We start from the raw sequence: 55,211 nt of genomic DNA on the forward strand, positions 1-55,211 counted from the left end.
TCGCTGCGGCGCGCGGAGAACTGCACCTGCTGCTCGCCATCGTGGCGGGCACAGCCGGCAGCGTGGTGGGCACGCTGCCGCTCTACTTTCTGGGCCGCCTGGTGGGCGAAGTGCGCCTCGCCGCGTGGGCGGACCGTTACGGACGGTGGCTGACGCTGAGCAGCCGCGACATTCAGCAGGCGGACGACTGGTTCGACCGGCACGGACACAAGGCCGTGCTGTTCGGGCGCCTGCTGCCCGGCATTCGCAGCCTGCTGAGCATCCCTGCAGGGCTCAGCGAAATGCCGCTCGGGAAGTTCCTGCTGTACACCGCGCTCGGCAGTGGCCTGTGGACGACCGTGAATGCTGGCGGCGGGTACCTGCTCGGCGAGAACTTCGAGCGTGTGCAGCACCTGATCGGGCCGATCGGCTCCGTCGTCGTCGTGGCGCTGGTCGTGTGGGCCGGCGTGTGGTTCGCGCGGCGCCTGCAGGAACGCCGGGCGCCGCTGTCACAAAAGCCACCGAGCCGACCGCGTCAACGTTCCCGCAAGGCCCGCTGAAGTTTCCGTACAGGTTCCGCCGGGCGCGCTTCATGGAGGGGGCGCGCCCGCGCCCTAGGCTGAAACGCATGACCACCACCCGCACCCTCGTGCTCGCCGCTCTGATGGCGACCGGCATGGCCGCCGCCCAGAGCAACGTCCTGAACGCCACCGACCAGGCCTTCGTCATGAAGGCTGGCATGAGCAACACCTTCGAGATCGAGGCGGCGAAACTCGCGCGTCAGCTCGGCCAGACGCAGGCCGTGAAGATGTACGCCGAGCACATGATCGCCGACCACACCAAACTCGGTGCGAAAGTCGCTGCCGTGACCACCAAGGCGCAGCCGCCCATGACGCCCCCCATGACCGTGAACGGCAAGCAGCAGGCGATGCTGAACGTGCTGCGCACCGCCGGCAGCATGTTCGACATGAAGTACAAGGAGTTCATGATCGCCAGCCACGCCGAGACGCTCGCGCTGTTCGAGAAGTACAGCTCGACGCCCGGCACGAACATGATGCTCCGCCAGATCGTGAAGGGCGCCATCCCGACCGTGAAGATGCACCTCGACATGGCCAAGAAGCTCCCCGGCATGTAAGCCGCGCGCGCGGGCGCAGCAGACTTCAGCGCGGAACACCCCACGGGTGTTCCGCGTCCCCCTGGGCCGGGGGTGAACTGTCCCCGGGCGCACACGCTACTTTGTGCGTATGACTGCCGCTCGCGCGTTCGTGTCCCTGATCGGTGCCGGTCCCGGCGACCCCGGCCTCCTCACCGTCCGTGCCGTCGAGGCCCTGCGCCGCGCCGACGTGGTGCTGTTCGACTACCTCGCCAACCCCGAGCTGCTGCGCCACTGCCCGCAGGCGGAAACGATCTACGTCGGCAAGAAGGGCTTCAGCGAGTACATCCGCCAGGAGGACATCAACGCGCTGCTGGTCCAGAAGGCGCAGGAGAACGGTGGGCAGCGTGTCGCGCGCCTGAAGGGCGGCGACGTGTACGTGTTCGGACGCGGCGGCGAGGAAGCCGAGGCGTGCGCGCGCGCCGGCGTGCCGTTCGAGGTCGTGCCGGGCGTGACGAGCGCCATCGCGGCGCCCGCGTACGCCGGCATTCCCGTTACGCACCGCGAGGTCGCGCGCAGCTTCGCGGTGCTGACCGGCAACACCCAGGAGGGTGACGCGCACTACGAACGTCTGAGCGGCGTGGACACCCTGATCCTGCTGATGGGCGTCCGCAACCTCCGTGCCATCGCCCGCGACCTGATCGGCGCGGGCCGCGCGCCGGAAACACCCGCCGCGACCGTGCAGTGGGGCACCACGCCCCGCCAGCGCACCGTCACGGGGACCTTGCAGACCATCGCGGATGAGGTGGAACGCGCGGGCCTGGAAGCGCCGGCCATCACGGTCGTCGGCGAGGTCGTGCGCCTGCGCGACACCCTCCGCTGGTTCGACACCGGCCCGCTGCTGGGCCGCCGCGTCGTCGTCACGCGCACGCGCGAAGGCAACAGCGACCTCGCCGGCGTGCTGCGCGCGCGCGGCGCGGACGTCGTGGAACTCCCCCTGATCCGCTACGCGCCCAGCGGCGACCTGCCCACGCTGTACCGCACCCTGTCGCAACTCGGCACGTACAGCTGGGTGCTGCTCACCAGCAACCACGCCGTGGAGGAACTGTTCCGGCAGCTCGACGAGATGGGCCTCGACGCGCGCGCGTTCGGCGCGGCGCGCGTGGCCGCCGTGGGGCCCGCCACGGCCCGCGCGCTGGAGCGACACGGCATCCGCCCGGACTTCACGCCCGGCACGCCCGGCGCGGCGCACCTCGGCGGGGACCTGCCGGCCAGCGCGGACGCGCGCATCCTGCACCTCGCCAGCCACATCGCCGAGGACGCCCTGGAGGAAGCGCTTGGCGCGCGCGGCCTGAACGCCGAACGCGTGGAACTGTACCGCACCGAACCGGCCGAGCCGACCGACGCGGAACTTCAGGCGCTGCGCGACGCGGACGTCGTGACCCTCGCGAGCGGCAGCGCCGCGCGCGCCCTCGCGGACCTCGCCGGGACGGACTTCCCGGTGGCCGTCATGGGTCCGCAGACGGAACGCGCCGCGCGCGCGGCCGGGTTCACGCACGTCACGGTCGCGGCGGACGCGACGCTCGACGCCCTCGCGGACGCCGCCGGCACTGCTGGCGCCTGAAGGCCCCCATGAGCCGTTCACGCACGCCCGGACGCCGCGTGGGCCGCAACGAGAAGCCCGCGTACACCGCCGGCGCCGGTAGAAGGATCTCCGCGCGCCGCTGCGGTCGCAGGGCCCACCAGGCCAGGAGCGCCACCGCTCCGCCCAGCAGCACGCGCGTGAAGGTCCGCATGCTCACAGCGAAGCAGCGCGCCGCATGAGAAGCCACCCCTGAGCACAGAAGGGGCGCCCGGGTGGGCGCCCCTTCAGGGTTTCGCAGGGGCGGGCTGCGCCGTCACGCTCGGCCCCTTCAGCATGGGAAGGCCGTTCACGAACTTTAGCGGGTCCAGGCGCAGGCTGCGCGCGCCGCCGCTGCCGTACCCGACCTGTCCGGTCGTCCACGCGTGGTAGTACAGCCACGTGTTGCCCTTCCCGTCGGTGATGACGCCCTGACCGCCCGGCCCGGCCACCTTGCCTTTCGTGGCGAGCCACGCGCCGTCCCGCGTCTGCTTCCGGAACGGCCCGAGCGGACTCATGCCGAGCGCGTACCCAACGCCGTACAGGTCACTGTTGTAATCCGACGCGGAGTAAAACAGGTAGTACTTGTTCGCGCGCGTGTACACCTGCGGCGCCTCAATCAGGTTCCCTTCCCAGAGGGCGCCGTTGTACAGCAGGTCCTTGGGCTGCCCGACCAGTTTCAGACCGTCCGCGCTGAGCTTCTGGCCCCACAGGGCCGTCGGCTGGTTGCAGCAGTTCCCGTCGTTCTTCCAGTACAGGTACCGCTGCCCGTCACGGTCGGTGAACGGGCTCGCGTCGATGCTGCCACCCAGGTCCAGCTGGCACACGAGGGGCGCCGCGCTCGCGTCCCGGAAGGGCCCTTCGGGGTTCGCGCTGAACGCCGCGCCGATGCACTGCCGACCGCTCGCGGTGTGCCGCGCCGTGTAGTACAGCACGTACCCTTTGGGCGTGCGGGCCACTTCCGGCGCCCACGTGAACCCGCCGCTCGCCCATGCCCCCAGGCCGCCCAGCGCGTCGCCCACGAACGTCCAGTGCACGAGGTCGCTGCTGCGGCGCACCGGGACGTCCAGACCGCCGGCGTTGGTGCCGTACGCGTAGTACGCCTTCCCGACGCGCAGGATGAACGGGTCCGGGAAGTCCTCGTCGATGACGGGGTTGGTGTACGTCGCGGCGGGCGCGGCGCCCGTGCCGCCCAGCAGCAGCAGCGCGAGGCCAGTCAGCAGGGGAGAGGGGCAGCGCACCGTCATTCCTTCATCCCCGTGGTGGACAGGCCCGCGATCAGGTAGCGCTGCGCGAACAGGTACGCGACCAGCACCGGAATGGAGGCGATCGCGGTGGACGCCATCAGCTTGCCGTACTCGGTCACGTAGCGTTGCGAGAACGTCGTCACCCCGACCGGAAGGGTCAGCTTGTCGATGTCGGTCACGACGTACAGCGGCCAGATGAAGTTGTTCCAGGACCCCATGAACGAGAACACCGCGAGCGTCACGAGTGCCGGGATGGACAGCGGCAGGATGATCTTCCACAGCACCTGGAAGCTGTTCGCGCCATCGAGGCGCGCCGCCTCCTCCAATTCCTTGGGTAGGCCGAGGAAGAACTGCCGCAGCATGAACACCCCGAACGCCCCGGCGATGCCCGGCCAGATCAGCGCGTGGAAGCTGTTGATCCAGTTGAACTTCAGCATCATCAGGTAGGTGGGAATCAGGGTCACCACCCAGGGGATCATCATGGACCCCAGAATGATCCAGAAGATCAGGTCGCGTCCGGGGAAGCGCATGCGCGCCAGCGGGTACGCCGTGAGGGCGCACAGCGACACGTGCACCACCGTGAACACCGTCGCGACAAACAGCGAGTTCCACATCCACCGCAGGATGTTCCCGTCGGGGGAGGTGAGAACCTCCCGGAAGTTGTCCAGGGTGGGGTGCGCCGGGAACCACTGCGTCGGCGAGGAGATCACGTCCGTTTCGGCTTTCAGGGCGGTCGTGACCATCCAGTAGATCGGCGCGAGGAACAGGACCGCGAGGACGCACAGCAGAATGAAGCGCGGGATGTCACGCGGGACGCGGCGACCGCCGGGCGCGTTGGTGGTGCGGGCCGTGGGCGCCGCCGTGGTCTGTTGGGCAGGGAGGGCCATGTCAGTTCTCTCCACGCGCGTCACGCGCCATGATGCGGAATTGCAGGAAGGTGAAGATCAGCATGACCAGGCCGAACATGAACGCCATGGCGGACGCCGACGAGAACTGGTTGTTGGTGAAGGCTTCCTCGGTAATGTACTGAATGGTGCTCTGGGTGCTGCGGTTCGGGCCGCCGGCGGTGATGACCAGGCTCTGGCCGAACAGCTGGAACGACGCGAGCGCGGTGGTGACGACCACGAACAGCGTGATGGGCGCCAGCAGCGGCCAGGTGATGAAGCGGAACTTCGCCCAGGCGCTCGCGCCGTCCAGTTCGGCCGCTTCGTAGTAGCTCTGCGAGATGTTGCCCAGTGCCGCGAGGTACAGCGTCATGTTGAAACCGATGGTCCACCAGACCGTACCGATGATGATCGGGACCCAGGCGAGCCCCTCCACGGACAGGAACGCGAGGGGCTGCAGGCCGAAAATTTCCGTGCGGGCGGCGTTGACCATGCCGATCTGGTTGTCGAACATCCAGCGCCACAGGATGCCCATCACGGACACGGTGAGGATGCCCGGCAGGAAAAACACCGCGCGGAAGAACGCCCGCCCGATGATCGGGCGGTACAGCAGCAACGCGAGGCCCAGCGACGTGAACACCAGGAGCGGCACGCTGACCGCCGTGAAGAAGACGGTGTTCTTCATGCTGTTCCAGAAGAACTCCGCCTGCGGCGTGCCGGGCGTGAACAGGTTCTTGTAGTACTCGAAGCCCACGAACGGGCGGGTATCCGCGAGGAGGTCCCAGCGGTGCAGGCTCACGAAGAAGCCGTACCCGACCGGGTAGATGACGAACAGCGCGAAGAAGATCGCGAACGGCAGGAGGTACAGGTACGGCTCGACGGTGTTGCCGCCGCGCTTGCGGACGTGCGGCGCGGACGTGTGCGTGGAGGGCGTCACTGGGCCCCCCGGTCGAACGCGAGCGGAAGGGCAAAAGAGGCAGGCGCGAGCCGGTGCCGCTGGCTCGCGCTGCCCTGATCAACGGTGAGGGTCATCCACCACTCCTTTCTGAACCGGGGAGCGCCGCGGCGCTCCCCGGAAAGGTTGCGGGTTACTGGAAGCTCTTGCGGGCCTGAACGATCTGCTTGTTGGCTTCGCTCACGCCGTCCGCGAGGGCCTGCTTCACGCTCTTCTTGCCGCTGTAGGCGTTCGCCCAGGCGTTGTCGAAGGGGGTGAGCACCTGACCCATCCACGGCACCCCGCTCGTGGCGTAGATGTTGCCGAGCTTGGCGAACACGCCGGAGATGGGCGCGCTCGCGAACTTGGCATTTTTCGCGACGCCCGCCTGGGTGGGGAGGCTGCCGGTGCTGGTCCACGTGAGGTTCTGCGCGGGCTGCGTCAGCCAGTTCATGAACTCCAGCGCGGCCAGGCGTTTGTTCTTGTCGTAGTTGGCGCGCTGCTTGGGCAGGGTGAGGTGGCTGCTGCCGCCCCACGCGGCGTCCTGCTTGGTGCCGACGCGCGGCATGAACGCCACGCCGAAGTTCATCTTCTGCTGCTCGAAGCGGTCCAGGTACCACTGCCCTGAGGGGAAGAAGCAGACCTTGCCCTGGCTGAACGCGGCCAGTTCGGCTTCCTCGGTGCTGTTTGGGCGGGCGACGCCGTGCTTCTGGACGAGGTCCACCAGGAACTGCACGGCTTCGACGGCCTGCGGACTGTCGAAGGCGGCGTTGCCGCTCTTGTCGGTGAGGGCGCCGCCGTTTTGCAGGATGGCGGCGTACGCGGCGCGCGACCCGACCCAGTTGTTGTACAGGCTGATGCCCCACGTGTCGAGGTTCTTGGCGTCGAAGCCGGCCTGCCCGGCCTTCTTGCCGGACTTGTCGACCGTGCAGGCCTGCGTGGCCTTCAGCAGTTCCTCGCGGGTGCGGGGGGGCTTGTTGGGGTCCAGCCCGGCCTTCTTCATGAGGTCCTTGTTGTAGAACATCACGTACGCGACGCTGGACACCGGCAGGCCGTAGGACTTGCCTTCGTAGTCGGCGGTCTTGAACAGCGGGCCGTAGAAGCTGGCGGTGTTGATGCCGGCGCTCTTGAGTTCGGCGGCCGTGAGGGGGGACACGGCGCCGCGCGCAATGAAGTTCGTGATCTGGTCTTCGTTGATGACGACCACGTCCGGGGCGCGGCCCGACGCGACGAGCGACGGGAGCTGCTGCCAGGTCGTGCCCCAGGGTTGCGCCTGCGCGCGCACCTGAATGTTCGGGTGGGACGTGTTGAACTGGCTGATCAGGCGCTCCATGACCGGGCGGTCCGCGCCGGTGAAGCCGTGCAGGAACGTCAGGCTGACTTTGGGGCCGGAGTAGGCGGCGCTGGCGGTGCCCGCCGCGGCGGTGAGCATCAGGGTGAGCAGATGGCGTGTACGCATGGGGGGTCCTCCGAGTGAACGTGAACACGGCCAGGGATGTAAGCGCTTACAGCAGAGCTCTGTACCGGCGCACCGACGCCGACCAGCGGCATAAGCCACCAGCCGACCACCCCCACCAGCACGTGTTCTTGCCCTCAGAGTAGCGCCCGCCCAGAGCGTGCGGAAGTTCACCAACGCTTAACGCTTAATGCCCGCAAACCCTGAAATCATCGTCCCCGCGCGCCTCCACACGCCACCACCGGGCGCGCGCCGCGCGGCGCACCTTGAGTCGTCCACGCAAAACCGGTAGTACGGACGTACTTCACCCAGGGGGCCGCATGAACCACACGTACACCAACCCCGTTTACCCCGATTACTTCGCCGACCCGTTCGTGCTGCGCGTCGGTGACGACTACTACGCGTACGGCACCAGCGGCAGACCCCAGGCCGAAGGCCGCGCGTTCGAGGTCCTGCACTCCACCGACCTGATCACGTGGCGCTCGCTCGGCGGCGCCCTCGACCCGCTCGACGACCCGCACGCCCGCGACTATTGGGCCCCGGAAGTGGCCGAACATGGCGGCCGCTTCTACATGTACTACTCCGCCGGCACCGGCGACAAAGGCCACCAGCTGCGCGTCGCCGTCGCGGACGCACCCCAGGGGCCCTTCCGGGACGCCCGCGTGATCCTCACGCCCGACGACCCCTTCACCATCGACGCCAGCCCTTTCCGGGACGACGACGGGCAGTGGTACCTGTACTACGCCCGTGACTTCCTTGACGGCCACCGCGTCGGCACCGCCCTCGCCGTCAGCGCGCTCAGCGACATGACCACCCTGCACGGGGAACGCCGCACCGTCCTGCGCGCCACCGCCGACTGGCAGATCTACCGCCACAACCGCGAAATGTACGGCCAGATCTACGACTGGTACACCCTCGAAGGCCCCTTCGTCGTCAAACACGGCGGGAAGTACTACTGCTTCTACAGCGGCGGTGCCTGGGAGGAACCAAATTACGGCGTTTCGTACGCCGTCGCCGACCACCCCATGGGCCCCTGGACCGAACCCGACAGCGACGGTCCCACCCTGCTGCGCTCCATCCCCGGTCAGGTCGTCGGGCCCGGCCACAACAGCGTCGTGCTCGGCCCGGACGGGCACCACTACCTCGTGTACCACGCGTGGGACCCCGCGAAGACCGCGCGGCGCATGTGCCTCGACCGCATCGAGTGGACGCCGGACGGCCCCCGCACGAACGGGCCGACCCTCACGCCCCAGCCCGCGCCCGTCAGGACCGACGGGGTCTAACCGCGCGGCCTGCCCTCAGCGGTGGTACGGTTCGCCCTTGCTGATGGTCGCCGCGCGGTACAGCGCCTCGAGCAGCACCACCATCGCCAGGTCGTGCGGGAAGGTCAGCTTCGATAAGCCCAGCAGGGTGTGGGCATGCGCGCGCACCTCGTCCGTCAGGCCGTCCGGCCCTCCGATGCAGAACGCCAGCTCCCCGTGCCCGCGCACGCCCAGCTCATCAATAAAGGCGCTCAGCGCCTCGCTGGTCCGCTGCGCGCCGCGCGGGTCCACGGCAATCAGCGTGGCGTTCCCGACCGCGCGCACGATCGCCTGCCCCTCGCGCTCCGGCGTGGTGTTCGGCACGCGCGTCACGCGAACCTTGTGGTAGCGCGACAGCCGCCCCGCGTACTCGTCCCACCCGGCGCGCGCGTACGGCAGCTTCGGCTCCCCGACAGTGATCAGGTGCAGCCTCATAAGCAGGCACCCTCCAGAAACGGCAGAAGGAAGGTCATGCGGCCAGCATACGCGGCGCGTCAGGCGCGTCAGGCGCGCCGCAGCGCCGTCAGGTCCGGCCACACCAGCGCGACCTCATGCAACTCGCCGCCCGGCACCGCCTCCACTTTGTGCCCGGCCTCCTGACCACCCAGGTGCGCGTAGAACCCGCGCGTGGGGTTGCTGGCGAGCACCCATAACCCCAGGTTCGTGTGCCCGCGCTCGTGCAGGGCGTCCGCGACCGCGCGCGTCAGGGCCCGGCCCAGCCCGTGCCCCTGGGCCGCCCGGACGCTGTACAGGGTCTGCAGTTCCCCGCTGACGCCCGGCAGGTCCCGCGCCGCGCCGCCCGACGCGAAGGCCACGACCTCGCCCGCCGCGTCCACGGCCACGAAGATCACGTCCTGCCCGGCGTTCAGCAGGTCCGTCCACATGCGCGTCCGTCCGGCGCGCGCGGCGTCGTTCGTGAGGCGCTCCAGGAACTCGCCGGGCATCAGGCCCGCGTACGTCTCCCGCCAGCTCGTCACGTGCACGTGCGCGATGGCGGGCGCGTCTTCGGGGGTGGCCGGACGAAGGCGAAACGGCGTCATGCCGCAGCTTACTCGGCGGTGCGTTCCTGGGCCGCCAACCATGCGGCGTACGGAATGCGCGGCAGTTCGAAGCTGTCCCGCGTGGTCGCGTACCCGCCGCGTCCCCCCGTGCGGCCGATCAGGTCCAGCGCCGCGCCGTCCACGTACAGCCGCTCCGGGTCCTGCATCACGTGCGGCGCCACGCTCACCCCTAGCACCTCGCCGAGCACCACGGTCGTGTTCCCGATGCGCACCGTCTGCACCTCCCGGCACGCGAGGCTCGCCGGGCTCAAAGCGACGCGCGGCACGTCTACCCACGGCATGCTGATCATCTCCAGGCCGAGCACGTCCGGTTCGCTCACGTGCCCGGGGAACTCGGTGGCGGTCGCGTTCATGACCTCCGCGAGGTCGCGGCTCACGAGGTTCACCACGAACGCCGCGCCGGCCCCGACGTTGCGCGCGGTGTCCTTCGTGGCGCCCGGCGCGAACGCCACGACTGCCGGGTCGCTGCCCATCAGCCCGAAGTAGCTGAACGGCGCGAGGTTCACGAGGCCGTCCGCGCCCACGCTGCTGATCCACGCGATCGGGCGCGGCACGATCAACGACGTGACCAGCTTGTAGCGTTCCGCCGCGCCGAGCACGCCGAAATCGTACTGGAGCGGCTCGGTCACGCGAGGTCCGGGAAGTCCATGAAGTCCGCGCGGAACCCACCCGGAATGCCGCGCACGATCACGCTCACCGCGTCGTGCGAATGCAGGCTCTCCATGTGCGAGCACGCCGCGCGGAAGTCCACGATGCGCGCGTCCCCGTGCAGCTCACGGTAGATCAGGCGCGCGGCGTCCTCCACGAACTTCACGTACGCGCCGTTCAGCTCCGCGAACGCCTGCTCGTCCTCGCGCTTGACCATCACCTGCGTCTCGGTCATGAGTGCCCGGCGCAGGTGCTCGATCAGGTCGATCAGCGGCAACTGCGCGCCCGCCTGCAGCTCCACCTTCACGCGCGCCTTGCTGCGCTGGCTGTGCGGAATGGCGTACGCGCCGCGCACGTCCCGCGCGTGCTCCGCGAGCTCCGCGCTGCACGGGCAGGCGCTGGAGTACACGAAGTCCAGCTCGATGTAGCGCCGCGCCGTGCCGTCCGCGTCCACGCTCGCCTCGAAACTCGCTGCGTAGTACTGGTAGCCGCTCAGGCCGCTGCGCAGGCTCCCCAGCAGCGCCGGGTAGCTGAAGCTGACCTTCAGGCGCGCGCACAGCGTCCCCACCTGCTGCTGGTACGCCTGCACGATGCGCACCAGAGTGTCCGGCGTGAACGTTTCCTCCCCGAAGGTGTAGAAGGTGCGCATCACGCGGCTCATGTTGATGCCCTTCTCTGCTGCGTCGAGGCTGACGGTGCCGACCACGCGGCCCTCCAGCATCAGCTCCCCCTGCGGCGACTCGAAGCGCAGCGGCAGGCGGAACCCGCTGATGCCCACCTGCTGAATCGCGACGGGCGCGCCCTCAATGGCGTCCACCGTCTCGGTCATGTCCGGCAGCGTCGCCTTGTACGCGTCGTCCGGGCGGAAGTCCGCGTCGTAACGCCGGGCGATGACCGGCTGCGCGCCGCTCTTGTTGGGGTACAGGTACGCCTTTTTCGGCGTGCTCGGTGTCCCTTCGGGTTCCAGGATTTCGTTGGCGGTCATGTGACAGGTCCCTTCTGGCCGGCCGTGACGCGGCAGGCGCCGCACCGCGACTGGCGGGCAATAAACGAAAGTGTAGCGACCATGAGAGGTCCGAACTGTCAGTCGTATCGCCGAAAAACCGCGTGGACAACGACAAAGCCAGACGCGTCAGGGCCCGCCCACCCGGGCCGGCCCTGACGCGCCGCGCACGTTACGACCAGTCGACCGCGCCGTACGTCTGCTCGCGCGCCGGACCACACGAGAAGATCACAACCGGGCAGTTCACGGTTTCCTCGATCAGGTCCAGGTACGCCTGCGCCTCTTTGGGCAGCGTGTCACGGCTCGTCGCGCCGTCCGTGCTGGCCCAGCCGGGCATCTCACGGTAGAGGGGCTGCCCCTCGCTGCCGTACGCCGTGCACACCGGCAGCGTCTCCAGGCCCGCCACGACGTCCATCTTGTTGATCACCAGGCCGTCGAGGCCGTTCACGTCCACCGCGTACTTCAGCAGCGCGAGGTCCAGCCAGCCCACGCGGCGCGCGCGGCCCGTCGTCGTGCCGAACTCGTCCCAGGGTTTGCTGCCGTCGCCGCGCAGGCGCGTCTCCATGTCGCCGAACACCTCGGTCACGAACGGCCCGTGCCCGACGCGCGTGTTGAACGCCTTCGCCACGCCGTACACCTTGCCGACGGCCTTGTGGTTCACGCCCGCGCCCACCAGGATGCCGCCCACCGTCGGGTGGCTGCTCGTCACGAACGGGTACGTGCCGTAGTTCAGGTCCAGCAGCGTCGCCTGCGCCCCCTCGAACAGCACGTTGCGGCCCGCCGTGATCGCCGCGCGCAGCTGCGCGCCCGTGTCGTGCACGAACGGCACGAGGGCGTCGCGGATGGGCAGCAGGTACCCGAGCGCGTCACTCACCGTCGCCCAGCCCGCGTCGCGGGTGCTGTTCGGCTTGGCCTCCAGCAGGCGCTCCACGCGCTCACGCAGCACGCCCTCGTCCTGCAGGTCCCCGAAGCGGATGCCCACGCGCCGCGCCTTGTCCGCGTACGCCGGGCCGATCCCACGCCCGGTCGTGCCCACGAAGTCCTTGCGGCCGTCCACGTACTTGTGGTGCGGCAGCACCAGGTGCGCGCGGTCACTGATCCGCAGCTCCGGGTTCAGACCGCCGTCCAGCAGGTTCTGGCGTTCCGCGAGGAACTTCTCCGGGTCGATGACCATGCCGTCGCCCAGCACACTGACCGTGCCGTCATGCAGCACGCCGCTCGGCAGCAGGTTCAGCTTGAACGTCTGTCCCTTCGCGGTGACGGTATGGCCGGCGTTCGCGCCGCCCTGATACCGCACCACGAAGTCCGCACCCGGCGCGAGGAAATCCGTGATCTTCCCTTTGCCTTCATCGCCCCACTGCGCGCCAATAATCGCAATCCCCGGCATTCGTGCCTCCAGGCCGCGCGCAGGTCTCGTGCGCAAAAAAGCACGGCGCGCAGCACCGTGCCTCACTGTAACAAGAAGCAGCCGGGAAGAACGAACCGGCAACTAGACGCCCACGCAAAAGCGGAGGCGCCACGCGCCTCCGCTTCACTGCGCCGCTGTCAGAACAGCAGCTTGATGGGGGTCTGCAGTTCGCGCTCGACCGTGTCGAGCACGCGCGCCGCCTCGCCGGCACTCATGCCGGTGAGGGTCAGCGTCACGCCGTTCGCGTCGTGCGTGACCGTGAGGGCCGGACCGTCGAGGAACAGCACCTCGCCGTTCTCAAGGCTGCTGCCGTCAATGACAAGCAGGTCCGCGCCGACACCGGCGGTGCCCGCCGCGAACGCCTGCGCGTTCGCGCGGAAGTCACCGTGCAGGTCCGCCTGGATCGGCGTCACATCGTCGCCGGCCACGCGGGCAAGCGCGACCGTATGCCCGTCATGGCGGGTGGCGGCGCGCGCCACCAGCAGCGCGAGGGGCACGCGGCTGCCGAGCGCGTCGCTGAGGTGCGCAGCCGCTTCGGTCGCGGCGCCCGCCGCGAGGGTGCGGCGCAGCGTACCGCGGCGCGCCACGCGGGCGGTGCCGTGGCTGGCCGCCGGAACCGCTGCCGGCGCCGCGGCCACGCCCGCCAGGGCCGGCGTTTCCGTGGCGAAGGGCGCGCTCACGTTCGGCTCGCTGATCTCCTCGGCGGTGTCCGTGTCCGGGCGCAGCTGGTCCGCGACGAGCGGGGCACTTTCCGGCGTGTCCTGTGGGGCGGTGTCGGTGACGACCGGCTCGCCCAACGGCGCGGCGTCCACGTGGGCTTCCGCGGCAGGCGCGTGCACCGGCTCGATGGGCGCGGGCTCGGCGTGCGTGTACTGCTCCTCGGGCGCCTGCGGTTCGGCCACGACGGGCGCGACTTCCGGCAGGACGTGCACCGGCTCGGGTTGCACTTCGGCGGCGGCCGGCGTCGGCTCGGGCTGCGCGGGGGCCACTTCAGGCTGCGCGGCCACCGGGGTGGGCGCGGCGGGCTGCACCGGCTCCGGCGTCGGCGCGCTGGGGGTCGCCTCGGCAGCCGCGTCGTTGCGGCGGTACAGACGGGACAGGAACCCGCCCAGACCGAAGCCGCCACCTTGCTGCGGCGCGTCCGGCGCGGGCTGCTCCGGGGCGCTCGCGGCGGGCGCCGGGGCCGTGTCCTGCACGGGGGCGCTCGCGGCCGGGGTGGGTGCGGGCGTGCTCGGCGCGTCCCAGGCGGTGCTGGTCATGCGCGTGTCCGGCTGGTCCTGGAAGGTGTACGGCGCGGGCGCCGGCGCGTCGGCGAGCGGCGCGGCAGGAGCGTCCACGGGCATCATCGGCTCGGCGTCCACCGGCGCGCTGACCACCACGGTCGTGTCGGGCGCGCTCGCCGCAATCGGCTCGGCCTCGACGGGTTCGGTGTCGCCCTCGTCCAACTCGAAATCCATGCCCTCGTCGTCCAGGGACACCGGGGGGGCCTGCACCACGTCGTCACGGCCCGCAGGCGCGGCGGTCGCCGCAGGCGTCGGCGGGGTGGGCACGGTGCCCGCGCCGGATTTCACGAAGTCGGTGATGTCCGACTCCACGCCGGCCTGGCTGAGCGCCGCGACCGCCGCGTCCATGGACGGCATGGCCGCCATGTCGCCTTCCCAGTCGGGCGGCGGCAGGTCCACCGGAGTGGAGGGCGGCTCCTCTTCGCCGCTCATAACGCGGGTGAGGAAGTTGAGGATGTCCTGTTCGACGATCAGGCCACCGTCGCCGGTTCCCTCAATCTTCCGCCAATCGATGCCGTTCGCTTCAGCCAGAATCTTGGCCAGCGGCGCGATATTCTCCATGCAAACCCCTTTCGCGGCTCACATTGTAAAGCATGCCTACGCCGCTGTTCGTGACGTTTCTGTGTTTCGTGAGCTTCACGGAAAGACCCCCACCCATCCGGGGCGCGCATGCGCGACAATACAGTGGGGGGATTCACCCCGCGAGAGGTCCACTCTGATGCTGATGTTCGAAGAAATCCAGGCGCGCGGCCACGAGAGCGTCACGCTGCTGCACCACGCCCCCAGCGGCCTGCGCGCCGTGCTCGCCGTGCACTCCACCGTGCTCGGCCCTGCCATTGCCGGCTGCCGCCTGATGCCCTGCACCGAGGAACGCGCCGTGCGCGACGCCCTCGCCCTCAGCGAGTCCGTCACGCTCAAGGCCGCCCTCGCGGGCCTGAACTACGGCGGGGGCGCGTGCGTCATGCTCCCCCCGGAAGGCGGCGACATCGACGGGCACGCCCGCGAGGCGCTGTTCCGCGCGCTCGGCCGGCAGATCCGTTACCGCGGTGGCCGCGTCATCCTCACCGAGGACGTCGGCGTGACCGGCCGCGACATCGCCTTCGCCGCGCAGGAAACCGACAGCACCATGGGCATGCACACCGACACGCCCACCGTCACCGCGTACGGCGTGTACCGCGGCATCAAGGCCGCCGCGCGCGCCTACCTCGGCGGCGAGAGCATGCGCGGCGTGCGCGTCGCGCTGCTCGGCGCGGGCGCAGTCGGGCGCACCCTCGCGCAGCACCTGCACCGCGAGGGCGCGCGCCTCACCGTCGCAGACCTGATGTCTGAGCGCGCGCAGGCCCTCGCGGACGACCTCGGCGAGCGCGTCACCGTCGTGAGCGCCGCTGACATCTTCGACGTGCCGTGCGACGTATTCGCGCCGTGCGCGTTCGGGCACAGCATCAAAAGCGCCGACGTGCCCCGCTTGCAGTGCCGGGTGATCGCCGGCAGCGAACACCACCCGCTCAGCCACAACGGCGAGACGCTCGTGCGCGAAGCGGGCATCACATACATCCCGGACTTCGCCATCAACAGCGCCGGCCTGATGAGCGCCGCGCAGAACCTCAGCATCGAAACGGCGGCGGAACGCGTGTACGAGAGCGTCGCGCAGATCTGCGCGACCGCGCAGAAGTACGAGAAGCCGCCGCACGTCGTCGCCCGTAAACTCGCGCTGCGCCGCATCGAACTGATCGGCTCCATCAGCGGCCAGTACGCCGGCCAGTAACCCCATTCACCCCACCCACCTCCGGGCCGCGCGCCCGGAGGCCCTCAGGAGCGTGCAATCCATGAAACCCTTCGTGATCGGCGTCGCCGGCGGCAGCGGCAGCGGCAAGACCACCGTGACCCGCCGCGTGATCGAAACGGTCGGCGCGCACGGCGTCGCCGTGCTCAACCAGGACAACTACTACCGCGACCAGAGCGACATCCCCTTCGAGGCGCGCCTCGGCACGAACTACGACCACCCGGCCGCGTTCGACTGGGACCTGCTGCGCGACCACCTCGACGCGCTGCTCGCCGGCGTGCCCATCCAGATGCCCACCTACGACTTCACGAACCACACGCGCGCGCACGAAACCCAAAGTGTCCTGCCCGCCCCCGTCGTGGTCCTCGAAGGGTTCTTCGCGCTGTACGACACGGCCTCGCGCGAGCGCATGCACCTGAAGGTCTTCGTGGACGCCGACGCGGACGTCCGCTTCATCCGCCGCCTCATGCGCGACACGCAGGAACGTGGCCGCACCCCCGAAAGCGTCATCCACCAGTACCTGGAGTTCGTGCGCCCCATGCACCTGACGTTCGTGGAACCCACCAAACGCTACGCGGACGTGATCATCCAGCACGGCGGCATGAACGAGCCGGCGCTCGACATGCTCGCCGCGCGTATCCGCGCCACCATCGCCGACTGAGGCCGCGCGGCGTATGCCGAAGGCCGCATGCCCCTCCCACGTTTTCCTGACAGGATGAACACCGTGACCTCAGCCCCCACCGCACCCCACCGCCACCCCGCCCAGCGCGCACTGCTGCTGCTGCTGGCCCTCACGCTCATTCCCGCGCTGCTGCTCGCCTGGCAGCGCGTGACGTACGAGCAGGCGCAGAAGAACGCCGCGCTGATCCTCGATTACCCCGCGCTCGTGCAGCAGGCCAACACGCTCGGCCTCGACCCGCTCGAGTTGCTCGGCCGGTACCGTCAGCATGGCGTGAACGGCGTCGCCATCTACGAAACGACCGTGCAGACCGGCGTGCAGCGCGGCCGCATCGAGTTCGAGGAGGGCAGCGAACTGAAGCTGCGCTACCCGGACGCGCCCATCAAACCCGAAGGGTACTACACGCGCGACATCACGCCCGGCGCGAACGCCACCCTCACCGCGCGCTTCAACATCCCCACCCGCACGCTGCGCGTCGCGGACCAGACGTGGACGTACTGGCCCGCCGACCCGCGCTTCCTGCCGGCCGGGCCCGACGCGGACCTCGTGGCGCGCCTCAAGGCCGCCGGGTACGTCATCGCGTACCGCCCGTACGACAGCCCCACCGTGAAGACCCCCGGCGCGGACTGGCCGGACGTGCCGTACATCATCTTCAACGGCACCAAGGTCCTCGGGTACGACGCCGACCCCACCCTCAAGGCCATCGACGCGCGCCTCGGGCAGCGCCTGCCCGCCCTGATCGAGTCCGGGGACGGCTCGCAGCAGGCCGGCATCACCACCCTGATCGAGCACCGCCCCGGTATTCGCACGTTCAGCATCCGCCCGGAATGGCAGGACCTGCTGCAACCCGCCGAAGTCGCCGACAAGTTCGTGCTCGCCGCGCGCGAACGCAGCCACCGCCTGCTGTACGCCCGCCCGTTCTCCACGGTAGACGGCACCATCACCTTCCTCGACGACACCGTCCGCGGCCTGCGCAAGGCTGGCGTGACCATCGGGAAGCCCGTCATCGGCGAATTCCAGCCCACCCCGACGCTGCGCTGGCTGGCGCTGCTCGGCCCCCTCGTCGCGCTCGCGCTGTACGCCCTGAGCGTGCCCCTCACGCGCCTCGGCGCGCTCGCCGCGCTGGGCGTGCTCGGCCTCGCGCTCGCCACGAACGGCACGCACCCGCTCGCTGCGGGCGCCCTGATCGCCGCCGTGACCTTCCCCGTGCTCGGCTTCAGCCTGCGCCGCGAACGCCCCACCGACTGGCTGCTCGCCACGGCCTTCAGCGTGCTCGGCGTGCTGTTCGTCAGCGCCCTCGGCGCCGACCGCCTCAGCACCCTCGGCCTGGAACCGTTCCGGGGTGTGGGCCTCACGCTCGTCGTGCCGCTCGCGCTGCTCGCCCTCACGTTCCTGCCGAAACAGGACCTGCGCAAGACCGCCACCGACCTTTACAACACCCCCATGCGCCTCGGCGACCTCGCCATCCTGATTGCGGGCCTCGCCGTCATCGCGCTGGTCGTCCTGCGCCGCGGCAACACCCCCGCCGTCGGCGTGAGCGCCACCGAAGCGAAGGTGCGCGCCGCGCTGCAGGAGCAGATCATCCGCCCGCGCTTCAAGGAACTCGCCGGGCACCCCCTCGCCATCCTCGGCCTGAGCCGCCTGTTCCCGCCGTACATGAACAGCCTGCTGCTGCTCGGCGGCGTCGTCGGGCAGGCCAGCATCCTGAACACCTTCAGTCACTTCCATACGCCCCTGCTGATCAGCGGCTCGCGCATGGTCAACGGCGTGCTGTTCGGCGGCGTGCTCGGCTTCATCCTGATTCCGCTCGTCGCGTGGGCGATCCGCACGTTCCGCGCGTACCGCGCGCCCGAAGGGCGGACCGCATGACCCCCCGGCCGCTGCGCGTCGCCGTGAACGGCTATTACGGGTACGGCAACACCGGCGACGAGGCGCTCGCGCTCGCCATCTCCCGCGAGCTGCGCCGCCTCGGGCACACCCCCGTCATCCTCAGCAACGCGCCCGACCACACCGCCCGCACGTACGGCGTGGAAAGCGCTCCGCGCATGCGGCCCGTGGGGCTGCTGCGCGCCCTGATGCGCGCGGACGTGCTCCTGAGCGGCGGCGGGAGCCTGCTGCAGGACCATACCAGCGCCCGCAACCTCACGTACTACCTCGCCGTGATCCGCGTCGCGCGGCTGCTCGGCAAGCGCGCCGTCGTGTTCAACCAGGGCGTCGGCCCGCTCAGCCTGGAGGGCGGCGTGCGCGTCGCCCGGGCGCTGCGCGGCATGACGATCATCGTCCGCGACCAGCTCAGCTGCGAGACGCTCCGCACGCTCGGCCTGGACGCGCGCCTCGGCGGCGATCCCGCCCTGCTGCTCGAACCGACGCCGGGCGTGACGCGCGACGAACGCGCCGTTGTGATCGCCCCGCGCGGCGACGTGCAGGACGCCAACGATCGCCTCGTGCGCCTCGCGGAGCGTCTGCGTGCCGAGGGTCGCCGCGTGATCGCGCTGGCGTTCATGCCCGGCAAGGACGACGCTGCCGCCCGCGCGCTCAGCGGGGAGTACGTGAGCACCAGCGACCCGCAAGTCGCCATGGACACCATCGCCAGCGCCGGGTTCGTGATCGGCGTGCGCCTGCACGCCGTGATTCTGGCGGCCGCGGCGGGCACGCCGTTCGCGGGCGTCAGCTACGACCCGAAAGTGCAGGGGTTCTGCACCGACGCGGGCGCGCCGTACGTCCCCACCAGCTTCGACGAGGACGAGCTGCTGCGCGCCGCGCTGCACCGCGCGCCGTACGACAACGCGCGCGTGCACGCCATGCGCGGCCGCGCCCGCGACAGCTTCGCCTGGGCCCTGCAGAGCTGACGCCCGCCCTGGTGCGTGCCCGCCGTCCCATGGGGACGGCGGGCACGCGCTTTACGATCGCCGCGCGAGCTGCACGACGAAGCGCCGCCCAGCCTTTTTCACGTCCAGGGCCACGCGCCGGTCACCCTTGACGAAGAGGCCGCTCAGGCTGTCGCGGCGGCTGTCCCGGAGGGTGAGCGTGGTGTACCCGTCGGCGCGCAGGCGGTTCGCGTACGCCACGAACACCTCGCTGAGCCGCGCGCGCGCGTCGAACGTCACCTGCGACTTCAGTGCGCCCGCGTCCACGCCCGGCAGGCGGCCCAGGTCGCGGTGCGTGATGGTGTACTGCGCGGTGGCCGTCGTCCAGGTGCTTGGCGGAGCCGGGTTCACGACGATGCTGAGCGCCTGCGCGAGGCCCTGCTGGCCCTGCACGTTCACGCGCAGCACGTCCTCCTGCGTCGCCTCGAACCGCGCGAGGTCCCGGAGGTTCAGCTTCCGGGTGCTGGCGAGCGCCAGGACCTTGTTAACACCGGCCGGGAGGGTCAGCAGGAACGTGGACGGCTGACCCTTGCGCGGGAACACGCGGGTCGTGTTCGCCTTCACGAAGGTGCCGCCGGCCTGCAGGCCGTTAGAGGCCAGCAGCGTCACCTGCCCGGCAGCGTCCACGTTGAATAGGTACACGTACGCGTTCTGGTTCACGCGGGTGTAGAACTCCAGATGGTCGCCTGGGGTGTACGCCGCGCGGTTCGTGCGGACGTTCACCTTCAGCGTGCTTGGTGTAGGGTTCACGATGATGCTCTGGGCGCTGAGTTGCGGTGCGGCGCTCGCGCCGCTCAGCGCCGCGAGCGCCAGCAGCGAAATGTGAAGTTTTCCGGGTTTCATGCGGTCACTGTCGGCATGGCAGGTGACGCCCATCTGACCGTGCCCTGCCCGTCCTGGTCGTCGGAGCGTGGACGCCGTGCAGGACGGCCCCGCCACGGTGCACCTATCGAACCTCATATACGCAGCGGGGACGCACGGGCCCACCTCCCGCGCGCCCCTGGGCGGCCCGCGCGCCGGCAGTATGCTCGGGCATGCTCAACCCGCACCTGCCCAGCCCCGAGGAATTCGCCACCCTGAGTCCCGAAGCGCTCGCGGCGCGCCTCAGCGCCCTGCCCGGCACCCTCGGGGAGCGCCTCGGCATCCGCTTCACGCACGTCGCCCGTGACCGCGTGGACGCCGTCATGCCCGTGGACGGCAACCGCCAGCCCGCCGGGCGCCTGCACGGCGGCGCGAACATCGCTCTCGCCGAGGAACTCGCCTCGGTCGGCTCATGGGCGAACCTCGACGTGACCCGGCAGGTCGCCGTCGGCGTGGACATCAACGCCACGCACGTGCGCGGCGTCACCGGCGGCGAAGTGAACGCCAGCGCCCGCCTCGCGTACCGTGGGCGGACCGTGATGGTCTGGGAGATCGAGGTGCGCGACGAACGCGGAAAACTCACCTGCCTCGCCCGCTGTACCTGCAACGTCATCAACCGCTGAGCATCACCGCGGCGTCGCCCGCGTGAGCGTCCCCCACGAGGCGCATGGACGGGCCCCCGCAGGCTTCACGCCCGCGGACGTTTCGGCGCGTGCAGGCCGCCGCCCGGGATGTGGAGCACTCATGAACGGTCGAAACACTGCCCGTCCCGACCGGAATGGTAGACTCAGGGGTACGCCCGCCGCCCGGCGGCCTGACCACCCAGGCGCGCAGCGCCGCGAGGACCGAAAGGAACACCATGACGGACCAACACAACACCCCTGAAGCGCACGACGCCGCCCCCGAAGAACTGCGTGAAGTGATCCCCCAACTCGAAGACGGCGCCATTGACGAGGACGCCCAGGCGGACGCCGAAGAAGGCGTGGAAGTCAGCGCCGACGCCGAACAGGACGACGACGAAGAGTACATCGACGCGGACGACCTGATCGCCATGCTCGCCAAGGTGCAGGAACTGCTCGAGGACCAGGCCAAGGAAATCCGTGGCCTGCGCCGCGAGATGCGCGAGCTGCGCGAAGGCATGGGCGGCGCGCGTGGCGGCAGCCGCGAAGGCGGCGACCGTGGCGGCTTCCGCGGCAACCGTGACGGCGGCGACCGCGGCTTCCGTCCCCGCGAGGAGCGCGGCGACAACTGGCAGCCCTATAACCGCAACGAGCGCGGCGGCTTCGGCGGCAACCGCGAGGGCGGCGACCGTGGCGGCTTCGGCGGCAACCGTGACGGCGGCGACCGTGGCGGCTTCCGTCCCCGCGAGGACCGCGACTTCAGCAACCGCGAGTTCCGCCCCCGCGAGGACCGTGGCGAACGCCCCAGCGGTGACCGTGGCGGCGAGGGCGAGTTCCGCCCCCGCGCGCGCCGCGACCACGGCTGGAACAAGCGCCGCGACGAGTAACCCTTAAAGGAGGAGGCCCGCACATAGCGGGCCTCCTCCTTGTGACGCCCCGAAGCGCCGAAGCGCGCCGCACACGAATGTGCGGCGCGCTTCACCTTATGGGGTGGATCAGGGGCCGGGGGTCCGGCCCCGCGCAGCTCAGATGAACTCGCCGCCGTGACGGGCCGCCGCGGCTTCCACGGCCTCGAGGGGCACGCTGTCGTCCACGGCGATGGCGCGGCCACCGTTCGAGACGCCCGCGTGCAGGCGGTCATGCTGCTCGTCCGTGACGGTGCTGCTGTACGCCTGGCCGCCGGTTTCGTCGACGCCCGCGGCACCACCCACGGCACCGACGCCCGCGCCGACGCCCGAGCCGAGCGCCGCCCAGCCGAGAATCAGCGGGAGGGTCGCGAGGCCCCCCGTGGCGACCGTCGCCGCCGCGCCCGCCACAGCGCCGACCACGGCGCCCACGCCGGTGCCTTTCACGGCGCCCGCCCCCGCGTCTTCAGGGGTGCCGCCGCCATCCACGTAGTCCGTGGACGTCGTGGTGGTCGAGGTGGTGGTGGCGCTCGTCGCGCCCGCACGGCCCAGGGTCGCCTGTCCCATTTCCTCGCGAACGAGGTTCTGAGCCTTGAGGTCTGCAACGAACGCGTCCGCCTGAGCAACTGTAGGGAACAGAAGGTGTCTCATGAGGTCCAGTGTGTCGGCGGGCGCAACCGGGCAGATGAGAGGGGCGTCAACCGGCGTTGCGGTTTACGAAAGGCCGCCTGAGGGCCCTTCCCAGCCCACCTGAACCCCGCTTCATGAGGGTCGAGGGGGGCCCTCAGAACAGCGCCGGCTGCCGCTCCGGTTCGTCCTCGGGTGCCGGCAGGGCACTGACCGCCACGAACGTCAGGCCCTGCCGATCCAGCTGCGTCCGCGCGGGCGCAGTCACGTCCGGCGCCGCCAGAATCCCCCGCACCGGCCCCGGCACCTGCGTGCGCACCGCCTCCACGTACCGCGCCAGCTGATGCACCGCGTCGTGCGTCGCGCGCCCCCGTTTCAACTCCACCACTACGTACGCGCCCCGCGCGTCCCGCGCATACAGGTCCACGCCGCCCACCCCCACGAGCAGTTCCCGGTCCAGCACCGTCAAGCCCGGCTCGATCAGGTGCGGATGCCGCGCGAGCGCCGCCTGCATCTGCGCCTCGCTGCCCTGCAACATGAACCGCGCCTCGTCCCGCAGCCGGAACGCGCACGCCAGCGCGCCCTCCAGCACGGTCACGCGCACCACCTCCGCCGGGCTGCGCCGCTCCGCCTCGATCACCACCCGCCCGTCGTCCAGGAACGCGTGAATGCCGTCCGTGCGCGGCTGCCAGTTCACGGGCTTCACGCCGCGCGGGCCGTGCACCTGCACGCTCCCGTCCGGCTTCACCAGCAGCAGGTAGTCGCCCGCCTCCGCCATGCTCACCGCGCGGCCCGCGTACACGACCTCCATCTCGCCGGCGATCTGCACCAGCAGCCCCGCGTGCAGGTGCGCCCGCAGGAACGCGAGCAACTCAGGGGCGGACGGGCGAGGCAGGTGCGCATGCAGCATCGCCCCGCAGAATAGAGGCCCAGGCTACGACCCCGCAAAATCCATAAATGCCCGTGTCATGAACCTCAGCCGCCAGACTCCTACGCTTGCAGCCGATGCGCGGCCCACGCGGCTGCGCGCAGGGAGGCAGCATGAAAGCAGTCGTCTGGCAGGACATCGGCAAAATTCAGGTGCAGGACGTTCCCGAACCCACCATTCAGGAGCCGACGGACGCCATCGTGCGGCTCACCGCCAGCGCCATCTGCGGCACCGACCTGCACTTCATTCGCGGCACCATGAGCGGCATGGTGCCCGGCACGGTCCTCGGGCACGAAGGCGTCGGCGTCATCGAGGCGGTCGGCGCAGACGTCCGCAACTTCAAACCCGGCGACCGCGTCGTCATCCCCAGCACCGTCTCATGCGGCGTGTGCCCCCCCTGCCGCGAAGGCAACACCGCGCAGTGCGACAACGCCAACCCGAACGGCCCGGACGCCGGCACCGCCTTCTACGGCGGCCCGAAGGACAGCGGCCCCCTGAACGGCCTGCAGGCCGAAAAGGCCCGCATCCTGTACGCGCACAGCAGCCTCGTGCGCCTGCCCGACAACGTCACCGACGACCAGGCGCTGCTGATCAGCGACATCTTCCCGACCGCGTACTTCGGGGCGGAACTCGCGGGCGTGCACGACGGCGCGAGCGTCGCCGTGTTCGGCTGCGGCCCCGTAGGGCAGTTCGCGATCATCAGCGCGCGCCTGCAGGGGGCCACGCGCGTCATCGCCATCGACCGCCTCGACGACCGCCTCGAGATGGCGCGCCGCAACGGCGCGGAAATCATCAACTTCGAGCAGGAGGACCCCGTGGAGGTCATCAAGCGCCTGACCGACGGACGCGGCGTGGACTGCGTCATCGACGCGGTCGGCGTGGACGCCCAGCACGCGCACGGCGGCCCCGCCAAGCCCGACGCGGAACAGGCGCAGCAGGACCAGCAGACCGTACAGGAAGTCGCGCCGGACGCGCACCCGCACGGCGACCAGTGGGTGCCCGGCGACGCGCCCGCGCAGGTCCTGCAGTGGTCCATCGAGGTCGTCAAGAAGGCCGGGCAGATCGGCATCATCGGCGTGTACTCCCCGGACATGAACACCTACCCCATCGGGAAGGCCATGAACAAGAACCTCACGCTGCGCATGGGCAACTGCAACCACCGCAAGTACATCCCGCACCTCGTGGATATCGTCGCGGCGGGTATCGTCGACCCGACGCGCATCATCACGAAACAAGACGACCTCACGGACGCCGTGAGCGCCTACGAGGCCTTCGACAAGCGCCAGCCGGGCTGGCTGAAGGTCGAACTGGAACCCACCCGCTGAACGCCAAAGCAGGTGGGCGGGCCATGTGGCCCGCCCACCTGTGCGCCGTTACTCGCGGACGCCCGGCGCGTCCGTGGCGGCCCGCAGGCCCAGCGGCGCCGCCACGTCCTCCCACGCGACCAGCTTGAAGTTCGTCGCGTCCTTCACGCCGTCGTTTTCGCCGTCCTGCACGACCAGCAGCCCACGCGGGAACGCCGCGCCGAAGTTCGCGTTCACGACCACCGCGCCGTCACACGCCTCCGAGCCGTCCACCGCCCCGCCGGTCACGCGGAACGACCCCAGGAACGCGTTGTCGCCCGTCCGGTCGAACACGGCGAAGGTGTTGTCCCCCTGGCTGCTCGCCAGCAGGTACCCGCGCCCCCCTGCCGAGCGGTAGATCGTGAGGCCCTCCACGTCCGCCGCGAGGTGCGCACCTGCCGGCTTCACGGCGTGCATCAGGCGCGGCGTCCCGGCGGCGAGCGGCAGTTTCCAGATGCCGACCTGCTCCTGCCCGAGGTACGCGAAGCCCAGTTCGGCGTCCACGACCATGCCTTCCACCTGCGGGTTCTCCGCGCTGCTCGCCGGCAGGTCCACCGTCCGCACCGGCGCGAACGTCACCCGGTCCCCGTCCGCCACGAGGCGGACCTCCGCCACACGCGCGTGCTTCCGCTGACTCACGAACACCCGCGCCGACCCGTCCGCCGTGCGGTACGCCGCCAGTCCGTACGCCGTGTTCGCCCCGTCCGACGCGGCCCCCGCAGGCGTGAACACCATCGGCATGGTGGCGCTCGACACGTCCGTCAGCGTCCGCGTCACCGGATCAATGGCGTACACCGCCAGGCGGTCGTTCTTGCGGTCACTCGCCACCGCGAGGTCCACCGCGCGCCCGCCCAGGTTGAACCCGTACACCACGTCCACGTTGTTGTACCGCACGCCGGTCGGTGCGACGTCCTGCAGTGTGCGCCCCTGCAGGTCGAACACAGTCAGGCCCGCGTCCTTGCGGGTGCCGATGACCAGGCTGCGGCTCGCGTCCTGCGGGTCCACCCACACCGCCGGGTCATCGGAGTCCGCCGGGGCGGTCACGCCCGCCGACTCGGCGCGCGCCGCCACATTCACCGGCCCGGAGGGCACGGCCGCGCGCGGCGCGCACGCGCCCAGCAGAAGACTCAGACCGACGGACCACCACACGAAACGCGTCATGCGCCGCATCGTGGGCGGCGCACGTCAACCTCAGGTCAGATCGGCGCTCACGACGGCCGCCGCGCTAGGAACTCGCCCATGCGGCTCACCTGCGGTTCCAGGCGGTGCGCCACTGCCCACGCGAACGACCGCGCCGCCCACAGCAGCGCGGTCGCGCCCAGCGCCGACCCGGCCACCAGCCCGCCCACCCACGCCTCATGCAGCGGGAACAGCGCCCTGACGGCCTCCATCGGCGCGGCGTACGGGTCCGGCTGCGCTGCGAGGCTCTGCGTCTGCATCCACACCACCGCCGCGACCACCCCCACCGCGCCCGCCACGAACGTGGCCGCGCGGACCGGCCCGTTCAGGCGACCCGTGGCGCGGATCACCGACGCGTCCCGCGCCCCGTCCAGCCGGCCGTGCACGACCTCCACCCACCCGCGCCACTGCCCGAACGTCACCACGGCGAGCGCCGCGAGCGGCAGCAGCACCACCGCCAGCACCGACACCCCCACGCCCAGCAGCATCGGTCGGTCCCCCAGCGGCAACCCCGCCGCCCACATGTCGTACCGCGTGAGCAGCACCTTCGGCGCGGCCAGCAGCAGCAGCACCGGCAGCGCCACGGCCCCCACCTGCAGGGCCTGCGCGGCGCCCTGCACCCGCGCGCTCAGGACGCCCAGGGCCTCACCCGCCGCGTCCGGCGTCCCCTGCGCGTGCGCCGCGACGGCGCGCACCCACCCGCGCGCCCACCCGAGCAGCGCCAGCAGCACCAGCCCCGCCACGATCAGCAGCGCGTCCAGCAGCACCGGCAGGGCCGCCCGCCCCCACCCGGCCTCCAGCGGCACGCGGCGCACCACGCCCGCCGTCTGCAGCAGCAGCCCGCCCCCCGCCAGCACCAACGCCGCTCCCCACACCCTGAAGGCCAGGAGCGCCCACGACAGCCGCTTCGCTTCTTTCATACCTATGGATATGCGGTCACATTCGCAAGCGTTCCGGGCGGAATCTCCAGCGGGCGCTCACCCGCACCCCCTACCCTGAAGGCATGACGCCACCGACCGTGTACACCATCGGGTACGAGGGCGCGGACCTCAGCGCGTTCCTCGACACGCTCGCCGCGCACGGCGTCACGCTCCTCGTGGACACCCGCGAACGCGCGCAGAGCCGCCGCCGCGGTTACAGCAAAACGGCGCTCGCCGCGGCCCTCAGGGAACGCGGCATCCGCTACGTGCACCTGCGCGCCCTCGGCACGCCCCCCAGTCTCCGCAAGGAGTACAAGATGACGCGCGACTTCAGCGTGCTCAAACGCGGCTTCCTCGCGCACCTCGCCACGCAGGGCGACGCCCTGGAGGAACTCGGGGCGCTCGCCGCCGACGCCCCGGCGGCGCTGCTGTGCTACGAAGCGAACCCCGCCGAGTGCCACCGCTCGCTCATCGCCGGGAGGTTGCAGGAACTCGGCCTCATCGGGACCGTCCGCGACCTGCACGTCAGGGGCGCGGGGTAAGCGAAGGGGGCGCCCGCGCGGCGCCCCCGGGCGGGTCACGCCTGCAGGGTGCGCGCGGCGTTCTGCCGTTGCTGCCACGCGGGCGGTTTGGGCGCGTAGCGGTTCAGGATCATCTGCGTGTCCATCGCGAGGTACGCGCGCGCCCACGGGAAGGTGCTGTTCACGACGCGCATGCTGTCCGGCCCGCCAATGGGTTTGTCGAGCTGGTACACCATGTAGTGGTCGCCGCTCTCGAACCGGAAGTACGTGGGCAGCGTGCCCGCGTGCTCATCCAGGTAGCTCTGGAAGTCCGCGAGGGCGTCCGTGCTGGTCTGGTCCAGGTCGATGTTCACGTACATGACCTTCGGGATGTCCGCGAGCGCCTCGGCGGGGACGACCTCCTCCGCGATGGCGCGCAGCGACCCCTCCTCGCTTTCCAGTTCCACGATCACCAGGGCGGGCGTGTCATTGATGAGCTTGTCCTGGATGCGGTCGTACGCGCGGCTGAACGCCACGAGTTCGATGGTGGCCGTCTCGTCCGCGAGGTTGAAGCGCGCCATCATGCCGCCACTCTTGGTGGGCTTCTTCACGACGCCCTCGATCATGCCCGCCAGCACGGCCTTCACGCGGTTGCGCCCGCCCGTCTGCGGCTGCGTGAAGAACCAGTCGTCGAGGTCAGCGATGCGGGTGCTGGCCGCCTCCCGCAGGCCCTCGTGCTGCTCCAGCGGGTGCCCGCTGATGTACAACCCCAGCGCTTCTTTTTCGAGCGCCAGCTTCGCGAGCTCCGACAGCGGCTCCACGTTCGCGCGCAGCTTCGGCTCCGGCGCCGTCTCGGCCATGCCGAACAGGGCGTCCATGCCGCTGTTCAGCATCGCGGCGGCCCCCTGCGCCCACGCGATGGCGTCCTCCAGGCTGCTGAGCAGCTGCTGACGCTCCCCGAACGCGTCGAACGCGCCGCTCTTGATCAGGCTTTCCAGGCCCTTGCGGTTGCAGGTCTTGTTGTCAATGCGCGCGCAGAAGTCCGCGAGGCTCCGGAAGCGCCCGCCCCGCTCGCGCTCATCCAGGATGCGCAGCACGGCGTTCTCGCCGAGGCCCTTGATGGCGTACAGCCCGAAGTAGATGTCCTGCCCGACGACCTTGAAGTCCGCGCCGGAACGGTTGATGTCCGGCGGCAGCACCGTCACGCCCATCTTGCGCGCGTCCGAGGCGTACTCCGCGACCTTGTCGCTGTCCCGGCGCTCCACCGTGAGCAGCGCCGCCATGAACTCCACCGGGTGGTTCGCCTTGAGCCACGCCGTCTGGTACGTGATCACGCCGTACGCCGCGGAGTGCGACTTGTTGAAGCCGTAGTTCGCGAAGGCGTCCAGCAGGTCGAAGAGCTTGTTCCCCTCGTCTTTCGGCACGCCGTTCCCCTCGGCGCCGTCCACGAAGATCTGCCGCTGGCGTTTCATCTCCTCGGCGTCCTTCTTGCCCATGGCGCGGCGCAGCAGGTCCGCGCCGCCCAGGCTGAAGCCCGCGACCTCGGACGCGATCTGCATGATCTGCTCCTGGTACACCGGGATGCCGTAGGTTTCCGCGAGGATCTTCTCCAGCCACTGCGCGCTGTTCGGGAAGCCGTCACGCACGTAGTCCACCTGCTCCAGGCCGTGGTGGCGGCGCACGTACGTGGGGATGTTCTCCATCGGGCCCGGGCGGTACAGCGCGCTCAGCGCGATGATGTCCGCGAGGCGGCGCGGCTTCAGGCGGCGGCTGGCGTCCGCGATGCCCGCGCCTTCCAGCTGAAACACGCCCTTGGTGTCCCCGCGCGACAGCAGGTCAAAGGTGGCCTCGTCATCGAAGGGGATGGCGTCGAAGTCCACCTCGATGCCCTTCGACTCGCGCATGATGCGCTTGGCTTCGTCGAGGAACGACAGGGTGCGCAACCCCAGGAAGTCCATCTTGATCAGGCCGATGTCCTCCACGGCCTTCATGTCGTACTGGCAGACCATGCCCTCGCCGGACGTGTCCCGCATGACGGGCACGAGGTCCGTGAGCTGCGTCTTGCCGATCACGACGCCGGCTGCGTGCACCGACGCGTGCCGCGTGAGGCCCTCGAGTTTCTGCGCGAACTCGTACGCCTCGCGCAACTGCGCGTCCTCGTCGAGCATCTGCTGAATGTCCGGCACGCTCTCGCGCGCCTGCTCCAGCGAGTAGCTCTTCCCGAACTTGATGGGAATCAGCTTGCTGACCTTGTCCACCTTCGCGTACTCCAGGCCCATCACGCGCGCGACGTCCTTCAGGCACGCCTTGGACGCCATCGTCCCGAACGTGGCGATCTGCGCGACCTTGTCGTCACCGTACTTCTGCTGCACGTACGTGATGACCTCGCCGCGGCGCGCGTCGTTGAAGTCGATATCGAAGTCGGGCATCGAGATGCGGTCCGGGTTCAGGAAGCGCTCGAACAGCAGCTCGAACTCCAGCGGGTCGAGGTTCGTGATGCGAATCGCGTACGCCACAAGGCTGCCCGCGCCCGACCCGCGGCCCGGGCCGACGCTGATGCCGTGGTCCTTCGCCCAGTTGATGTAGTCCGCGACGATCAGGAAGTAATCCGGGAAGCCCATGTTGTTGATGACGCTCAGCTCGTACTCCGCGCGCCGCAGCAGCACCAGCGCGTGCCGGTGGTGCGCGCAGGCACTCTCGTGCTCCACGCTGCCCGGGTCCAGCTGAATGTCCGTGTCGGTGACGGTCTCCGCCCCCTCCGCGCGCCGCCAGTCCCGCAGCGCGTAGAACGGCAGCTGCCCGCTGGCCGCCTCGGCCTCCAACTCCTCCAGCGCCGGGTACTTCGTGAACTTCTCGCCGGCGGCCTTGCCGCGCGCCTCCCAGACGCTCCCCATGAACGCAACCAGGGTGAGCAGCGTGTCCACGTCGCAGGTGCTCGCGTCGCAGCCAGGCACGCGCCGCAGCACCGCCGCCGCGTCGTCCGCGCCGAGCGCGTCCAGGCTGCGTTTCGCGTACGCGCGCAGCAGCCCCTCGGTCACGTGGTGCGGGTAGCGTTTCAGGCTGCCCGCGTACGTCTGCACGCGCAGTTCCTCCGCCATGGTGCGCCCTTCCGGGATGGGCAGCGCCGGCATCTGGTACACGCGCTTCTTCCCGACCGGCAGGTCCACGTTGCACAGGTCCGCGATCATGGCGGTGTTGTCAAACGGTTCCTCGCCCCATTCGCTCACGGGCAGCGCCGCCTGCATTTCCTCGAGGTTCTTCACGTAGAACTCGTCGCACGGGAACTTGAAGCGGTTCTCGTCCGCGAGCGTCGCCTTCGTCTGAATGGCGAGCAGCGTCTCGTGCGCGGTCGCGTCGCTCTTCTTGACGTAATGCCCGTCGTTCGTGGCGACCATGCCGATCCCGAGCTCCTGCGCCCACGCCCGCAGAATCGGGTTGTTGCGCTTCTGCTCCGGCAGGCCGTGGTCCTGAATCTCGATGAAGTAGTTCTCGCCGAACAGGTCCCGGTACCACATCAGCCGCTGCTTCGCGTCCGCCTCGCGGCCCTGCAGCAGCAGCTGCTGCACCTCCGACCCCAGGCACCCGGAAAACGCGATGACGCCCTTGTGGTGCTCCTGCAGCAGCTCATGGTCAATACGGGGCTTGTAGTAGTACCCCTCGGTGTACCCGCGTGAACTGAGGCGGCAGAGGTTCTGGTACCCCTCGAAGTCCCGCGCGAGCAGCGTCAGGTGGAAGATGCCCTTCTCGCCGTCCTGGCCGCGCGTGCGCTCACGGCGCGTGCCGACGCCCGGCACGACGTACGCCTCGTACCCGATGATGGGCTTCACGCCCATGCCGGTCGCGTAATTGTAGAAGTGCACCGCGCCGTGCATGTTCCCGTGGTCCGTCATGGCGAGCGCGGGCGTGCAGCCGTCCGGCGTGACCTCCTTGGCCCACTTCAGCAGGTCCTTGAGTTTCGCGGCGCCGTCCAGGAGGCTGTACTGGGTGTGCTGGTGCAGGTGCGCGAAGCGTTTCGGCGTGCAGCAGGAGCCGTCAGGCAGGTGAATGTGCGGGGCAGCGTCGGCGGGCACGGTCATACCGTCCAGTCTAGAGTCGGGGCCGCGCGCGCGCTGTGGCGCTGTGCCTTGACGCCCCACGCAAAGTCACTCCACGCCCGGGACCTGCGCAGACGCCCGGCGGGGCGCCGCAGCCCACGCACTGGCCCTGCCGCTGTCCTGCGGGGCGCTCAGTCCTGTTCGAGCGGGTAGTCGCGCGTCGCGCGGATCGCCAGGTAGATCAGGTACGTGTAGAACACCAGCACGCCCATCCCCACCAGCCACCCGGGCAGCGTGCCGATGCGCGCGAGATCCACGAACCCGCGCAGGTTCACCGGGACCTTCTGCTGCGTCAGGTCCAGCTTGGACAGCCACGCCATCAGTACCGCCGTGTAGATCCACAGGTAGTTGCGGCGCAGCCTCCACCCCAGCGCGTCCCAGCGGCTCATGGGGCTGCGCGGCTTCGCCAGCTCACCGAGCAGCAGCTGGTGCCAGCCGGCGTCCATCTTGTCGCCCAGCATGGCCGGGTAGAAGAAGCGCTCCATGATGCGCACGCGGTGGTGCGCGATCTCGTACGTGCGGAAGCGGCGCGCCTCGAGGTGCAGAAAGAAGTAGTTCATGAACATCGCGAACAGGAACGTCGCGTGGCTGTTGTTCGGGTCGCCCAGCGCGAAACTGGCGAGGCCGGCGCTCGTGACGACCGCCCAGTTGGTGGTCGTGTCGAGCCGCTGGCGGTACGCGGTGACCTTCCCGACCTCCGCGCGGTACAGATGAATCAGGGCGTTGGCGGTGTTGGTGCTGTAGCTGGCTTCGGTGATGGCGTTGGCGTTGGCGCGCCCGGTCGGCATGCTGGGCTCCTCGGGGTGACGTTCCCCTCAGGGTAAACCCTGTTACGGCGCGGTGTGCGCCGCGACTCTAGAGTGCCGTGGATGCCGGACACGAAGGACTTGCAACAGGCGCTGCTCGGGTGGTTCGACGCGCACGCGCGGACGCTGCCGTGGCGGGCCGGCGCGGAGGGCGCGCGCGACCCGTACCGCGTGTGGGTGTCGGAGGTGCTGCTGCAGCAGACCCAGGTGGCGCGCGGCCTCGTGTACTTCGAGCGGTTCCTCGCGGCGTTCCCGACGGTGCAGGCCCTCGCGGACGCGCCCGAAGCGGACGTCCTGAAGGCCTGGGAGGGCTGCGGGTACTACGCGCGCGCCCGCAACCTGCACCGCGCCGCGAAACGGGTGGCCGCGCAGGGCTTCCCGGCCTCGTACGACGCGTGGCGGGCCCTGCCGGGCGTCGGGCCGTACACGGCCGCGGCCGTGAGCAGCCTGACGCTCAACGAGCCGCGCGCCGTCATGGACGGGAACGTGCGGCGCGTGATGGCGCGCCTGCACGCGGAACGCACGCCCACGGACGCGTGGGCGCAGGCCCGCGCAGACGAACTGCTCGACCACGCCCGGCCCGGCGCGTGGAATGAGGCCGTCATGGACCTCGGCGCGACCGTGTGCATCCCGAAAGCGCCCAGGTGCGGCGCGTGCCCTGTGAGCGCGCACTGCGCGGCGTTCGCGTCCGGGCAGCCTGCCCAGTACCCCGCGCCGAAAGTGCGGGCCGAGGCGCGCGCGGTGCAGGCCGTGGCGGTCCTGATCGGCGACGCGCAGCGCGCGTACCTGGAGGTCCGTTCCGGCCGCCTGCTGGGCGGGCTCATGGGCCTGCCCATGCAGGAGGCCGACGGGGGGGACGTGCCGGGCGCGCTCGCGGCGCTGCTCGCGCGGCTGGGGGCGCGTGACCCTCGGCCCCTCGGGGTGGTCACGCACGGCATGACGCACCGGCACCTGACTGTGCACGTGTACGCCGCGCACGCTCCGCACGCGCTGACCGACACGGGTGCCGCGGCCCTCGCGCGGCTGGACCAGAAGCTGCTCGCACTCGCTGAGCCGACGCAAGGCACGCTGTTTACCTGACCTTCAGGCGCTCCTCATGTGCGCCCGGGTATACCCCTCCGGGCAGGAGCGCCCCGGACCGCGCGCGCTAGACTGGCCCCGATATGGCCCGCCCCCTCCCCACAGCCCTGATGCGCCGCGCCCTGCGCTTGCCCGGCGCGCTGCGCAAGGCCCTGTACTGGGGCTACGAGCAACGCCTCGCGCGCGCCGTCGCCGAAGGAGGCCGCGTGCCCAAACACCTCGGCATGATCCTCGACGGCAACCGCCGCTACGCCCGCGCCATGGGCGTCGGCCGCGAACTCGGGTACGAGTTCGGCATCGACAAGGCCCACGAGGTCCTGCAATGGTGCCTGGAAGTGGGCGTGCCCGCCGTGACCATCTGGGTGCTCTCCACCGACAACGTCAAACGCGACCCCGACGAGGTCCGCCACCTCATGGGCCTGTTCGACCGCGAGGCCCGCAACCTCGCGCGGGACAAACGCATCCACGCGAACCGCGTCCGCGTCCGCGCCATCGGGCAGCACCACGACTTCCCCGTCAACGTCCTGGAAGCGCTCAGCGAACTTGAAGCGGCCACCGCCCACTACGACGGCATGCTGCTGAACATCGCCGTCGGGTACGGCGGGCGCGAGGAAATCGTGGACGCCGTCCGCACGTACCTCCGCAAAGCCGACGAGGACGGCCTGACGCTGCGCGACGTCGCCGACACCCTGAACGCCGAGCACGTCAGCGCGCACCTGTACACGGCGGGCACGCCCGACCCGGACTTCATCATCCGCACCAGCGGCGAGATCCGCCTGAGCGGCTTCATGCTGTGGCAGAGCGTCTACAGCGAGTTCTACTTCTGCGACGTGTACTGGCCCGGCTTCCGCCGCGTGGACTTCCTGCGGGCTCTGCGGGACTTCCAGGGCCGCGACCGCCGCTTCGGGAAGTGACGCGCCACTTGAAACGCACGCCACGCGGACCACAACCTCGGTTCGTGCGCCCTGCCAGCCTGGGCAGGGCCGCCCCCGAATGACCGTGCACTTTCGCGCGGCGGGAATGCTCGCGTAGCGCGGCTACGGACGTTCGACCGCGTACCCAGGTGTAGCGTAGGCACGCGGCCTCCGCCCTCCATGCCCAGACCGGCGAACCGAACGACCTGATCTCCGCGCCGCTCGGGTGCAGCTCACGCCGAAGCAGTCCCCGAACCGTCTACGGGCCGCCCCGGGACCTGCCTCCCGATACGGCCTGAAAGCTCAGGACAGCGTCAGGACATGCAGCGCTCATCACGGGGCGGTCGTTCTCGCAGCCCGGATACCCCATCCTGAGCACCGCTGGGCAGGGACGCCCCACAGCCCCCCTGGTCCCGGGCATCCTCAGGGGCGGGAGATAGAGGCGCTGCCCGCCACCACGAACCGGAGCGGCGCCGCCTGCGCGCGGGTGATGCCGACGCGGGGCGTGACCCGCACCTCGAACGCCTCGGGCGGGCCCGCCGCGAGAAACAGCGGACCGTCCGCGTCCGTCAGGTCCGCGCCGTTCAGCGTCAGGTCAACCGCGAAGGCCCGGCACAGCTTCCCGGGGCCGCTCGCCACGCGCCGGACGTCGGCGCCCCCGCCGAGAGCCAGCATGTGCTCTGCGCCCAGCACGGGTTCGACGGCGCGCAGCAGCACCGCGCCCGGCACACCCGGCCCTTCCGTCGTTACGTCCAGCAGCGCGTACTGCCGCAGGCGGTACACGTACGCCCGCCCGGCCGGGCCGAACAGCACCCGCGTGCGCTGCGTCATGGGCCGCGCGCCGTGCGCTGCCGCGTCGCCCGCGCTCAGGTACGCCTCGGTTTCCACGATCCGCCCGGCCAGCACCGCGTCGCCTACACGCCGCACCAGCCGCGCGCCCAGCAACGCCCGCGCCACCATCGGGGGCGGCTGATCGAAGAACGCGGGCGGCAGCGCCCGGAAGACCTCCATGCCTTTGAGCAGAGCAGACGCGCATGAGTGCAGAAGTGCGTGTCCCCTGGCGTTTCTTGGGGTAAGGTCCGGTGAAGTCCGCGCGCCGCGCGGCAGGGGGGACCATGACGAACGCCGCCGCGTGGACCGACATTGACGTGAACACCGTGTACGCCCTGATCGAACACGAGCGTACCCGCGCCGGCGCGTTGCAGGCGCCCGGCCCGGACGACGCGCCGCCCTCCCCGGACGCGCTCGTGTCCGACGCCCTGCGCGAGCACCTCGAGCGTGAGCAGCGCACCCCGGACGCGCGCACGCCCCTAAGCGTCTGGTCGGCGTTCAGGGCCGCGACCCTGCGGGAGTTGTGCGAGCGGGGCGGCGTCATCCACGACCTGATGCATCAGGACACGGTCGCGAGCGTGCAGGCCCTCACGCGCGGCGTCATGGCGCTTCTCGCCGCGAACGCTGCCGCGCAGGCGACCGGCGCCGCCAGCGCCGTGAGCGCGGCGCTGGCGGCCGTGACGCCCGGGCCGGTCGTCGTGGCGGTGCTGGTGCTGCTGATCCTGAAAATCGGCCTGAACATGATCTGCCAGGGGTACACGCCCCGCGGAGCGTAAAACGAAGAACGCGGTCCGAAGACCGCGTTCCTTGTGGTACGGAAGGGCAGATTTGAACTGCCGACCTCACGCTTATCAGGCGTGCGCTCTAACCAACTGAGCAAAAACGCTGTCATAGGCAGCTTATAGATTAGAGAGGACGCTGTCAATTGATAGCGTAGAGCTCACGCTTCATGTCGATCCAAGGTCTAAACCTATTGTTTAGATTGCCCTGAGGCTCGATCCGCAACACCAATCTAATATTACTGCTCCTATTCTCCGCCATTCACTTTGCATTGCAGCGTCTACCCAATGCGTCATAGGAGTATTCTTCTCGGAGTCCATCAGTGACATGACCTTATCCATGATTGAGTCGCCATATCCAGGTATGAGTATGCACCTACATGACTTTTTTGTGCATGTGACACCAGTAGGACACATTGTATGAGTAACTGGTGTGCCTAAGACATGCTCTGCTACGGGTTTCCAATACGAGAGATGATCACTCGAAGGAGAGCCTGTAGTTAATTCAAATAATTTTAAGCCCTTCTTATAATCAACATACTGCATTGCAGATCCGTGTGCAGAGGCAGCGATATTTTTATGTGCTTGTAATGGGCGACATGTAGCGGATCCTAAGCCCATTAGTCTCTCAACTATAATAGTTGGGATTAAATTCTCCATTTCCAGAGTGTCGGTTACTATAACTTTAGAAGTGGGGATATTAGGATTATCTTCATTAAGAACGTTCTGTGCGGTGCCCCCTATGCTGTCCGTCGGGTAATGTCGGTCGCTATCTAAAATGCATAAGCATGTTCTGGATATGGAATCCTGTATATGTTTATACTCGTCAACGGTACTTCCGCCGCCTCCGCCATTTGGATCGAACTGAATTGAAATACCAGATATTCCTTCGCTGGCTTTATATGTACTAGCAACTATCCGGTAGAATTCTGTATCAGAGTGATTCTCTCCTAATAATACCGTTCTTCGTAATATATTTGAATTAGCAACCAATCTGGCTGAAATGCTTATTTCCTCTATAGATCTGCCATTAACCGCTAAGGTATTTACTTCTAGGATGTTATCATCGGGAACTATTGAAAGCCTTACATTGAATCTTGATAAGTATGGTCCAGTAGTAGAAAACCTATTACGCATAAATAAAAAACTTGCACGTGCTGATTCCGATAAAGAGGGGAGATCCTTAGCTTTTTCAAGTAAATCAAGTTCGGCATAAACCAAATGATCGCCCAGTCTATGAGCTCGTGCAACCTCACCCAGAGCCTCGACTACATGAGGTAAAGCTAGGTGAGTAGAGTCTATTTTGTCTAGCATTATGAGCACTTCAAGCCTCCGCTTCAAAAAATCCAAGAGGCCAGTCGCTCATAAGTCCATTTTTGTCATAACGCACTACTGAAGTTGACGCATATTCTTGGGAAAATCGTTTTTCAAAAATAACCACAGACAAATCAGATTCGTCAATTTCTTTTTGTGCAACTCTTAAGCCAAGTCGATTTATAATCGTCTCACTATGTGTTTCTACTATCAGCCGCAAGTTGACCTTAGATTCTCTCGCCTTTTTTATAGTTATGTATAATATATCTGCTAATCTGGCTTGCATGCGTGGATGAAGGTGCAATTCCGGTTGCTCTATAGCAAATGTTATGGGAAAGTTTGTGCGTTGTGATGGTTTTGAAGAAGCTGCAAACCATAACTGAACTAAAATGGGAAGAACTTGTGAGAAGCCAAAACCCATGTCGGCAATGCTTGTCTCATGTGTAGAGTCCTTTTCTCTAATTTTAATTGCTGTGTGACCGCCTGTTTGAACTGCTCTCACGGAGAATCCAAAGGCATCAAGCGTCCAGCTCGAAAAATCCTCTCTCTCGTTGCGTGTCATGTTTTGAAGTATCAAAAATAAATTTCGGCCCTGAAAATCCATTTCATCTGTTGCAAGATCTTGAAACCTGTAATATCTTTCGGCGGTAGCTCTTAAGGGTGCTATATATTTAGTGTTGCGAGTATAGATATTTATTTGCTGATTGCAAGCACTTAGCAGGGAAGAGGCTATGATCCCTAGATATAGATCTCTAATCGCTCTGAATTTGGGATTATCAATTGTCCATCCATTGACTTTATTGCTCCAACGTTTAAGTGATGGGTTTGAATCCCTTAATGCAGAGAGCATCTCTTCGTCTTGCCCAATCTTTAGACTATGAATTATGCGATATAGCTGCTCGCTGCTGACATCTGAATGTAGATCTGTACGAAGAACACCGCTAAGAATATAAAATAAACTATTGTAATACATGTCATATTCTATTGGTCTATTCCCGGCTCTAGAAAGATCTATAGGAACAGGAATGATGTTGCTTCCACTACCTAGGCGCTGATTTCCCACAATCCATTTTTGAGTAAATCTAGTGAAATCTGAACTATTTACCAAAAATGACATTACTTTTTGATTCTCATCAAAACCTATGGTAATCGTATGCCCAAAAAGATTCAGTGAGCACGATCTTGTATAAGTTGTTGCTCCATCTGAAGAGCCTTCAAGCCGAATAGATACTTTCACAGGAAATGCTTGAGGATAGATTTGACGCATCCTGTAAGTTCCATACGGGAGCATTGAAGGGGCTGTAACCCCAAACTCAAGCTCAATATTTTCTCCATTTGCATAGCGACCTATTGCTTCTGTATAGCTTCCGAAATCGACGTATCGACCATACCAAAGCAAGGGTCCCTTCGTTTTGGCTTCAGTGCTTTGTTTAAGCATAGGAAAAACTCTAAGAAAAGTGCTCTTTCCAGAGCTATTTTCGCCAAGTAATAAAGTTATAGGCTTAATTTCAATTGTGCCTGTATCTTTCAAACTTCTTAAGTTTTTTAGTCTTATTGAGCGCATATAACTCCTATCCTTTAAGCAGGCTGTATTTTGATTGCAGAATAAAAATACCCTAAGTCCGATGGTTCTGTTAGTGAAACATACTAGATATGTTCGTTTCTAAAGTGTTACACTGCTGCTATGACGACCAAGGCCATTGCTTATTTTCGAGTTAGCCGAGAGAAACAAGCGCAAAGTGGTCTTGGTTTGGAGGCGCAAGCTGCTGCTGTCACAGCGTTTGTGCAGCAGCGAGGGTACGACGTTGTGGCGGAGTACACCGAAGTCGAGACGGGAACCAGTAAGAGGCGGCGCATTGAGATCCATCGGGCGATAGAGCATGCCAAACGAGAAGGTGCCGTCTTGCTAATCGCCAAGTTAGATCGGCTGTCTCGCAACCTCCATTTTGTCTCTGGCTTGATGGAGTCCGGCGTTCGCTTTACTGCTGTCGATATGTCAGAAGCCAATCATCTCTCGATCCAAATCATGGCCGTGATGGCAGAACAAGAAGCCCGAGCCATCAGCACCCGCACCCGAGAAGCTCTCAAGGCTGCCAAGGCGAGAGGCGTCAAACTTGGCTCTCCAAAACCCATGACTGAAGAGGTAAGGGCCAAAGGACGTGCGCAGGTAAGCCAGGGCTTTCAAGAGGCATACCGGCAGAACTACGGGTACATCCGTCTGATGAAAGACAGTGGCTTATCCCTTCGGGGGATTGCAACTCGACTGAACCAAGAAGGCTATAGGACACGTTCTGGTGCCCTATGGACACCTGTGCAGGTCAGCCGAGTGCTCACCAAGCTCGTCGCATGATTAGGTGGTTGGTGTATGGAATGTGCGATGCCAAGCGTAGTAGTTGGCATTGCCTGCAGTGATACCCAAGCAGTCTAGGCCATCAAGCGCCACGATCCGAGCAGAGAGGCCTGTAGCTGCCGTCTGCCGATTCTGACGGACCTTGCCATGTGCATCTACCACTACATAGCCGTGCTCAAACAGATGATCGCATCCCAAGTAGCACATTGGAGCAACAACATTGATGTCCCGCATCTCGCTCGGGGAGCACAGGCTGCGTTTCTTGATGTGCGCCGTCGTGATCGATGTGGCTGGATACTCTTCCCCACAGATGCAGCACGCCAATATGTCTCGACCCTGGAGCATGCTCGCTCTGAGCTTGCCCTGTTCAATCCTGAACTTCGCCAATCTCAGCACATCCCCTGCTTCCAGCAGGCTGGTGGACAGTAAGCCATCGAATTGGTCGGTCAGTTTCGGGTCTGAAAGGTCGATTTCAGGTGCTTTCTTTCCAGTGAACTGCTGCAGATAGTTCTGCAATACGGGTGAATGGGCGAGCAGGCGTTGGCTTCCGTCCTCGTCCACCACAGTTATGCCCATGACGACGCCATCATCCCGAAGTCCAGCAACCTGGGCTTTCCTAAAAAGGCCGGCTGAGTTTATCCCGCCTGTCAGGCCCTTTGAGCTATCAGTGAACAGTGGAACAGCATTCTTGACGACGTACAGGAACTTGTACGAGAACTCAGGAGGGGTGCCTTCCTCAGGCCAAAGATGATGCGCCAAGCTGGGGGAGGTGAACTTGTAGTCAATGGTACCAACAAGGATGAAGTTACCACTTGCATAAAAGAGCACCAGATCGCCCCGCTTCATGCGCTCCCACTGTAGTTTGGGACGTCCTAGCTTCTCCTTAACGCCCCAAATAGTCACCGAGGAGCGGCCCTCAAAATAACTGCGATGTTTAACATCCATGTCCGTTGCATGCTCCAAGATTTCCTGCGTAGGAACAGAGCGAAGCATGGTTTTTTTAAGGTTGCGTTGCGCCTGAGGGTCGCTACAAGGTTGAAGGACGATTTGAGGCATGTGCGCCTCAGCCTAAACTATGCTTGCTGCATAAAACCGTCTAGGTGCCTGCCGAACCGTCGCCTTGGAGACGTCAAACCGGCAATGTAGGATGGCGATGTCGTCTCCATAGGGGTTGTCAAGCTGCTGGAGCATCCTCAATCCTTACATCCATAAGCTCCCATTGGTTATTGAGGTTGAGCTTGTATGTAGCTACTACTGTCCGCTCTTCCCCCGTATCCAAGAAAAGCTGCGTACGTTTTTTATACGTTGCGCCTGGGGTGGGAGTAGCGGAAGGAACTGCGTTGGAAAAGTTTTGCGTAGAGGAGCTTTTGAGCGTGGCGTTCCCATTCATAAGCGCAAGCGTGGAAGTAGCCACCAGCAGGGCGTCTAGCGTTTTGTGCAGGGCTTCCTGATAATTTTTTTCGAGTTGATTGTCCATTAAAATTCATTCTCCTGGCTAGGATTTTTGCCCCAGCCTTTGTTGTAAATCGTTGTATTGAAGCTCCACAAAGGCAGATTCTAGGCGGATGCCGTCACAGGCTGTGAAGTATTGAGGTTAAGCATCAAGTACGAGTGATGTGGCATAGCCCGCCTCTTCCGCCCTCGCATTCACCCGGCGAATCATTTCTTTCTCCAATTTCCCCGAGCGGTCATCTTTGAAGAAGTGGATGTAGACGCCATCGTGTAGCCAGAGGGTAATCAGCATCTTCCCTTCGTTCTCTTGAGCAAAGTCAATCACAGGCTGCATTAACCATTTTTCTCGGCTCTGCATTTCGAAAGCCAGCATGCTTCGGTATTTTCCACCGCCAACCATGCTTTTGCTGAAATCCCTTGGTTTATGTTCCTTGCCATCGGCATCTCTCGCTGTCTTTGTACTGCTAATCCTTTTGGCAGCTCGTTTGCGGCCTTGTAGGAGTGCCCCCAAATATTTATTGCTTTCGAGAAGGTTCAGATAATGAGCACGGGCTTTCTCGTCTGGACGATTTTTGGTGGCGTCGGAGTTTAACTGACCCAAAGCCTGACCGTAGAGAATGGCTAAGTTGTCAGGACTCATTCCAAACGCAGTCGAGTACACTAGGCGCTTAATTTTGCCCTTTTCCCCTATCGGTACGCCTAGACTGAGGCAAAGAGTATTCCAGACCTCACCGTTTTCAAGTAGAGCCTGAAGCTCACTAACTTCCCAGTGCTTAGCCATGATGGCGAGTTGAGCGGCTTTGAGGTCATAGTTTTTAGAAGGAGCGAGAATTGCTTTTCGGACGGTAGAAGGGAGATTCTGCAAGCTCGTGCCATTGGTATAGATGCGGTGCGTGTCGCCTTTGGCTTCGTAAAAAGGCTCAAAAGTATCTGGTAGATAGCTGAGCATCTGACTCACATATCCACGTTTTGCTTTTCCGTCAGCATCGTATATTGGCAGAGCCTCAATTGCTGACTCAGCAGCTTTTTGACGAGCATTATGTTGTCGGTTGAGAAAAGTGCTGGTGCGACTAGATGCGTTTAGGTAAAAGACATCAGGTCTAGGAACATCAGTGCGGCTCATGTAATTTTCTTTCCGCTCTATAAACGTCCGTTTTTTATCCTGTCGTTCCGATAGACTAAGGGGCTTGCCCCGCTCCAAATAAACACCCTGAGATTTATCAGTGGGCGGATGGAGTAGTTCTAGTTGAAGAGCATTTTTTAGTGGCTCAGGAATAATCTCAATCTCATATGCGCTCGCCCGACCATCTTTGAATCTATAACCTTGGCTAAGGAGATGAAGACCTGTTGCCTCTTCAAATTCTTTGGGAAAGATAGTGGCTCTATTGTAATTTCGACTCTTGCCATCAAGTTTATGGCTCAAGTCCTCCATATCAGCAAGAAGATGCTCAGGGCAAACTCGATAATTAGTATCTTCGTCCAGAAAGCGGCTGAAAAGCAGATAGTCAAGGAAACAGGCAAAGCGGGGTTCGGCAAGGGCTTCAGGAATCGTCTTCTTCACAATGTCGTAGAAATCTTTGGTAACCAGAGTAGGTTGGTATAACATCAAATTCTCCTTTAATGGCTAGATAATCAATAAACATGGCAGTACACCAACGGACTGTAGCAGACTTTGAAAAGCCACTCTTCCTCGAGAGTAACTCTAAAGCATCATCCATATGGCGATTGATTCGAACGGGTAGAACTCTATCTAACTTGGTCATGACTACAGCGTATACACAAGACGTGACTAAGTACAACAATCAATTGCTGGATACATTCATAGGTGCTTAAACTAAAAACCACTAGAAATATATAAATACTGTTGTAGACACCATCCTAAAATTCTTTGGCCCTTGATAACAATTTCCGGTCTGGCAACCTCGTGTTTTCCCCTCCTTTCATATAACAAGTTTACTATTTCTTCGCTTCGAAATGTGTGTTGACTCTCCTTTTTCACAAGCGGCACAAGCGTTACCGCTATTAGTAATAATTTTCACAAGCATTACTGGGATTAATTAATCGGAGTCTCCTACCCAAGCGCAGGTAGGAGACTCAACTGGGAATATTTTCAGAGGTTATCTACAGGCGAGAAACGTAAGTGTGCCGCCTTCAGGTCATCGTCAAGAAACGTTACATAGCGACGGGTCATATCAAGGCTGCTATGACCCATAATTTGCTGCAATGTGAACACATCGCCACCATTGCGAAGGAACTCGACCGCAAAACCTCGTCGGAACGCATGAGGGGCACAAGCCTCTCTCTCTATCCCGGTACTTCTGGCGAGCTTAGCAAGCCGGATGCTGATACCACTGCGAGTCATGACTTCACCGCTCCGGCTGAGGAAAACGTGTGGGACCCCTGGATGGCGCTGTTTGCGTTCTCGCCGGAGATAGGCACTGGTGGCGCTCATCGCTTTGGAACCAACCGGAACAAACCGCTCTTTATTCCCCTTGCCAACCACACGGATTAGCCCTCGCTCGAACTGCAAGTCCTCTAACTTCAGCCCAATAAGCTCGTGAACACGTAATCCGGTATCCAGCAGCATCAGGACGATTGCTGAGTCTCTAAGGGGCCTCTCCGTGCCTTTACAGGCCTTCAGCAAGCTTCGCATGACCTCTACCGTGACTGTTGGCTGGCGCTCCTTAGGCAACGACGGGAGTTCAAGCCGCACAGCAGGGTTCCGGGTTAACAACTCTTCCCTGAATCCCCAGTTGAATACCGCTTTGAGTGCTCTTGCTTGAGCGTGAATGCCTCCAGGGCCTAAACCTTGATCTCCCAACCAAACAAGGAAAGCTCGGAGATGAGTAACGGTAAGCTCGTCAGTATCCGGCGTGATGCCTTCTTGCTCCAAGAACCGATGGAGTGTCCTCCGGGATACGTCATAGAAATTCAGGGTGTTTTTGCTACGGCGCTTAATTCGGAGGTGATAAGCGAACTGTTCGTAGAGGGCAGTGGCTTCCATGCGTCTGCTCCTTTCCGACAGTGTTTGGCTTCTATTGGGGAGCGCACGACAGAGGAGGCGTAAGGTACTGATGGCGAACCGAAAAACAAGAAAACCCTGCCACTAGGACAGGGTTTTCTCTTTCTGGTACGGAAGGGCAGATTTGAACTGCCGACCTCACGCTTATCAGGCGTGCGCTCTAACCAACTGAGCTACTCCCGTGCGCCCTTGCTTAGGCGAAAGGTAATGTAGCAAAGGGAACTCCCAGTGTCAACGCATGCCCGGGCCGTCAGACGTGCCCTGCACCCGGCACCCTCGCGTCAGCAACAGCGGGGGCCACCGGGGAACACCCAGTGGCCCCGCCTGCACGTGCGCGCTCAGACGCTGAGCAGTTTCGCGCAGCGGTACAGGTCGCGGTTCACGTCCTTGCGTTTCTCCCAGGTGTCCTGCAGCGGCGTGTAGCTGATCTCGCCGTTCGTGCGGCCCACCATCACGCCGGAAATGCCGTCCATGAAGGCCTGCACGGCGGCCTCCCCGAGGCGCGACGCGAGGATGCGGTCACTGCTGACCGGCGTGCCGCCACGCTGGATGTGCCCGAGGATGCTGACGCGCGTTTCCAGGCCCGTGCCGTCCTCGATGGCTTTCGCGACGCCCATCGCGCCGCCCGGGTACCCCTCGGCGACGATCACGATGCTGCTCGCCTTGCCCTTGCGCAGGCTCTCCTGAATAACGTGCACGATGTCCGCCACCGGCTTCTCGTCCTCGGGAATGAAGACTTCCTCGGCGCCGCCGGCGATGGCGACGTCCAGGGCAATGTGGCCGGCGTGGCGGCCCATGACCTCGATGACAAAGATGCGTTCGTGGCTGGCGCCGGTGTCGCGGAGCTTGTCGACGGCGTCCAGGGCGGTTTCGACGGCCGTGAAGTACCCGATGGTGTGGTCGGTGCCGTACAGGTCGTTGTCGATGGTGCCGGGCAGGCCGATCACGGGGATGCCGTGTTCTTCCATGAGGTAGTGCGCGCCGTGGAAGGAGCCGTCGCCGCCGATGACGACGAGGCCGTCCACGTGCCACTTGCGGAGGTGTTCGGCGCCGAGTGCGCGGCCTTCGGGGCTGCGCCACGTGCGGCTGCGGGCGGTGAGCAGGATGGTACCGCCGCGCTGAATGGTGTTGGCGACGTCGCGCGGGCCGAGCAGGCTCATGTCGCCTTCGTGCAGGCCCTGGAAGCCGCGGCGGACGCCGACGACTTCGATGCCGTTTGAGGTGGCGGAGCGGACGACGGCGCGGATCGCGGCGTTCATGCCGGGGGCGTCCCCTCCGCTGGTGAGCACGGCGATGCGTTTGATGGTCATGAGGGGGCCTCCGGGGTTGACGTTCAGGGCGTGCGCGCCGCGTTCACGGCACGCACGGCCAGTTCGTAAGCGTCATTTTTACGTAAACCCTGCGCCTGCAACAAGTCACGTATATCTCGCGCGGACTTCCCCTGCCCGGCCAGGTCCACCGCGAGCCCCTCCAGATCGGCAATGTCCACCCCCGCGTCGTCCGTGACGGGGCAGCCTTCCACAACGACCACGATCTCGCCGCGCACGCCCTCCGCGAAGCGCGCCGCGAGTTCCGCGAGGGAGCCGCGCGCCGTCTCCTCGAACTTCTTGCTGAGTTCCCGCGTGACCGACGCGCGCCGCGCCGCGCCGCACGCCCCCGCGAGGTCGGCCAGCGTGTCCGCGAGGCGGTGCGGGCTCTCGTACAGAATCGTCGTTTCCGCGCGCGCCGCGACCGCCGCGAGCCGCTCCCGCCGGTCCCGGCCGCTGCGCGGCAGGAACCCCTCGAACGTGAAGCGCGCGGTCGGCAGGCCCGACAGCACCAGCGCCGGCACGAACGCCGTCGCGCCCGGCAGGACCTCCACGTCCCCGCCCGCATCGAGCGCCACGCGCACCAGTTCTGCACCCGGGTCGGACACGCCCGGCGTGCCCGCGTCCGACACGTACGCGAGGCGCGGGTAGCGTTCCAGCACGCTGCCCGCCCGCCCCATGGTGTGCGCGTCCAGGCGCACCAGCGGTCGGCTCACGCCCAGGTGCGTGAGCAGCGCACCGGTGCGGCGCGTGTCCTCGCACGCCACCGCGTCCGCGCCGCGCAGCACCTCCACCGCCCGGAACGTAATGTCCCCGAGGTTCCCCACCGGGGTCGGCACCAGCCACACCCGCACGCCACGGTCCTGCGCGTCCACGGTCACCGCGTCACTCCTCGGTCGGCGCGGCGTTCATGACGAGGCCCGGCGTAACCGGTTTCATGCGGACCTTCACCTTCCGCTTCCCGCGCAGGGCGTTCGTGATGCGCGCGCGCAGCAGCTCCGCCTCGCCGACCGTCACGGTCACGATCGTTCCCTCCGGCAGCTGCACGCCCTCCACGAGGACCACCACGCCGTCCTCCACGATGCCTTTGTACGCCTTCACGAATTCCTCCTCCGGTACCATTCCGTGCGGGTGAGCGCCTCACGCAGGGCCACGATCTCACTCTCGCGCGCGCCACCCAGGCACGCGTAACGGTCCACGATCTGCGCCGCCTCGCGCCGACGGTCCAGCTTCAGGAGCATCTGCGCGAGGTGCTCGCCGTCCACGTAGTACGCGCGCGGGTCCTCCGGGTCCATCAGCACCTGGGCGCGCGCCGTGTCCAGGCGTTCCAGGTCCGTGCGGTGCCGCCCCACGCGCCAGCGGATGATGCCGCTCGACACCAGGAACGTCAGCGCCGCCAGGACCGCGATCGTGATGACCGTCTCCGGCACGCCGTACTCGTTCGCGATGCGCACGACCAGCGGAAAGAAGAACGACAGGATCACCAGCACTGCCAGCGTCGCCGCGTAATTCACGCCCACCTCCGTCGCGACCCAGGACGCTCCATTGAGGCCCAGTGTACCGCCCGCGCGGAAAACGGGCATACCGCCGAATCTTTAGATGTGCGTCCTGCACCCGCGCGTGAGGGCTCGCGCCGACCCACGTGTACCCGAGACGGCGGTACACGCGGTGGCTGACCAGGTTCGTGAGGTCCGTGTACAGCGCCACGAACGCTCGGCCCGCCGCGAACGCCTCCCGCGTCACGGCCGCCGTCAGGGCCCCGGCGTACCCGCGCCCGCACACCGCCGGACGGGTGTACACGGCGTTCACGCGGCCCCCCCGCCCACCGCGCGCGTCGGCCCCGTCAGGGCAGTGTGCGCCTCTACCTCGCCGTTCACGACCCACACGAAAAACGAGCCCACCGTGATGCCCGCGCGGAGGTGCGCCTCGGCGGCCCCCGCCGTCATGGGCGGGTCGCCCGGCAGGGCCTCCGCCGAGAACGCCCGCAGCAAGCCGCTCAACACAGGCAGGTCATCCAGGGTCGCCGCGCGGCACGCGCCGGGCGCGTCCGGCCCGCGCGGCGGCTCGTGAATGGCGTACAGGCCTCACGCGCCAGGGGCGCCGCAGCCCCACCCGCCGTGAGCAGGGCGTGCACGCTCTCGGGCGGGCCCATGACTCGCGCGGCTCCACCCAGCGCCGCGCTCGCCAGCACCTCGAACGCCTCCGGCGGGCCGTCCGACAGAAGCAGCCGGTCGCCCACCGCGAGCGCCGCGCCAATCACCTGCCTCCCCTCCCGTACGGTCGCTGCGAACCGCGCGGTCTGCGCGCCGCCCGCGACGCCCAGCATCAGGACATGCAGGACTTCCTGCGCCCGCAGGAACGCGTCTGCGTCCGCACGCCACGCCGTCAGGTCCACGGCCCGCACCAACTCCATCCGTGCGTCTTACCCCCCTGCTCCACCCTGTCGGCGCCACTGTGCTCTGATACGGCATGCCCCAGCACGTCCTGCCCACGACGCCCCAGGCGTCCCGCGCGGACCGGCACGCCGAAGGCAAAGCGCGCCGGCAGGCCGTCCCACGCCGCCACCACGCGACGTTCACGCCAAGCCCGGACCGCCCCGACCCGCTGCAGGTCCTGCGCGCGAACGACCGCAGCGTCCTCCCGCACCTGCTCGCCCTGCGGTACGGGCGCCTGAGCGCCAGCCCGTTCGCGTTCTACCGCGGCACCGCCGGCCTGATGGCCTTCGACCTGTCCGGCACGCCCACCACCGGCTGGCCCGTCCAGGCGAGCGGCGACGCGCACTGCGCGAACTTCGGCGCGTTCGCCACCGCCGAACGCAACCTCGTCTTCGACCTGAACGACTTCGACGAAACGCACCCCGCCCCGTGGGAGTGGGACGTGAAACGCCTCGCGGCCAGCCTCGTGCTGGCCGCGCGCGCCGCCGGACACAGCGAAGCGGACGCGCGGCACGCCGCCCTCAGCGCCGCCCGCGCGTACCGCCTGCACACCCGCACGTACGCGGACATGACGCACTTGGACATCTGGTACGACCGCATTGACGCGCACGAAGCGCTCGCGGACACCGCCCACGACGCGTTCACCGACGCGATGTTCCGCACCGCCCGCAAACGCACCGGGCAGCACGCCCTCGCGCGCTTCGCGACGCGCGGCCCGGACGGACGCTGGCGCGTGCGCGACGAGCCGCCGCTGCTCACGCACCCGAACGACCCGGACGCAGAAGCGTGGGTGGAGGAAGTCCGCCTCGGGTACTTCGAAAGCGTCCCCGAGGACCGCCGGGTGCTCCTCGCCCGCTACCACCTGACCGACTGGGCGTTGAAGGTCACGGGCGTGGGCAGCGCCGGACGGCGCGTGCTGGTGCTGCTGCTCCTCGCCGACGACGGCCAGAACCCGGACGACGTGCTGTTCCTGCAGGTCAAGGAAGCCCGCGCGAGCGTGCTGGAGCCGTTCACGGCGCCGTGCGGCGCGCGCAACGCCGCGCACCGCATCGTGCGTGGGCAGCGCCTGATGCAGGCCGCTGGTGATCCGTTTCTCGGCTGGGCGACGCGCGGGGACCACGCGTTCTACGTGCGGCAACTGCGGGACATGAAGGGCAGTTTCGAACTGGAAGGCGTGTCGCCGCGCGGTCTGGAGGAGTACGCCGAGCTGTGCGCGTGGGCGCTTGCCCGCGCACACGCGCGCACCGGGGACGCCGTGCGGGTGGGCGGCTACCTCGGCAAGGGGGAGGGGTTCGAGGCGAGCGTCGCGGCGTTCGCGGTGACCTACGCGGACGTCGCCGAGCGGGACCACGCGCGGTTGCTCGCGGCGATTCGCACTGGTGAGATCCTCGCTGAACAGGACGCTGGTTCTCCAGCGTGACCTGCTTCTGGCACTGAGGTCGTTTCAGTAAGAAAACCGGCTCAGGTTCGGATCTTGAACTGCGTACGTGGTCACTCGTGAGGACTCGCGGACATGGATGGCCACCTGATCGTGGTCGTCACGGCTGCTGGAATAGGTTGCGTTCGCGCCTTGGAACATCATGCTTTGATCCGGGTAGGTAATCACGGTCTTCAGTGGAAATCGCAGAGAATGAGTGGCTTGGGAGTAAAAACCTCCCGACTGAGTATTTGAGGATCTTGGATCGCCTTCGCCGAATTGAAAGAGACTTTTCAGCGGATAAGGACACGCCTGAAACATAAAACCGGTGTTCTCGAAGACGTAGATCATCACCGTTTTCCTTGTATGCGGCGACGTCGATCGAGTGCGTAGCAATAAGCGCCACAGCACACAAGGCATAAACCCCTCTGGCTGTGCTTATGACAAAAGGAAATGTCACGGATAGAAAAAGACCGGTCAGAGTACTGCGCCATACGTATGACTTTTGATTGGAATGAGTCTCCGCTGGTGTCCTTGCTCCTCCGGGCGAATGGTCAAGTGCCGAGGAGTCGCGGGACTTCAAAAGAGCGGAGTCAGCTCAATGCTGACTCCACCAGTTCGGCGTATTGGCGCCGGTCCGCACCCGGCATGGATCACACGGCGCTCAGAGCCGCCGCTTGATAACACTCATGCGTGACCCGGCGGCCCCTTGAGGCCGCGTTGCCCTGGGAACCGCAGCGCCAGGCTGAACGGCGCACGCACCTGGAGGGCTAGCGTGAACGGTGCGGCCAGCTGCACGCCCACCGCGCCGGGCGCGATGACCTGCACGCCCACCGAGAAGGGCGCGAGGGCCTGCACTGCGACGGCGCCGGGCGCGACGGTCTGCAGGCCCACGGCGAGCGCTGCGACCGCCTGCGCGCCAACGGCGAGTGGGGCGAGGGACTGGCTGCTCAGGGTGCCGAGTGCGCCCGCGAGGGCGCCCGCGCCGAGGGGCGCGACCGCGTGGGCGGCAGCCGCGGTGGGCGCGACGGCCAAGGCGGTGGCGGACAGGGGCGCGCCGGCGAGCGCGCCCGCTTGGCCGGCGGGGACGGTGAGGGCCCCCGCGCGGCGGGGCGGCACGGCGTACGCAGTTCGGGGCATGGCTCAGCGTACGCCGCTGCGGTCAGTGGCCGGGGAGTTCCGCCGCGTGGGTGGAGGCGCGCGCACGGGTACGCCGCAGGGCGTGCAGCAGCAGCGCGGTGAGGTAGAGGGCGGCGCCGAGGGCGAAGGTGCCGGGCGCGCCTGCGAACTGCCACACGAATCCGCCGATGATCGGGCCGATGGCGTAGCCGAGCGTTTCGAAGGTCATGACGGTGCCCCACGCGGCGGAGCGGTGTTCCTGCGGGAGGGTGCGGTCGAGCAGGCCGTTCCAGCCGGCGGTGAATGCGGCGAATCCGGCGGCGAACAGCGGGAGGATCAGGTACAGGCGCGTTTCGGGGTGGGGGAGGGCGAGGAGCGTGAAGGCGCTGGCGAGGGCGAGCAGGCCCGGCAGGAGCGCCGTGCGGGGCGCGGTGCGGTCCGCGAGGCGCCCCGCGAGGGGGACGACGGCGGCGGCGAGCGCGGCGGCGAGCAGGCCGGGCAGCAGCAGGTCGCGGAAGGTCACGCCGATGCGGTCGAGGAAGGGGTAGAACAGCGTCATCATCAGGCCGGGCGCGAGCGTCTGGAGTATGGCGGGAGGGAGCAGTCCGGCGACGTCCGCCCAGGAGCGTCGGGGGGTGGCGCGCGCGGCGGGCGGGACGCGCAGGTTTACGAGGCTCAGCGCGACGAGCAGCGCGAGGACCTGCGCGGTGAGCAGGGCCGGGAAGGCGAATGCGGGGGCGTTGCGCATCAGGACGCCGACGCCGACGGCGCCGAGGGCGATGCCGGGCGTGGCGCTGAGCGTCGTGAGGCTGAGGGCGCGGGCCTGCTGGCCTTCGTGGGCGTCGCGGCTGACGACGGTCATGATGCCGGGCCACATGGCGGTGAAGGTGAGGCCCCACAGGACGCTGAGGGCGAGCGGCACCACCCAGGACAGCGCGGCGAGGGTGAAGGCGACGAGCAGCAGGCCCGCGAGGGCCGCGGCGACCAGCAGGCGCCCGACGCCCCAGCGTTCCGTGAGGACGCCGACGGGTCCTTTGGCGAGGGCGTCCGCGAGGTAGTGCCCGCCGACGATCAGGCCGACGGTGCCGGTCGTCAGGGCGAATTCGCCGCTCCGGAGGGGCAGGAACGCCACGAAGAAGCCGGAGCGGACGAACTCGTTGAGGATCAGCAGCAGGATCAGGCGCAGGACCAGCGCGGGATGGCTCCAGGGCACACGTCAGTGTAGGGGCCGGTTCGCTGCATGGACTTGATCAATCCTGCATACGGCGGTAATATGAGGTTATCACCGCCGAGGAAGGCGGTTTTTTTATTGCTGGATGTCGACCCCGGTGTTGCGCTGGAGCTCCTCGAAGGAGACGTGTGGGGCGAGTTCGACGAGGCGCAGGCCGGTGGGGGTGACGTCGAGGACAGCGAGGTCCGTGATGATGCGGTGCACGACGCGCACACCCGTGAGCGGCAGGGTGCACGCCGGCAGGAGCTTCTGGGCGCCGCCCTTGGCGGTGTGTTCCATCAGGACCACCACGCGGCGCACGCCCGCCACGAGGTCCATGGCGCCGCCCATGCCCTTGACCATCTTGCCGGGAATCATCCAATTGGCGAGGTCCCCGCGCGCGCTGACCTGCATGGCCCCCAGAATCGCGACGTCCACGTGCCCGCCGCGAATCATGGCGAAGCTGTCGGCACTGCTGAAGAAGCTGGCGCCGGGCGTGGCGGTCACGGTCTGCTTCCCGGCGTTGATCAGGTCCGCGTCGACCTCGGCGTCGGTGGGGAAGGGCCCGATGCCCAGCAGGCCGTTCTCGCTCTGCAGCGTGACGTTCACGCCGGGCGGCAGGTGGTTGGCGACCAGGGTGGGCAGCCCGATGCCGAGGTTGACGTACATGCCGTCCTGCAACTCCTGCGCGGCGCGCGCCGCCATCTGCTCACGGGTCCAGGGCATCAGTGACGCACCGTCCGCTGCTCAATGCGTTTCTCGGGGGTGGGGTGGTGGACGACGCGCTGCACGAAGATGCCCGGCGTGTGAATCTGGTCCGGGTCGAGTTCGCCAACCTCGACGAGCTCCTCGACTTCGGCGATGGTGACGCGCCCGCAGGTGGCGACCATCGGGTTGAAGTTGCGGGCGGTCTTGCGGTAAATCAGGTTCCCGGCGCGGTCGCCCCGCCAGGCCTTGACCAGGGCGACGTCCGCGCGAATGGCGCGCTCCAGCAGGTACGTTTCACCGTCGAACTCCGCGGTGGGTTTGCCGTCGGCGACCGGGGTGCCCACGCCGGTTTTGGTGTAGAAGGCGGGAATGCCGGCGCCGCCGGCCCGCAGGCGCTCGGCGAGGGTGCCCTGCGGGGTGAATTCCACGTCGAGTTCGCCGGCGAGGTACTGGCGTTCGAATTCGGCGTTCTCGCCGACGTAGCTGCTGATCATCTTGCGGATCTGGCGGGTGTGCAGCAGCACGCCCAGGCCGAAGTCGGTGACGCCGGCGTTGTTGCTGGCGACGGTGAGGTCGCGCGCGCCGGTGTCGCGCAGCGCGGTGATGAGCGCTTCGGGAATGCCGCACAGCCCGAAGCCGCCCACCGCGATGAGCTGCCCGTCGTGCACCACGTCCGACAGCGCCGCCCGCCCACTCTCATACACCTTGGTCATTGCTGGTTCCCCTGCATGCGCCCAGCATAACGAACGTTAGGAAGTTGGAGGGCGCGTGGACCCGGGCCACGCGCCTGGCCCCGGGCAGGCTCTAAGCTCAGGCATGTTCTCCCGTGTTGCCCTGATTGCCGGCGGTACCGACGACGTCGGCCTCGCCATCGCGCGCGACCTGCGTGCGGACGGCCTGCGCGTGGCCGTGCAGGGCCCCCCGACCCTCTGGGCGAAGAACGTCGCCGAACTCAACGACTTCATCTTTCTCGCCCTAGATGACGCCTTCACCGAGGACACCCTGAGCCGCGCCCTCGACGAACTCACGTGGGTGTACCGCACCCTGGACGTGCTCGTGACGGTCAGCGCCCCGGACGCCGCCCTGCCCGCCGCGCTCGCCCGGCGCGTCGCCGATCGGCTCGGCGAGCGCGGCGAGGGCCGGCTGGTGCACGTGACGCTCGGCGGGCCGCCCGCGTGGACGCCCGAGCCGGCGCGGCGCGGCCTGACCGTGAACGCCGTCCACGCGGACCTGCCGTCCGGGCAGGCCCGCCCGCTCAGCGCCGGGGACGTGGCCGCGCTCGTCCGCATGCTCGTGCAGCCGGCCGGGTGGTGCGTGACGGGCACGACCCTGCACCTGGCTGGTCGGTAGGGCGCGCCGGGCGTTATTTCGGCTGGCTGCTGAGGGTCATGACGTACGCGGTGCCGCGCGGGCCGCGGATGACGCTGGCGCCCACGTGGTTGTACCGCGCGTCGGTCATGTAGAAGCAGTGCACGGGGGAGTTCAGCCACCAGTTGATGGCCGCGTCGGCACTCAGGCCGCTGTTCATGTAGATGATTTCGGTGACGCTCACGGCGTTCACGCCGACGCTGGCGGCGCGGACGCGGGGCGTGCTGCCGTCCTGTCCGGTGTGCGTGATGCGGCCACTGGCGGCCATGTACACCGCCTGGGTGTTCGCGCTCCTGGCGAGGGCGGGGGTCCAGCTGAGCGTGCCCGCGACGGGGCGTCGGCCGCTGCCGGGGCAGGTGACGCCCTGCGCGCGAATGGCGTTGAGGCGGTTGACCAGCTGCGCTTCCAGGGTCTGGGCCGTGGCGGCGCTGCTCAGCAGCGTGGCCAGAAGACCGGTGAACACGGCAAGTTGACGCATGTGCGCCGAGCGTACCCTGAACGTGAGCGCCGCAGCAAGGAGGTTTTAAACAAACCTCATGTGCTGCGGCGTGCCCGGGCCCTGCCGGACCAGCGGCTCAGAACTCTTCGTGCATCAGGGCGTCACTGAGCTGCGGGTGGCGCGGCAGCGCCTCCAGACGGCGGATCAGCGCAGCGGCCTGCTCGATGGTGAGGTCAATGGCGACGTCCTCGCAGAACGGCAGGTCGTAGATGGGCTCCCCCTGACCGCGCGCGAAGCTGAGCGCGGCCAGCTCGAAGGTGAGGTTCGGGGCGCGCATGACGTGCGCGCCGTAACCGTTGTTGAAGCGGAAGGTGTACAGTTCGCCTTCGGGCAGGGTCTGCGCGGCGGGCAGCGTCGGAATGCCGGGGAACATCATGGTGGGGACGTAGGTGGTCACAGCTGGGGGGTCTCCTCGGGGGCGTTGCCTCCAAGGTACGTTGAAAAATCACACACTTTTCTTACATGCACCTCATGGCCCGTCAGCCTTCAAGCACGCTGCCGCGCGCGGGAAATCCCGTACCCTGAGCGCCATGACGGCCCCCACATACGCCCCTCCCAGCGCGCACGTCCGCTACCGCCTCACGGTGCAGTGGGACGGCACGCACTTTGCCGGGTGGCAATCCCAGCCGAACGCCCGCAGCGTTCAGGACGACCTGCACGCCGCGTTCAAGGCGCTGGGCATGCAGGCATTCCGGCCCGTCGCGGCCGGCCGTACGGACGCGGGCGTGCACGCCGAGGCGATGCCCGTGCACGTGGACGCCCTGAGCGCGTCCGCGCGCATCCCCGCAGCGCGCCTCGCGCGCGCCCTGAACGCCCACCTGCCGACCGACGTGGCCGTGCTGGACGCCGCGCCCGCCCCTGCGCACTTCCACGCGCGCTTCAGCTGCACCGAGCGGGCGTACAGCTACCGGGTGCTGAACGCGCCGCAACGCCAGCCCCTCTGGGCGGGGCGGGCGTTACTGGTCCACGCCCCGCTGGACGTGGCCGCCATGCAGGTGGCGGCGACGCAGCTGCTCGGCGAGCATGATTTCGCGGCGTTCGCCACGCGCGAGGAGCGGCAGACGGTGCGTCGCCTGCACGCCCTGGAGGTCCGCCCGGTTGGGCCGCTGCTGGAAGTGCATGTGCGCGGCGAGAGTTTCCTGCGGCACATGGTGCGCGGCATCGTGGGCACCCTGCTGATGGTGGGGGAGGGGCGCCTGGGCGCGTCCGACGTGGCGGGCATCCTGGTGGGCCGGGCGCGGTCCGGGGCGGGCCCGAATGTGCCCCCGCACGGGCTGTACTTTACAGATGCCAGCTATGCCCCCCGTGCGGAGGCGTCCGTGTCAGAGTAACGCTGGCGCAGGACGTGGTGCAGGACACCACCGGCACCGTATACT

The 55,211-nt window shown here is 66.8% G+C and carries 57 protein-coding genes, 1 tRNA gene and 1 pseudogene (1 of these 59 only partly in view); 19 read left to right on the top strand and 40 right to left on the bottom strand.

The features are described 5' to 3' along the window. The 3 genes from DEIMA_RS02265 to cobA all read left to right on the top strand — a co-directional run. A protein-coding gene (locus DEIMA_RS02265) for a DedA family protein (protein WP_013555611.1) crosses the window boundary here: on the top strand, positions 1-539 show its 3' portion. It extends 121 nt beyond the left edge of the window; 539 of the gene's 660 nt are visible here — the last part of the coding sequence; the start codon falls outside the window, past its left edge; its stop codon occupies positions 537-539. Between the two features lie 68 nt (positions 540-607). Then, positions 608-1,114 (top strand): DUF4142 domain-containing protein, encoded by a 507-nt coding sequence (locus tag DEIMA_RS02270; RefSeq protein WP_043816388.1) that lies wholly within the window; start codon positions 608-610, stop codon positions 1,112-1,114. A 109-nt stretch (positions 1,115-1,223) separates the two neighbouring features. Next, positions 1,224-2,696, top strand: coding sequence for a uroporphyrinogen-III C-methyltransferase (gene cobA / locus DEIMA_RS02275; RefSeq protein ID WP_013555613.1), 1,473 nt, complete (start codon positions 1,224-1,226; stop codon positions 2,694-2,696). Between the two features lie 245 nt (positions 2,697-2,941). On the opposite strand, the gene DEIMA_RS02280 is transcribed toward cobA, so the two are convergent. The 4 genes from DEIMA_RS02280 to DEIMA_RS02295 form a co-directional block, all read right to left on the bottom strand. Then, complete coding sequence (locus tag DEIMA_RS02280; protein ID WP_013555614.1) at positions 2,942-3,940, bottom strand: glycoside hydrolase family 43 protein; 999 nt, start codon at positions 3,938-3,940, stop codon at positions 2,942-2,944. After that, entirely contained in the window at positions 3,937-4,827 is an 891-nt protein-coding gene (locus DEIMA_RS02285) for a carbohydrate ABC transporter permease (RefSeq protein ID WP_013555615.1), read from the bottom strand. The genes DEIMA_RS02280 and DEIMA_RS02285 overlap by 4 nt, the downstream gene beginning before the upstream one ends. A gap of 1 nt (position 4,828) precedes the next feature. Next, positions 4,829-5,761, bottom strand: a complete 933-nt coding sequence (locus DEIMA_RS02290) for a carbohydrate ABC transporter permease (RefSeq protein ID WP_013555616.1) — start codon at positions 5,759-5,761, stop codon at positions 4,829-4,831. A gap of 151 nt (positions 5,762-5,912) precedes the next feature. Continuing rightward, positions 5,913-7,217, bottom strand: a complete 1,305-nt coding sequence (locus DEIMA_RS02295; RefSeq protein ID WP_013555617.1) for an ABC transporter substrate-binding protein — start codon at positions 7,215-7,217, stop codon at positions 5,913-5,915. A 317-nt stretch (positions 7,218-7,534) separates the two neighbouring features. On the opposite strand from DEIMA_RS02295, the gene DEIMA_RS02300 reads away from it, so the two are divergent. Then, positions 7,535-8,497, top strand: a complete 963-nt coding sequence (locus DEIMA_RS02300; RefSeq protein ID WP_013555618.1) for a glycoside hydrolase family 43 protein — start codon at positions 7,535-7,537, stop codon at positions 8,495-8,497. 15 nt (positions 8,498-8,512) lie between these two features. Here DEIMA_RS02300 and DEIMA_RS02305 read toward each other — a convergent pair whose 3' ends face one another. The 6 genes from DEIMA_RS02305 to DEIMA_RS02330 form a co-directional block, all read right to left on the bottom strand. Then, positions 8,513-8,950 carry a 23S rRNA (pseudouridine(1915)-N(3))-methyltransferase RlmH gene (locus tag DEIMA_RS02305; RefSeq protein WP_013555619.1) on the bottom strand — a complete coding sequence of 146 codons (438 nt, stop codon included), beginning with the start codon at positions 8,948-8,950 and terminating at the stop codon, positions 8,513-8,515. A gap of 68 nt (positions 8,951-9,018) precedes the next feature. Continuing rightward, on the bottom strand, positions 9,019-9,555 hold the full coding sequence (locus DEIMA_RS02310; protein ID WP_013555620.1) for a GNAT family N-acetyltransferase: 537 nt from the start codon (positions 9,553-9,555) through the stop codon (positions 9,019-9,021). An 8-nt stretch (positions 9,556-9,563) separates the two neighbouring features. Then, positions 9,564-10,205 carry a flavin reductase family protein gene (locus DEIMA_RS02315; RefSeq protein ID WP_013555621.1) on the bottom strand — a complete coding sequence of 214 codons (642 nt, stop codon included), beginning with the start codon at positions 10,203-10,205 and terminating at the stop codon, positions 9,564-9,566. After that, complete coding sequence (gene folE2 / locus DEIMA_RS02320) at positions 10,202-11,209, bottom strand: GTP cyclohydrolase FolE2 (protein WP_013555622.1); 1,008 nt, start codon at positions 11,207-11,209, stop codon at positions 10,202-10,204. Before folE2 ends, DEIMA_RS02315 begins: the two co-directional genes overlap by 4 nt. Before the next feature lie 190 nt (positions 11,210-11,399). Continuing rightward, positions 11,400-12,614 carry an adenylosuccinate synthase gene (locus DEIMA_RS02325; protein ID WP_013555623.1) on the bottom strand — a complete coding sequence of 405 codons (1,215 nt, stop codon included), beginning with the start codon at positions 12,612-12,614 and terminating at the stop codon, positions 11,400-11,402. 158 nt (positions 12,615-12,772) lie between these two features. Further along, positions 12,773-14,479 (bottom strand): E3 binding domain-containing protein, encoded by a 1,707-nt coding sequence (locus tag DEIMA_RS02330; RefSeq protein WP_013555624.1) that lies wholly within the window; start codon positions 14,477-14,479, stop codon positions 12,773-12,775. A 157-nt stretch (positions 14,480-14,636) separates the two neighbouring features. Between DEIMA_RS02330 and DEIMA_RS02335 the strand changes: the two genes are divergently transcribed. The 4 genes from DEIMA_RS02335 to csaB all read left to right on the top strand — a co-directional run bounded on the left by DEIMA_RS02335 (position 14,637) and on the right by csaB (position 19,229). Then, positions 14,637-15,683 carry a Glu/Leu/Phe/Val dehydrogenase family protein gene (locus DEIMA_RS02335; protein ID WP_013555625.1) on the top strand — a complete coding sequence of 349 codons (1,047 nt, stop codon included), beginning with the start codon at positions 14,637-14,639 and terminating at the stop codon, positions 15,681-15,683. Positions 15,684-15,744: 61 nt separating this feature from the next. Beyond that, positions 15,745-16,362, top strand: a complete 618-nt coding sequence (gene udk / locus DEIMA_RS02340) for a uridine kinase (protein WP_013555626.1) — start codon at positions 15,745-15,747, stop codon at positions 16,360-16,362. Between the two features lie 54 nt (positions 16,363-16,416). Further along, a complete protein-coding gene (locus tag DEIMA_RS02345) occupies positions 16,417-18,249 on the top strand; it encodes a DUF5693 family protein (RefSeq protein ID WP_013555627.1) in 1,833 nt (610 codons plus the stop codon). Further along, positions 18,246-19,229, top strand: coding sequence for a polysaccharide pyruvyl transferase CsaB (gene csaB, locus DEIMA_RS02350; RefSeq protein WP_013555628.1), 984 nt, complete (start codon positions 18,246-18,248; stop codon positions 19,227-19,229). Before DEIMA_RS02345 ends, csaB begins: the two co-directional genes overlap by 4 nt. A 51-nt stretch (positions 19,230-19,280) precedes the next feature. On the opposite strand, the gene DEIMA_RS02355 is transcribed toward csaB, so the two are convergent. Further along, on the bottom strand, positions 19,281-20,090 hold the full coding sequence (locus DEIMA_RS02355) for a DUF4384 domain-containing protein (protein ID WP_043817018.1): 810 nt from the start codon (positions 20,088-20,090) through the stop codon (positions 19,281-19,283). A 191-nt stretch (positions 20,091-20,281) separates the two neighbouring features. On the opposite strand from DEIMA_RS02355, the gene DEIMA_RS02360 reads away from it, so the two are divergent. Both DEIMA_RS02360 and DEIMA_RS02365 read left to right on the top strand, forming a co-directional pair. Then, on the top strand, positions 20,282-20,731 hold the full coding sequence (locus DEIMA_RS02360; protein WP_013555630.1) for a PaaI family thioesterase: 450 nt from the start codon (positions 20,282-20,284) through the stop codon (positions 20,729-20,731). A 236-nt stretch (positions 20,732-20,967) separates the two neighbouring features. Then, positions 20,968-21,615 carry a hypothetical protein gene (locus tag DEIMA_RS02365; protein ID WP_013555631.1) on the top strand — a complete coding sequence of 216 codons (648 nt, stop codon included), beginning with the start codon at positions 20,968-20,970 and terminating at the stop codon, positions 21,613-21,615. Positions 21,616-21,753: 138 nt separating this feature from the next. Here the strand turns inward: DEIMA_RS02365 and DEIMA_RS02370 are convergent, their stop codons facing one another. After that, complete coding sequence (locus tag DEIMA_RS02370) at positions 21,754-22,284, bottom strand: hypothetical protein (RefSeq protein ID WP_013555632.1); 531 nt, start codon at positions 22,282-22,284, stop codon at positions 21,754-21,756. A gap of 133 nt (positions 22,285-22,417) precedes the next feature. Next, positions 22,418-23,170 (bottom strand): endonuclease NucS, encoded by a 753-nt coding sequence (gene nucS, locus DEIMA_RS02375; protein ID WP_013555633.1) that lies wholly within the window; start codon positions 23,168-23,170, stop codon positions 22,418-22,420. A gap of 131 nt (positions 23,171-23,301) precedes the next feature. On the opposite strand from nucS, the gene DEIMA_RS02380 reads away from it, so the two are divergent. After that, positions 23,302-24,513, top strand: coding sequence for a zinc-dependent alcohol dehydrogenase (locus DEIMA_RS02380; protein ID WP_013555634.1), 1,212 nt, complete (start codon positions 23,302-23,304; stop codon positions 24,511-24,513). A 48-nt stretch (positions 24,514-24,561) separates the two neighbouring features. On the opposite strand, the gene DEIMA_RS02385 is transcribed toward DEIMA_RS02380, so the two are convergent. Both DEIMA_RS02385 and DEIMA_RS02390 read right to left on the bottom strand, forming a co-directional pair. Beyond that, the gene (locus tag DEIMA_RS02385) at positions 24,562-25,692 is read right to left on the bottom strand and encodes a phytase (RefSeq protein ID WP_013555635.1); all 1,131 of its coding nucleotides are present in this window, start codon (positions 25,690-25,692) and stop codon (positions 24,562-24,564) included. A 47-nt stretch (positions 25,693-25,739) separates the two neighbouring features. Then, a complete protein-coding gene (locus tag DEIMA_RS02390) occupies positions 25,740-26,630 on the bottom strand; it encodes a hypothetical protein (RefSeq protein ID WP_013555636.1) in 891 nt (296 codons plus the stop codon). Positions 26,631-26,713: 83 nt separating this feature from the next. Here DEIMA_RS02390 and DEIMA_RS02395 point away from each other — a divergent pair, with 83 nt between their 5' ends. After that, a complete protein-coding gene (locus DEIMA_RS02395) occupies positions 26,714-27,172 on the top strand; it encodes a DUF488 domain-containing protein (RefSeq protein WP_013555637.1) in 459 nt (152 codons plus the stop codon). A gap of 35 nt (positions 27,173-27,207) precedes the next feature. Here the strand turns inward: DEIMA_RS02395 and dnaE are convergent, their stop codons facing one another. Then, the gene (dnaE, locus tag DEIMA_RS02400; protein WP_013555638.1) at positions 27,208-31,206 is read right to left on the bottom strand and encodes a DNA polymerase III subunit alpha; all 3,999 of its coding nucleotides are present in this window, start codon (positions 31,204-31,206) and stop codon (positions 27,208-27,210) included. Positions 31,207-31,355: 149 nt separating this feature from the next. Beyond that, entirely contained in the window at positions 31,356-32,012 is a 657-nt protein-coding gene (locus DEIMA_RS02405) for a DUF2270 domain-containing protein (protein WP_013555639.1), read from the bottom strand. Between the two features lie 81 nt (positions 32,013-32,093). Between DEIMA_RS02405 and mutY the strand changes: the two genes are divergently transcribed. Both mutY and DEIMA_RS02415 read left to right on the top strand, forming a co-directional pair. Further along, entirely contained in the window at positions 32,094-33,110 is a 1,017-nt protein-coding gene (mutY, locus tag DEIMA_RS02410; protein ID WP_013555640.1) for an A/G-specific adenine glycosylase, read from the top strand. An 83-nt stretch (positions 33,111-33,193) separates the two neighbouring features. Next, positions 33,194-34,024, top strand: a complete 831-nt coding sequence (locus DEIMA_RS02415; RefSeq protein ID WP_013555641.1) for an isoprenyl transferase — start codon at positions 33,194-33,196, stop codon at positions 34,022-34,024. Between the two features lie 423 nt (positions 34,025-34,447). Here DEIMA_RS02415 and DEIMA_RS02420 read toward each other — a convergent pair whose 3' ends face one another. Then, a complete protein-coding gene (locus tag DEIMA_RS02420; RefSeq protein ID WP_013555642.1) occupies positions 34,448-35,035 on the bottom strand; it encodes a DNA-3-methyladenine glycosylase in 588 nt (195 codons plus the stop codon). Positions 35,036-35,139: 104 nt separating this feature from the next. On the opposite strand from DEIMA_RS02420, the gene DEIMA_RS02425 reads away from it, so the two are divergent. After that, a complete protein-coding gene (locus DEIMA_RS02425) occupies positions 35,140-35,631 on the top strand; it encodes a hypothetical protein (protein WP_013555643.1) in 492 nt (163 codons plus the stop codon). 201 nt (positions 35,632-35,832) lie between these two features. On the opposite strand, the gene DEIMA_RS17695 is transcribed toward DEIMA_RS02425, so the two are convergent. Together DEIMA_RS17695 and DEIMA_RS17495 are read right to left on the bottom strand one after the other, a co-directional pair. Next, a complete protein-coding gene (locus tag DEIMA_RS17695) occupies positions 35,833-36,948 on the bottom strand; it encodes a hypothetical protein (RefSeq protein ID WP_148234877.1) in 1,116 nt (371 codons plus the stop codon). 10 nt (positions 36,949-36,958) lie between these two features. After that, a complete protein-coding gene (locus tag DEIMA_RS17495) occupies positions 36,959-38,512 on the bottom strand; it encodes an AAA family ATPase (protein WP_013555645.1) in 1,554 nt (517 codons plus the stop codon). 120 nt (positions 38,513-38,632) lie between these two features. Here DEIMA_RS17495 and DEIMA_RS02435 point away from each other — a divergent pair, with 120 nt between their 5' ends. Continuing rightward, positions 38,633-39,298 carry a recombinase family protein gene (locus DEIMA_RS02435; protein WP_013555646.1) on the top strand — a complete coding sequence of 222 codons (666 nt, stop codon included), beginning with the start codon at positions 38,633-38,635 and terminating at the stop codon, positions 39,296-39,298. On the opposite strand, the gene DEIMA_RS17700 is transcribed toward DEIMA_RS02435, so the two are convergent. From DEIMA_RS17700 to DEIMA_RS02475, 13 genes and pseudogenes are all read right to left on the bottom strand, one after another. Beyond that, a complete protein-coding gene (locus DEIMA_RS17700; RefSeq protein ID WP_013555647.1) occupies positions 39,299-40,354 on the bottom strand; it encodes a hypothetical protein in 1,056 nt (351 codons plus the stop codon). Positions 40,355-40,472: 118 nt separating this feature from the next. Continuing rightward, complete coding sequence (locus DEIMA_RS17705) at positions 40,473-40,775, bottom strand: hypothetical protein (RefSeq protein ID WP_148234878.1); 303 nt, start codon at positions 40,773-40,775, stop codon at positions 40,473-40,475. Between the two features lie 117 nt (positions 40,776-40,892). Beyond that, positions 40,893-42,311: a hypothetical protein gene (locus tag DEIMA_RS17710; protein WP_148234879.1), complete on the bottom strand. Its 1,419-nt coding sequence runs from the start codon at positions 42,309-42,311 to the stop codon at positions 40,893-40,895. Further along, entirely contained in the window at positions 42,292-42,513 is a 222-nt protein-coding gene (locus tag DEIMA_RS17715) for a hypothetical protein (protein WP_148234880.1), read from the bottom strand. The genes DEIMA_RS17710 and DEIMA_RS17715 overlap by 20 nt, the downstream gene beginning before the upstream one ends. Positions 42,514-42,860: 347 nt before the next feature. Next, complete coding sequence (locus DEIMA_RS17190; protein ID WP_013555649.1) at positions 42,861-43,754, bottom strand: tyrosine-type recombinase/integrase; 894 nt, start codon at positions 43,752-43,754, stop codon at positions 42,861-42,863. A 124-nt stretch (positions 43,755-43,878) separates the two neighbouring features. Beyond that, a tRNA-Ile gene (locus DEIMA_RS02445) sits at positions 43,879-43,955 on the bottom strand. 155 nt (positions 43,956-44,110) lie between these two features. Continuing rightward, the gene (pfkA, locus tag DEIMA_RS02450) at positions 44,111-45,082 is read right to left on the bottom strand and encodes a 6-phosphofructokinase (RefSeq protein WP_013555650.1); all 972 of its coding nucleotides are present in this window, start codon (positions 45,080-45,082) and stop codon (positions 44,111-44,113) included. Between the two features lie 23 nt (positions 45,083-45,105). Next, positions 45,106-45,960 carry a 16S rRNA (cytidine(1402)-2'-O)-methyltransferase gene (rsmI, locus tag DEIMA_RS02455; protein ID WP_013555651.1) on the bottom strand — a complete coding sequence of 285 codons (855 nt, stop codon included), beginning with the start codon at positions 45,958-45,960 and terminating at the stop codon, positions 45,106-45,108. Between the two features lie 4 nt (positions 45,961-45,964). Beyond that, positions 45,965-46,180 carry a hypothetical protein gene (locus tag DEIMA_RS02460; protein ID WP_043817019.1) on the bottom strand — a complete coding sequence of 72 codons (216 nt, stop codon included), beginning with the start codon at positions 46,178-46,180 and terminating at the stop codon, positions 45,965-45,967. Beyond that, positions 46,177-46,593 carry a hypothetical protein gene (locus DEIMA_RS02465; RefSeq protein WP_043817020.1) on the bottom strand — a complete coding sequence of 139 codons (417 nt, stop codon included), beginning with the start codon at positions 46,591-46,593 and terminating at the stop codon, positions 46,177-46,179. The genes DEIMA_RS02460 and DEIMA_RS02465 overlap by 4 nt, the downstream gene beginning before the upstream one ends. A 187-nt stretch (positions 46,594-46,780) precedes the next feature. Beyond that, positions 46,781-46,963 (bottom strand): annotated as a pseudogene (locus tag DEIMA_RS18935) (GNAT family N-acetyltransferase); the annotation flags it as partial. Next, positions 46,885-47,082, bottom strand: a complete 198-nt coding sequence (locus DEIMA_RS02470; RefSeq protein ID WP_043816391.1) for a hypothetical protein — start codon at positions 47,080-47,082, stop codon at positions 46,885-46,887. The gene DEIMA_RS02470 and the pseudogene DEIMA_RS18935, both read right to left, overlap by 79 nt. Next, a complete protein-coding gene (locus tag DEIMA_RS02475; protein ID WP_043816393.1) occupies positions 47,076-47,492 on the bottom strand; it encodes a hypothetical protein in 417 nt (138 codons plus the stop codon). Before DEIMA_RS02475 ends, DEIMA_RS02470 begins: the two co-directional genes overlap by 7 nt. A 56-nt stretch (positions 47,493-47,548) precedes the next feature. On the opposite strand from DEIMA_RS02475, the gene DEIMA_RS02480 reads away from it, so the two are divergent. Beyond that, entirely contained in the window at positions 47,549-48,934 is a 1,386-nt protein-coding gene (locus tag DEIMA_RS02480) for a DUF2252 domain-containing protein (protein ID WP_013555654.1), read from the top strand. 24 nt (positions 48,935-48,958) lie between these two features. Here DEIMA_RS02480 and DEIMA_RS17720 read toward each other — a convergent pair whose 3' ends face one another. The 5 genes from DEIMA_RS17720 to DEIMA_RS02500 form a co-directional block, all read right to left on the bottom strand. Beyond that, positions 48,959-49,282 carry a hypothetical protein gene (locus tag DEIMA_RS17720; RefSeq protein WP_148234881.1) on the bottom strand — a complete coding sequence of 108 codons (324 nt, stop codon included), beginning with the start codon at positions 49,280-49,282 and terminating at the stop codon, positions 48,959-48,961. 336 nt (positions 49,283-49,618) lie between these two features. After that, entirely contained in the window at positions 49,619-50,071 is a 453-nt protein-coding gene (locus DEIMA_RS02485; RefSeq protein ID WP_013555655.1) for a hypothetical protein, read from the bottom strand. 22 nt (positions 50,072-50,093) lie between these two features. Further along, positions 50,094-51,263: an MFS transporter gene (locus DEIMA_RS02490; RefSeq protein ID WP_013555656.1), complete on the bottom strand. Its 1,170-nt coding sequence runs from the start codon at positions 51,261-51,263 to the stop codon at positions 50,094-50,096. 93 nt (positions 51,264-51,356) lie between these two features. Next, entirely contained in the window at positions 51,357-51,986 is a 630-nt protein-coding gene (locus DEIMA_RS02495; protein ID WP_013555657.1) for a CoA transferase subunit B, read from the bottom strand. Beyond that, entirely contained in the window at positions 51,986-52,681 is a 696-nt protein-coding gene (locus DEIMA_RS02500; protein ID WP_013555658.1) for a CoA transferase subunit A, read from the bottom strand. The genes DEIMA_RS02495 and DEIMA_RS02500 overlap by 1 nt, the downstream gene beginning before the upstream one ends. Positions 52,682-52,784: 103 nt before the next feature. Between DEIMA_RS02500 and DEIMA_RS02505 the strand changes: the two genes are divergently transcribed. Continuing rightward, positions 52,785-53,318: a hypothetical protein gene (locus DEIMA_RS02505; RefSeq protein WP_043816396.1), complete on the top strand. Its 534-nt coding sequence runs from the start codon at positions 52,785-52,787 to the stop codon at positions 53,316-53,318. 13 nt (positions 53,319-53,331) lie between these two features. Here the strand turns inward: DEIMA_RS02505 and DEIMA_RS02510 are convergent, their stop codons facing one another. Together DEIMA_RS02510 and DEIMA_RS02515 are read right to left on the bottom strand one after the other, a co-directional pair. After that, on the bottom strand, positions 53,332-53,814 hold the full coding sequence (locus tag DEIMA_RS02510; protein WP_013555660.1) for a CAP domain-containing protein: 483 nt from the start codon (positions 53,812-53,814) through the stop codon (positions 53,332-53,334). A gap of 97 nt (positions 53,815-53,911) precedes the next feature. Next, positions 53,912-54,232, bottom strand: a complete 321-nt coding sequence (locus DEIMA_RS02515; RefSeq protein WP_013555661.1) for a hypothetical protein — start codon at positions 54,230-54,232, stop codon at positions 53,912-53,914. A gap of 133 nt (positions 54,233-54,365) precedes the next feature. On the opposite strand from DEIMA_RS02515, the gene truA reads away from it, so the two are divergent. Further along, the gene (truA, locus tag DEIMA_RS02520; protein ID WP_013555662.1) at positions 54,366-55,166 is read left to right on the top strand and encodes a tRNA pseudouridine(38-40) synthase TruA; all 801 of its coding nucleotides are present in this window, start codon (positions 54,366-54,368) and stop codon (positions 55,164-55,166) included. Positions 55,167-55,211: the final 45 nt, after the last annotated feature.

It is taken from the genome of Deinococcus maricopensis DSM 21211, from assembly GCF_000186385.1.
In the GTDB taxonomy this organism is placed as follows: Bacteria; Deinococcota; Deinococci; order Deinococcales; family Deinococcaceae; genus Deinococcus_B; species Deinococcus_B maricopensis.

Bases quoted from the DNA above. Each gene is read 5' to 3' on its own strand.
- DEIMA_RS02510 (WP_013555660.1), bottom strand. From the start codon at position 53,814: ATGCGTCAACTTGCCGTGTTCACCGGTCTTCTGGCCACGCTGCTGAGC.
- DEIMA_RS02475 (WP_043816393.1), bottom strand. From the start codon at position 47,492: ATGGAGTTGGTGCGGGCCGTGGACCTGACGGCGTGGCGTGCGGACGCA.
- DEIMA_RS02500 (WP_013555658.1), bottom strand. From the start codon at position 52,681: ATGACCAAGGTGTATGAGAGTGGGCGGGCGGCGCTGTCGGACGTGGTG.
- DEIMA_RS17705 (WP_148234878.1), bottom strand. From the start codon at position 40,775: ATGGACAATCAACTCGAAAAAAATTATCAGGAAGCCCTGCACAAAACG.
- csaB (WP_013555628.1), top strand. From the start codon at position 18,246: ATGACCCCCCGGCCGCTGCGCGTCGCCGTGAACGGCTATTACGGGTAC.
- DEIMA_RS02485 (WP_013555655.1), bottom strand. From the start codon at position 50,071: ATGCCCCGAACTGCGTACGCCGTGCCGCCCCGCCGCGCGGGGGCCCTC.
- DEIMA_RS17495 (WP_013555645.1), bottom strand. From the start codon at position 38,512: ATGCGCTCAATAAGACTAAAAAACTTAAGAAGTTTGAAAGATACAGGC.
- DEIMA_RS02380 (WP_013555634.1), top strand. From the start codon at position 23,302: ATGAAAGCAGTCGTCTGGCAGGACATCGGCAAAATTCAGGTGCAGGAC.
- nucS (WP_013555633.1), bottom strand. From the start codon at position 23,170: ATGCTGCATGCGCACCTGCCTCGCCCGTCCGCCCCTGAGTTGCTCGCG.
- folE2 (WP_013555622.1), bottom strand. From the start codon at position 11,209: ATGACCGCCAACGAAATCCTGGAACCCGAAGGGACACCGAGCACGCCG.
- DEIMA_RS02330 (WP_013555624.1), bottom strand. From the start codon at position 14,479: ATGGAGAATATCGCGCCGCTGGCCAAGATTCTGGCTGAAGCGAACGGC.
- DEIMA_RS02415 (WP_013555641.1), top strand. From the start codon at position 33,194: ATGGCCCGCCCCCTCCCCACAGCCCTGATGCGCCGCGCCCTGCGCTTG.
- DEIMA_RS02505 (WP_043816396.1), top strand. From the start codon at position 52,785: ATGTTCTCCCGTGTTGCCCTGATTGCCGGCGGTACCGACGACGTCGGC.
- DEIMA_RS02300 (WP_013555618.1), top strand. From the start codon at position 7,535: ATGAACCACACGTACACCAACCCCGTTTACCCCGATTACTTCGCCGAC.
- DEIMA_RS02310 (WP_013555620.1), bottom strand. From the start codon at position 9,555: ATGACGCCGTTTCGCCTTCGTCCGGCCACCCCCGAAGACGCGCCCGCC.
- DEIMA_RS17700 (WP_013555647.1), bottom strand. From the start codon at position 40,354: ATGCCTCAAATCGTCCTTCAACCTTGTAGCGACCCTCAGGCGCAACGC.
- DEIMA_RS17190 (WP_013555649.1), bottom strand. From the start codon at position 43,754: ATGGAAGCCACTGCCCTCTACGAACAGTTCGCTTATCACCTCCGAATT.
- DEIMA_RS02280 (WP_013555614.1), bottom strand. From the start codon at position 3,940: ATGACGGTGCGCTGCCCCTCTCCCCTGCTGACTGGCCTCGCGCTGCTG.
- DEIMA_RS02420 (WP_013555642.1), bottom strand. From the start codon at position 35,035: ATGGAGGTCTTCCGGGCGCTGCCGCCCGCGTTCTTCGATCAGCCGCCC.
- DEIMA_RS17695 (WP_148234877.1), bottom strand. From the start codon at position 36,948: ATGCTAGACAAAATAGACTCTACTCACCTAGCTTTACCTCATGTAGTC.
- DEIMA_RS17720 (WP_148234881.1), bottom strand. From the start codon at position 49,282: ATGATCTACGTCTTCGAGAACACCGGTTTTATGTTTCAGGCGTGTCCT.
- DEIMA_RS02425 (WP_013555643.1), top strand. From the start codon at position 35,140: ATGACGAACGCCGCCGCGTGGACCGACATTGACGTGAACACCGTGTAC.
- DEIMA_RS02360 (WP_013555630.1), top strand. From the start codon at position 20,282: ATGCTCAACCCGCACCTGCCCAGCCCCGAGGAATTCGCCACCCTGAGT.
- DEIMA_RS02385 (WP_013555635.1), bottom strand. From the start codon at position 25,692: ATGACGCGTTTCGTGTGGTGGTCCGTCGGTCTGAGTCTTCTGCTGGGC.
- pfkA (WP_013555650.1), bottom strand. From the start codon at position 45,082: ATGACCATCAAACGCATCGCCGTGCTCACCAGCGGAGGGGACGCCCCC.
- mutY (WP_013555640.1), top strand. From the start codon at position 32,094: ATGCCGGACACGAAGGACTTGCAACAGGCGCTGCTCGGGTGGTTCGAC.
- DEIMA_RS17715 (WP_148234880.1), bottom strand. From the start codon at position 42,513: ATGACCAAGTTAGATAGAGTTCTACCCGTTCGAATCAATCGCCATATG.
- dnaE (WP_013555638.1), bottom strand. From the start codon at position 31,206: ATGACCGTGCCCGCCGACGCTGCCCCGCACATTCACCTGCCTGACGGC.
- DEIMA_RS02390 (WP_013555636.1), bottom strand. From the start codon at position 26,630: ATGAAAGAAGCGAAGCGGCTGTCGTGGGCGCTCCTGGCCTTCAGGGTG.
- DEIMA_RS02355 (WP_043817018.1), bottom strand. From the start codon at position 20,090: ATGAAACCCGGAAAACTTCACATTTCGCTGCTGGCGCTCGCGGCGCTG.
- DEIMA_RS02435 (WP_013555646.1), top strand. From the start codon at position 38,633: ATGACGACCAAGGCCATTGCTTATTTTCGAGTTAGCCGAGAGAAACAA.
- DEIMA_RS02335 (WP_013555625.1), top strand. From the start codon at position 14,637: ATGCTGATGTTCGAAGAAATCCAGGCGCGCGGCCACGAGAGCGTCACG.
- DEIMA_RS02285 (WP_013555615.1), bottom strand. From the start codon at position 4,827: ATGGCCCTCCCTGCCCAACAGACCACGGCGGCGCCCACGGCCCGCACC.
- udk (WP_013555626.1), top strand. From the start codon at position 15,745: ATGAAACCCTTCGTGATCGGCGTCGCCGGCGGCAGCGGCAGCGGCAAG.
- DEIMA_RS02480 (WP_013555654.1), top strand. From the start codon at position 47,549: ATGCCCCAGCACGTCCTGCCCACGACGCCCCAGGCGTCCCGCGCGGAC.
- DEIMA_RS02405 (WP_013555639.1), bottom strand. From the start codon at position 32,012: ATGCCGACCGGGCGCGCCAACGCCAACGCCATCACCGAAGCCAGCTAC.
- DEIMA_RS02370 (WP_013555632.1), bottom strand. From the start codon at position 22,284: ATGAGACACCTTCTGTTCCCTACAGTTGCTCAGGCGGACGCGTTCGTT.
- DEIMA_RS02365 (WP_013555631.1), top strand. From the start codon at position 20,968: ATGACGGACCAACACAACACCCCTGAAGCGCACGACGCCGCCCCCGAA.
- DEIMA_RS02495 (WP_013555657.1), bottom strand. From the start codon at position 51,986: ATGCCCTGGACCCGTGAGCAGATGGCGGCGCGCGCCGCGCAGGAGTTG.
- DEIMA_RS02270 (WP_043816388.1), top strand. From the start codon at position 608: ATGACCACCACCCGCACCCTCGTGCTCGCCGCTCTGATGGCGACCGGC.
- DEIMA_RS02325 (WP_013555623.1), bottom strand. From the start codon at position 12,614: ATGCCGGGGATTGCGATTATTGGCGCGCAGTGGGGCGATGAAGGCAAA.
- DEIMA_RS02395 (WP_013555637.1), top strand. From the start codon at position 26,714: ATGACGCCACCGACCGTGTACACCATCGGGTACGAGGGCGCGGACCTC.
- truA (WP_013555662.1), top strand. From the start codon at position 54,366: ATGACGGCCCCCACATACGCCCCTCCCAGCGCGCACGTCCGCTACCGC.
- DEIMA_RS02345 (WP_013555627.1), top strand. From the start codon at position 16,417: ATGAACACCGTGACCTCAGCCCCCACCGCACCCCACCGCCACCCCGCC.
- DEIMA_RS02295 (WP_013555617.1), bottom strand. From the start codon at position 7,217: ATGCGTACACGCCATCTGCTCACCCTGATGCTCACCGCCGCGGCGGGC.
- cobA (WP_013555613.1), top strand. From the start codon at position 1,224: ATGACTGCCGCTCGCGCGTTCGTGTCCCTGATCGGTGCCGGTCCCGGC.
- DEIMA_RS02305 (WP_013555619.1), bottom strand. From the start codon at position 8,950: ATGAGGCTGCACCTGATCACTGTCGGGGAGCCGAAGCTGCCGTACGCG.